The sequence below is a fragment of the Chryseobacterium piscicola genome, assembly GCF_900156685.1.
Classification (GTDB): domain Bacteria; phylum Bacteroidota; class Bacteroidia; order Flavobacteriales; family Weeksellaceae; genus Chryseobacterium; species Chryseobacterium piscicola.
Window position 1 is genome coordinate 1 of the sequence record NZ_FTOJ01000005.1, and the last position, 57,671, is coordinate 57,671.

At 34.4% G+C, this 57,671-nt stretch carries 46 protein-coding genes and 1 tRNA gene (1 of these 47 running past the window's edge); 23 read left to right on the plus strand and 24 right to left on the minus strand.

Annotated elements, in window-relative coordinates:
* Positions 1–94: 94 nt before the first annotated feature.
* Both BW939_RS08845 and BW939_RS08850 read left to right on the plus strand, forming a co-directional pair.
* Positions 95–1,414, plus strand: a complete 1,320-nt coding sequence (locus BW939_RS08845; protein WP_076451680.1) for a helix-turn-helix domain-containing protein — start codon at positions 95–97, stop codon at positions 1,412–1,414.
* A gap of 172 nt (positions 1,415–1,586) precedes the next feature.
* Complete coding sequence (locus tag BW939_RS08850) at positions 1,587–2,774, plus strand: PQQ-binding-like beta-propeller repeat protein (RefSeq protein WP_123891589.1); 1,188 nt, start codon at positions 1,587–1,589, stop codon at positions 2,772–2,774.
* 473 nt (positions 2,775–3,247) lie between these two features.
* On the opposite strand, the gene BW939_RS08855 is transcribed toward BW939_RS08850, so the two are convergent.
* Positions 3,248–5,368 carry a helix-turn-helix domain-containing protein gene (locus tag BW939_RS08855; protein WP_076451682.1) on the minus strand — a complete coding sequence of 707 codons (2,121 nt, stop codon included), beginning with the start codon at positions 5,366–5,368 and terminating at the stop codon, positions 3,248–3,250.
* A gap of 208 nt (positions 5,369–5,576) precedes the next feature.
* Here BW939_RS08855 and BW939_RS16230 point away from each other — a divergent pair, with 208 nt between their 5' ends.
* Complete coding sequence (locus BW939_RS16230) at positions 5,577–6,020, plus strand: hypothetical protein (RefSeq protein ID WP_084566632.1); 444 nt, start codon at positions 5,577–5,579, stop codon at positions 6,018–6,020.
* Between the two features lie 155 nt (positions 6,021–6,175).
* Here BW939_RS16230 and BW939_RS08865 read toward each other — a convergent pair whose 3' ends face one another.
* The gene (locus tag BW939_RS08865; protein ID WP_076451684.1) at positions 6,176–6,691 is read right to left on the minus strand and encodes a gamma carbonic anhydrase family protein; all 516 of its coding nucleotides are present in this window, start codon (positions 6,689–6,691) and stop codon (positions 6,176–6,178) included.
* Between the two features lie 151 nt (positions 6,692–6,842).
* On the opposite strand from BW939_RS08865, the gene BW939_RS08870 reads away from it, so the two are divergent.
* The 4 genes from BW939_RS08870 to BW939_RS08885 all read left to right on the plus strand — a co-directional run bounded on the left by BW939_RS08870 (position 6,843) and on the right by BW939_RS08885 (position 9,511).
* A complete protein-coding gene (locus tag BW939_RS08870) occupies positions 6,843–7,721 on the plus strand; it encodes a NifU family protein (protein WP_076451685.1) in 879 nt (292 codons plus the stop codon).
* A gap of 63 nt (positions 7,722–7,784) precedes the next feature.
* Positions 7,785–8,843, plus strand: a complete 1,059-nt coding sequence (hemH, locus tag BW939_RS08875) for a ferrochelatase (protein WP_076451686.1) — start codon at positions 7,785–7,787, stop codon at positions 8,841–8,843.
* Between the two features lie 175 nt (positions 8,844–9,018).
* Positions 9,019–9,246 carry a hypothetical protein gene (locus BW939_RS08880; RefSeq protein WP_076451687.1) on the plus strand — a complete coding sequence of 76 codons (228 nt, stop codon included), beginning with the start codon at positions 9,019–9,021 and terminating at the stop codon, positions 9,244–9,246.
* A 4-nt stretch (positions 9,247–9,250) separates the two neighbouring features.
* A complete protein-coding gene (locus BW939_RS08885) occupies positions 9,251–9,511 on the plus strand; it encodes a hypothetical protein (protein ID WP_076451688.1) in 261 nt (86 codons plus the stop codon).
* Positions 9,512–9,622: 111 nt separating this feature from the next.
* On the opposite strand, the gene BW939_RS08890 is transcribed toward BW939_RS08885, so the two are convergent.
* Positions 9,623–10,834, minus strand: a complete 1,212-nt coding sequence (locus BW939_RS08890) for a type IX secretion system plug protein (RefSeq protein WP_076451689.1) — start codon at positions 10,832–10,834, stop codon at positions 9,623–9,625.
* A gap of 62 nt (positions 10,835–10,896) precedes the next feature.
* Between BW939_RS08890 and BW939_RS08895 the strand changes: the two genes are divergently transcribed.
* Positions 10,897–11,535 (plus strand): MBL fold metallo-hydrolase, encoded by a 639-nt coding sequence (locus BW939_RS08895; RefSeq protein ID WP_076451690.1) that lies wholly within the window; start codon positions 10,897–10,899, stop codon positions 11,533–11,535.
* A 175-nt stretch (positions 11,536–11,710) separates the two neighbouring features.
* On the opposite strand, the gene BW939_RS08900 is transcribed toward BW939_RS08895, so the two are convergent.
* From BW939_RS08900 to BW939_RS08910, 3 genes are read right to left on the minus strand one after another with little or no spacing between them, the layout of a single operon-like run.
* Positions 11,711–14,143, minus strand: coding sequence for a TonB-dependent receptor (locus BW939_RS08900; RefSeq protein WP_076451691.1), 2,433 nt, complete (start codon positions 14,141–14,143; stop codon positions 11,711–11,713).
* Between the two features lie 24 nt (positions 14,144–14,167).
* Positions 14,168–15,649 carry a trehalase family glycosidase gene (locus BW939_RS08905; RefSeq protein ID WP_076451692.1) on the minus strand — a complete coding sequence of 494 codons (1,482 nt, stop codon included), beginning with the start codon at positions 15,647–15,649 and terminating at the stop codon, positions 14,168–14,170.
* Between the two features lie 2 nt (positions 15,650–15,651).
* Positions 15,652–16,881: an MFS transporter gene (locus BW939_RS08910; RefSeq protein WP_076451693.1), complete on the minus strand. Its 1,230-nt coding sequence runs from the start codon at positions 16,879–16,881 to the stop codon at positions 15,652–15,654.
* Between the two features lie 123 nt (positions 16,882–17,004).
* Here BW939_RS08910 and BW939_RS08915 point away from each other — a divergent pair, with 123 nt between their 5' ends.
* The gene (locus BW939_RS08915) at positions 17,005–17,910 is read left to right on the plus strand and encodes an AraC family transcriptional regulator (RefSeq protein ID WP_076451694.1); all 906 of its coding nucleotides are present in this window, start codon (positions 17,005–17,007) and stop codon (positions 17,908–17,910) included.
* 81 nt (positions 17,911–17,991) lie between these two features.
* On the opposite strand, the gene BW939_RS08920 is transcribed toward BW939_RS08915, so the two are convergent.
* The gene (locus BW939_RS08920) at positions 17,992–18,549 is read right to left on the minus strand and encodes a thioredoxin family protein (protein WP_076451695.1); all 558 of its coding nucleotides are present in this window, start codon (positions 18,547–18,549) and stop codon (positions 17,992–17,994) included.
* 50 nt (positions 18,550–18,599) lie between these two features.
* Positions 18,600–19,535 carry a tRNA (adenosine(37)-N6)-dimethylallyltransferase MiaA gene (miaA, locus tag BW939_RS08925; RefSeq protein ID WP_076451696.1) on the minus strand — a complete coding sequence of 312 codons (936 nt, stop codon included), beginning with the start codon at positions 19,533–19,535 and terminating at the stop codon, positions 18,600–18,602.
* 655 nt (positions 19,536–20,190) lie between these two features.
* Here miaA and BW939_RS08930 point away from each other — a divergent pair.
* The 9 genes from BW939_RS08930 to BW939_RS08970 all read left to right on the plus strand — a co-directional run bounded on the left by BW939_RS08930 (position 20,191) and on the right by BW939_RS08970 (position 27,216).
* The gene (locus BW939_RS08930; protein WP_076451697.1) at positions 20,191–21,048 is read left to right on the plus strand and encodes a YicC family protein; all 858 of its coding nucleotides are present in this window, start codon (positions 20,191–20,193) and stop codon (positions 21,046–21,048) included.
* A 100-nt stretch (positions 21,049–21,148) separates the two neighbouring features.
* Complete coding sequence (gmk, locus tag BW939_RS08935; protein WP_076451698.1) at positions 21,149–21,721, plus strand: guanylate kinase; 573 nt, start codon at positions 21,149–21,151, stop codon at positions 21,719–21,721.
* Between the two features lie 77 nt (positions 21,722–21,798).
* On the plus strand, positions 21,799–22,818 hold the full coding sequence (gene nadA / locus BW939_RS08940; RefSeq protein WP_076451699.1) for a quinolinate synthase NadA: 1,020 nt from the start codon (positions 21,799–21,801) through the stop codon (positions 22,816–22,818).
* A gap of 133 nt (positions 22,819–22,951) precedes the next feature.
* Positions 22,952–23,335 carry a dihydroneopterin aldolase gene (gene folB / locus BW939_RS08945; RefSeq protein ID WP_076451700.1) on the plus strand — a complete coding sequence of 128 codons (384 nt, stop codon included), beginning with the start codon at positions 22,952–22,954 and terminating at the stop codon, positions 23,333–23,335.
* Between the two features lie 15 nt (positions 23,336–23,350).
* A complete protein-coding gene (locus BW939_RS08950; RefSeq protein WP_076451701.1) occupies positions 23,351–24,706 on the plus strand; it encodes a DUF4403 family protein in 1,356 nt (451 codons plus the stop codon).
* A 116-nt stretch (positions 24,707–24,822) separates the two neighbouring features.
* Positions 24,823–24,893: transfer RNA gene (locus BW939_RS08955), tRNA-Cys, on the plus strand.
* A gap of 425 nt (positions 24,894–25,318) precedes the next feature.
* Complete coding sequence (locus tag BW939_RS08960) at positions 25,319–25,828, plus strand: CinA family protein (protein WP_076451702.1); 510 nt, start codon at positions 25,319–25,321, stop codon at positions 25,826–25,828.
* A gap of 64 nt (positions 25,829–25,892) precedes the next feature.
* Complete coding sequence (locus BW939_RS08965; protein WP_076451703.1) at positions 25,893–26,147, plus strand: SemiSWEET transporter; 255 nt, start codon at positions 25,893–25,895, stop codon at positions 26,145–26,147.
* 76 nt (positions 26,148–26,223) lie between these two features.
* The gene (locus BW939_RS08970) at positions 26,224–27,216 is read left to right on the plus strand and encodes an SDR family oxidoreductase (protein WP_076451704.1); all 993 of its coding nucleotides are present in this window, start codon (positions 26,224–26,226) and stop codon (positions 27,214–27,216) included.
* 140 nt (positions 27,217–27,356) lie between these two features.
* Here the strand turns inward: BW939_RS08970 and BW939_RS08975 are convergent, their stop codons facing one another.
* The gene (locus BW939_RS08975; protein WP_076451705.1) at positions 27,357–33,050 is read right to left on the minus strand and encodes a DUF3320 domain-containing protein; all 5,694 of its coding nucleotides are present in this window, start codon (positions 33,048–33,050) and stop codon (positions 27,357–27,359) included.
* Between the two features lie 220 nt (positions 33,051–33,270).
* Between BW939_RS08975 and BW939_RS16045 the strand changes: the two genes are divergently transcribed.
* Together BW939_RS16045 and BW939_RS16050 are read left to right on the plus strand one after the other, a co-directional pair.
* Positions 33,271–33,537: a hypothetical protein gene (locus BW939_RS16045; RefSeq protein ID WP_228417172.1), complete on the plus strand. Its 267-nt coding sequence runs from the start codon at positions 33,271–33,273 to the stop codon at positions 33,535–33,537.
* Positions 33,524–33,721, plus strand: a complete 198-nt coding sequence (locus BW939_RS16050) for a cupin domain-containing protein (RefSeq protein WP_228417174.1) — start codon at positions 33,524–33,526, stop codon at positions 33,719–33,721. The genes BW939_RS16045 and BW939_RS16050 overlap by 14 nt, the downstream gene beginning before the upstream one ends.
* A gap of 88 nt (positions 33,722–33,809) precedes the next feature.
* Here BW939_RS16050 and BW939_RS08985 read toward each other — a convergent pair whose 3' ends face one another.
* Complete coding sequence (locus BW939_RS08985) at positions 33,810–34,328, minus strand: hypothetical protein (protein ID WP_076451706.1); 519 nt, start codon at positions 34,326–34,328, stop codon at positions 33,810–33,812.
* A 252-nt stretch (positions 34,329–34,580) separates the two neighbouring features.
* Between BW939_RS08985 and BW939_RS08990 the strand changes: the two genes are divergently transcribed.
* Both BW939_RS08990 and pelA read left to right on the plus strand, forming a co-directional pair.
* Entirely contained in the window at positions 34,581–35,765 is a 1,185-nt protein-coding gene (locus tag BW939_RS08990) for a DUF4861 family protein (RefSeq protein WP_076451707.1), read from the plus strand.
* An 8-nt stretch (positions 35,766–35,773) separates the two neighbouring features.
* Positions 35,774–36,796: a pectate lyase gene (gene pelA, locus BW939_RS08995; protein ID WP_228417175.1), complete on the plus strand. Its 1,023-nt coding sequence runs from the start codon at positions 35,774–35,776 to the stop codon at positions 36,794–36,796.
* A 96-nt stretch (positions 36,797–36,892) separates the two neighbouring features.
* Here the strand turns inward: pelA and BW939_RS09000 are convergent, their stop codons facing one another.
* The 14 genes from BW939_RS09000 to BW939_RS09065 form a co-directional block, all read right to left on the minus strand.
* A complete protein-coding gene (locus tag BW939_RS09000) occupies positions 36,893–37,798 on the minus strand; it encodes an alpha/beta hydrolase (protein ID WP_076451708.1) in 906 nt (301 codons plus the stop codon).
* A gap of 341 nt (positions 37,799–38,139) precedes the next feature.
* A complete protein-coding gene (locus BW939_RS09005) occupies positions 38,140–39,039 on the minus strand; it encodes an alpha/beta hydrolase (RefSeq protein ID WP_076451709.1) in 900 nt (299 codons plus the stop codon).
* A 61-nt stretch (positions 39,040–39,100) separates the two neighbouring features.
* Complete coding sequence (locus BW939_RS09010) at positions 39,101–39,442, minus strand: cupin domain-containing protein (RefSeq protein WP_076451710.1); 342 nt, start codon at positions 39,440–39,442, stop codon at positions 39,101–39,103.
* 294 nt (positions 39,443–39,736) lie between these two features.
* A complete protein-coding gene (locus tag BW939_RS09015) occupies positions 39,737–40,474 on the minus strand; it encodes a rhamnogalacturonan acetylesterase (RefSeq protein ID WP_076451711.1) in 738 nt (245 codons plus the stop codon).
* Between the two features lie 101 nt (positions 40,475–40,575).
* On the minus strand, positions 40,576–41,556 hold the full coding sequence (locus tag BW939_RS09020) for a pectinesterase family protein (protein ID WP_076451712.1): 981 nt from the start codon (positions 41,554–41,556) through the stop codon (positions 40,576–40,578).
* Between the two features lie 209 nt (positions 41,557–41,765).
* Positions 41,766–42,668 (minus strand): alpha/beta hydrolase, encoded by a 903-nt coding sequence (locus tag BW939_RS09025; RefSeq protein WP_076451713.1) that lies wholly within the window; start codon positions 42,666–42,668, stop codon positions 41,766–41,768.
* Positions 42,669–42,827: 159 nt separating this feature from the next.
* Positions 42,828–44,489: a glycoside hydrolase family 28 protein gene (locus BW939_RS09030; protein ID WP_076451714.1), complete on the minus strand. Its 1,662-nt coding sequence runs from the start codon at positions 44,487–44,489 to the stop codon at positions 42,828–42,830.
* Between the two features lie 95 nt (positions 44,490–44,584).
* Positions 44,585–46,228, minus strand: coding sequence for a glycoside hydrolase family 43 protein (locus tag BW939_RS09035; protein ID WP_076451715.1), 1,644 nt, complete (start codon positions 46,226–46,228; stop codon positions 44,585–44,587).
* 288 nt (positions 46,229–46,516) lie between these two features.
* Positions 46,517–47,776, minus strand: a complete 1,260-nt coding sequence (locus BW939_RS09040) for a glycoside hydrolase family 88/105 protein (RefSeq protein ID WP_076451716.1) — start codon at positions 47,774–47,776, stop codon at positions 46,517–46,519.
* 6 nt (positions 47,777–47,782) lie between these two features.
* Complete coding sequence (locus BW939_RS09045) at positions 47,783–48,799, minus strand: DUF4861 family protein (RefSeq protein ID WP_228417177.1); 1,017 nt, start codon at positions 48,797–48,799, stop codon at positions 47,783–47,785.
* A gap of 43 nt (positions 48,800–48,842) precedes the next feature.
* Positions 48,843–50,264, minus strand: coding sequence for a pectate lyase family protein (locus tag BW939_RS09050; RefSeq protein ID WP_076451717.1), 1,422 nt, complete (start codon positions 50,262–50,264; stop codon positions 48,843–48,845).
* 28 nt (positions 50,265–50,292) lie between these two features.
* Positions 50,293–51,303: a pectinesterase family protein gene (locus BW939_RS09055; protein WP_076451718.1), complete on the minus strand. Its 1,011-nt coding sequence runs from the start codon at positions 51,301–51,303 to the stop codon at positions 50,293–50,295.
* An 87-nt stretch (positions 51,304–51,390) separates the two neighbouring features.
* Positions 51,391–53,214 carry a RagB/SusD family nutrient uptake outer membrane protein gene (locus BW939_RS09060; RefSeq protein WP_076451719.1) on the minus strand — a complete coding sequence of 608 codons (1,824 nt, stop codon included), beginning with the start codon at positions 53,212–53,214 and terminating at the stop codon, positions 51,391–51,393.
* Between the two features lie 11 nt (positions 53,215–53,225).
* Positions 53,226–56,228, minus strand: coding sequence for a SusC/RagA family TonB-linked outer membrane protein (locus BW939_RS09065; RefSeq protein WP_076451720.1), 3,003 nt, complete (start codon positions 56,226–56,228; stop codon positions 53,226–53,228).
* A gap of 1,060 nt (positions 56,229–57,288) precedes the next feature.
* Here BW939_RS09065 and kduI point away from each other — a divergent pair.
* Positions 57,289–57,671 carry the 5' end (the start) of a 5-dehydro-4-deoxy-D-glucuronate isomerase gene (gene kduI / locus BW939_RS09070; protein WP_076451721.1) on the plus strand. The gene runs 454 nt beyond the window's last position, so 383 of the gene's 837 nt are visible here — the first part of the coding sequence; its start codon is at positions 57,289–57,291; the stop codon falls past the right edge of the window.

A 57,671-nucleotide genomic window follows, 5' to 3' on the forward strand; every position in this document is an offset into this window, starting at 1 on the left:
CACTGAAATACAAAACTATTGAAGAGTTTAATAATCAAAACAAAATTTATCAAAATGTAGCTTAACTTATACTGGAATTTTTATTTGCATATCCATGAAATACCGTAGCCTCTACTATATAGGTGTAGTTAAGAGTTATTTAGGATACAATGAGGAAGCTGCGGATATTTTTAAAAAATGTATTTCCTATTTTAAAATCAATACAAAAGGTAATCTACATCAAAATGTGATTTTTAATAACCGCAAAGGATACTTTAATTCTTTGCATCAGCTTATTGTTTGTGAACAGGCGATGGGAAATTATAATCATGCAATTGCACTTACTACTGAAGGTTTTAAAGAAATTCCTAAAGGAAAAGATTTTGATCAAGAATTGAGCTACTTCTACAAAAACCAAGGGATTAATGCTTTTCATCATAAAAAATTCTCAGAAGCTATTCTTCATCTGGAGAAATCAATAGCTGGACTAAAAAAAGTGAAAGATTTTTCTTGGGTTTCTACCATTTACTACTATCTGGGACTTAGTTATAAAAACAAAGGGAATATTAATAAAGCTGTAGAACATTATAAAAAAGTAGACTCTATTTTTGTAAAGCATCATTTTATTTTTCCGCAGACAAGAAATAATTATGAAGAGCTAATTTCATATTACAGAAAGCAGGCAGATCCTCAACAAGAGCTTTATTATACCAAGCAATTGCTGAAGGTAGATAGTGTGATTTCTAATGATTTTAAGTATCTTACAACACGCATTCATAAAGAATTTGATACCAAAGCACTGTTGCAGACACAAGCAAATCTCGAAAATTCTAACAATAATAATAAAAAGCTTTTAATTTTACTTGCCGTTTCTATAGTATTACTTTTGGTTTTGCTTTTTTATTGGTTCCGAAGAAAAAATTATATCCAGAAAAAATATGATTTAATTTTAGAGGAGCTAAATCTCACTTCTGTAGAAGATATTTCTCTTCCCATAAAGATTTCTAACGATGAAAAAAATATCGAAAAAACCTCAAAATTAGATTCCTCCACCATCACCATTTTAAAACATAAGTTTAAGGAATTTGAAAAAAACAAAAGATTTCTTGAAAAAGGAATTACAGCCGGTCGTCTGGCTGCTGAATTTGAGACTAATGCTACCTATTTTTCACAGTTTGTAAGTGAATTCAAAGACAGTAATTTCAATACTTATATAAACAATTTACGGATTATCTATGCTGTGGATCAGATTTATAATCATAAAGAATGGCGCAAGTATTCAGTTGAAGATATTGCTTCAGCTTGCGGATTCAGCAGCAGACAGAGTTTTTCTAATGTCTTCTACGAACAGAAAGGAATAAGACCGGCCGAGTTTTTAAAGAAAAGAAATGAAGAATTAATGGCTGAAAGAAAACAAATTGAAAAACCAATCTAATTTCAATTCCTATCAACATTTTAAACATACATTGTGAAAAGTGTATTTTGAAAAATTAAATTTTCACGATTTAATATAACCATTTAAGGGGATTTTTTCTACATCTCAAAAAACGTATTTTTGTATAAAATAGAGATATTCTATAGCACTACAACAAGAATTTACAATGGTTTTGAAAAAAAAAATTGATCTCTGTATAAGTTTCCTGATTTGTTTTGGGCAAATGTTTTATGCACAAAATGTAATATACAAATCATCATTTCCTGTTGAAGTATCGGCAGAGTCTATTTTTAAAGGTTCTCTTTTGAATTGTGAAAACAAAATCATCTACAGTACAAACAATTTCTCAATGTACGCTGTTGATAAAGAAAATTTAACTGTTGCTTGGACAGGCGATATAAGTTGGCGATCAGATAATTCTCCTTCTCTATATAAAAATACTTTCTTGCAAAGCAGTTATGATGGCTATTTTACTCGGGTTTTGCAATATGATTTGGCTTCTGGTAACGTTTTAAAGACTTTAGATTTGCATACGCTGCATTCAATTCCTTATTTCATTGGTTCGATGATGTATGTAACAGCACTTGCAGATGGGGGTAAGCTTCTAGCCTATGATTTAGAGAAAAATAAAATCATTTGGTCAAAAAATATTGGCGATGGGGTAGATTTTCAACCCATTTATTTAAAAGACAAGATTATTGCAAAAACACATGATGATTACTGGATTGATGTGGATTACAATGGTAAATTTTTATCTCAAAAATCAAATGATTATACTTACATCGATGATGAAAAGGTTTCCGCAAGAAAAGGTGAATTCTTTACACACGACCAAAAAGAGGTGAGAAAAGAGTTTCTGAAAAAAAATAAACTCGCAAATAAAGATTTTAAAATAAAGCTTACAAACAACAATACTTTTCTTTTAAGCGAAAGGTTCCTCACTGTAATTGGAGGAAATCTGAAAATAAAACTACAGCTAGATTTAGAAACCATCGTTCCTGCTGAAGAATATGAAAATGATGCTCTCAGTACAATTCTGAGTATACAAGATGATAAAATTTGGTTTTTACATCAAAACCATCTGATTCATTACGATTTTAGAAAAGAAAGCTTGCTTAGAAATGTTTATTTAAATAATTGGCGACCTCATCATATTGTTTTAGATCAAAGAACGATTTGGCTTATTTCAAAAAATGACGGGCAATTGTATAAATTAGATTTTGAGCCGAATGAAAAGCTTGATAGAGAAATAAATAAACAGAAAGCAATACAAGAGAGATTGCGATGCGATCTACCCAATCCGGAAAAAGCAAAAGCGATGAAAGCGGCAGCCGAGAAATTCAGGCAAAACCAAAAGTAAATTTTTAATTACAAAAACCAGGAAATTTATTGGTACTGCCTTATCAACTGTGAGATCTGAAATAAATATTAATATTTTAAAAGCATTACCAGAAGTCTATTGATTCTGTTGGGATTATAGGTAATCTGTCATAATTTTTTTAAAAAAAAATTATCTTTTTTGCTAAGTTTACGCCATTGTGAGCGTTGAAAAAGTAGTAGTAAAAAATCTTAGTGAAATCTTTGTGTTAAAATTAGACATTATGGCTAATAACGTACAGTCAAAATTTTTTTTAATAATTGAGCAGCTACCAAAAGGCAACTGCTCGTTTTATTTGAAATATTGTGAGCGTAAAATTATCTTATCATAAGGAGAGCTATAGGAAAGCTTACAGTTTTTTTAGAACATAAAAGCTGATATTGTAAACCATTTCTTTTTTTGGTTGTACTTGTGCGAAACTCAGTAAATTCTCTTTTGTGTTATAAAAATAACTTCTAACCACCTTTTTTAAAGTTAAAATGATTAATTAAAATTCTTATTTCATTAAATTCAAAATCTGAAGGAAGAGCGCTTTTCCATTCTGAAAGCGTTTCGTGAGTGTTTTTATAAAATTCGTCTTCAAATATTTTTATTTTGTCTGAAGTAATCACTCTGGTGATATCTAGTAAACCTTGTTCTGCGTATTTTGCGAGATGCCCAATCACTGTTTCTTTCACCAAACCTCTTTCCATGGCAATTTGCGAGATGGTTTTACCTTGTTCAAATAATTGGAATGTCAAAACCTGAGAGGGTACTTTTGCAATCTGCATCGTTACTTCTTTATCATTTTTTTCATCTAAAAGTTTTGTATCCAATAGATGAATTTCCCGCAAACTGTTGAGGTATTCTTCAATATCTTCCAGCCAATTTCTGAGGTCGTCATTGTATTGCTTCAAGCCTTTTGCTCCTTTTATCTCAGAATAAAAATCCTTCATAGGATCAAAGATTTTATTCCTAGTTTCGGTAAAAAAGAAATTTACTGCACCTTTTGATTTGTTTTCAATTTCAGACCATTCCTCTTTTTTTTCAATAAAACCAGCGATTTTTTGGTTTAAAATGCGTTCCAGCTTATTAAATATTTTGATAAGATTTAGGGTTTCATGTTTCAGTTCTTGGTAGAGCTTTTTTGCCTTTAAATGGTCGATGGTTTTGGTAATAATAGATTTATTGTTCCAATCTTCAACTTCTTTCAAAAACCAATGGCAATCTAGCGTTCTCAATACTTTTTTAATGCTGTAATCGTATTTTTCTTGATGAATAATAGTCTCTACAAGAGAGTTGGCGTGTGTATCTCCCTGAAACTTGAGAATTCGGTTGTCTTTGAAGATAACTTCCGGTGTAATTTTAGATTTTAAAACTATTCCTTCTAGAGTTCTGCAACGCGAAAGAGCTACATACACTTGGCCTGCAGTAAAACTTTTTCCTGCATCAATAATAACTTTGTCAAACGTCAAACCTTGGCTTTTATGTATCGTAACTGCCCAAGCTAGCTTTATTGGAAATTGTTCAAAACTTCCCAGAACTTCTTCCTTGATATTTTTTTCGCTGTCAAGGAAATATTTTTTTTGTTCCCAGACTTCTCTTTTTACGGTAATTTCTTTTTCGGAACCTTCCAGAACGACTTTTATTTCTTTTTCGTCTAAAGATGAGATTTCACCTAATTTTCCGTTGTAATATTTTTTCTCTCCAGAAATATCATTACGGATAAACATTACCTGAGCTCCAATTTTCAAATCTAAAAATTGCTCATTAGGATATTGATTTTCTTTGAATTCGCCAAAAAGCTTAGCTTCATAGGTTGTCCCGTCGTACTTTAATTCTTGTAATTTCTGCTGGTTGATGTCGTCCGCCATTTTGTTGTGCGAACACAAGTAAACGTAAGGCTGTTCGCCAGAATCAAAAAGCGGATTAAACCTTTTATTTAATTCCTCAAAATTAATATTGGCAAGATCGCCGTCTCGGATTGCATTTAGAATTTCAAGAAAAGCTTCATCAGTTTGGCGGTAAACCTTTGTTAATTCAATCGTGAGCAAAGGAATTTGTTTGATGGCTAAACTATCAAAAAAGAAAGGAGAATTGTAAAACATTTTTAATACATATTCATCTCTCACAACTGGGGGAAGCTGATAAAGGTCTCCAATAAAAAGCATCTGCACACCACCGAAAGGTGAAGTGTTTCGCCTGATAAAACGCAATGAATGATCCATCATATCCAAAACATCGGCTCTCAGCATAGAAACTTCATCAATAATGATTACTTCTACTTCACGCAGAAGTTTTAGTTTGTCTTTGTGGTATTTGAAATGCTGTTGAAGATCAAAAATATTGTTGGCAAGATTGGTATCTATTCTATCCGTAGTGGGCAAAAAGGTTCTTAGCGGAAGTCCAAACATAGAATGTACAGTAACTCCGCCTGCGTTGATGGCGGCGATTCCCGTAGGAGCAACTACAATGTGTTTTTTTCGTGTACGCTTTACAAAATCGTTTAGGAAAGTGGTTTTTCCTGTTCCTGCTTTGCCAGTTAAAAATATACTTCGGTTTGTATGCTCAATTAATTCAAAAAAATGATCTTTCATCGTCGTCAAAATTACAAAAATGTTGTGAAGGCATACGCTTGGATTTCATTTAAAAATAATTTAAATAGATTTAAATTTAGTATTTACTGACAGAGAATTTTTACTTTTATGCCCGTAAACCACGCAGAAAAGAGACTTGTAAGTAAAATGTTGTTTATCTTGCAGTAAAATTAAATTTTAAAAAAAAATTCAAAAAAAATATTTAAATATGAAAACCAACGTGATTAAAATTTTTAGTTTGTGTACTATTGTAATGTTTACGTTCTCTTGCAAAACATCGGCAACCACGGATCCTTCAAATTTACCGAAAGATATTTCTGAAAGACCGGCAGATGAAGACAGCCAAAAATATGATCAGGCACAACTAGACCAATTGAAATCATCTATTGATGCAGAAATTGCTAAAGAGAAATGCAACAACGCTACAGAGTGGGCATTTTCTCCAATCGGAGCTAAAGCTTGTGGTGGACCAATAGGTTACATAGCTTATCCGAAAAAAATTGAAGAATCTATATTGGTGAAAATAGAAGATTTTAAAACCAAAATGACTGATTATAATAAGAAGTACAATATTACTTCAGATTGTATGATGGCGGCTGAACCTACTTCTGTAAAATGTCAGAATGGAAAAGCGGTTCTTGTTTATCAATAGTTTAAAGCGTTATTTGAATTGGTGGGGAAAGAGTAAGAAAACTTTAATAATGATATAAAAAAGCGACTTTGAAACATTTTCAAAGTCGCTTTTTGTGCTTAAATGAGCTTAGAAACGTAATGAATTACTTATTAAGTTATTCAAAAATGCAATTATTATTTCTTATACCAAGAAGAATATTTTACGTAATTATCAGCAATTCTATTGACCTCGCCTTCTAAAAGTTGAGAATTAATATCTTTCAGTTTTCTTGCAGGCACACCACCCCAAACCTCTCCGGATTTGATGTGAGTACCTTGTGTGACCACAGATCCTGCACCAACTATAGAATTTTCTTCCACAACGCAGTCATCCATCACAATAGAGCCCATGCCTATAAGGACGTTGTCTTTAATTGTGCATCCGTGAACAATGGCGTTGTGACCTATGGAAACGTTATTTCCAATGTTTAAAGGGTGTTTTTCATACGTACAATGCAACATTACATTATCTTGAATGTTAACTTTGTTGCCCATTTTTATATAATGTACATCCCCACGAATCACGGCGTTGTACCAAACGCTACAATCTCTTCCCATTGTAACATCACCAATAATTGTTGCTGTTTCTGCTAAAAAAGTATTTTCCCCGATTTGAGGCGTTTTTCCTAAAAGTTCTTTTATAAGTGCCATATTTAAATTTAAAAATGTGATAATGAGCTAATTTGAAAATTAGATTTCAAACCAGTGATGGTAAATTACAGTGATAGCAAAAATCTAACTTCCAACTACCAGCTTCTAACTTCTAAATCCTTATTTTTGTACAGTCAAATTTAATTAAAAAATGCATACCATACTTATAGAACCAACCGAAAACCCGAAAGTGATGAAATTTGTAGCAGACTACAACTTGATTCCGGGGTCTTTGGAGTTGGATAGAGATTCAAATATTTCAGAAATTCCTTTGGCTCAGGAGCTTTTCAACTATCCTTTTGTAGAAAGAGTTTTCATTACTGCTAATTTCGTAGCGGTTGCAAAACAAGATACTGTAGAGTGGGAGCACGTAGTAGAAAGTCTGAAAAACGTAATTGAAGACGAGCTTTTGGCAAACCCGAGAATTTATCTTCAAAAGAAAAAGGAAATGTACCAGATTTACGCTGAGATGACGCCAAATCCCAATGTGATGAAATTTGTCTCTAACCAAATTTTGATGGAGGGTTTTGTAGAAGTGAAATCAAGAGATAAAGCTGATGGAATTCCTTTGGCTGAGGCTATTTTCAAAGATTTTGATTTTGCTAAGGAAGTTTTTATTTCAGAGAATTTTGTTGCTGTTACTAGAGATCATTCTGTGGAATGGCATCAGGTGATGATGGCTGTTCGTGGAATGATTGCTGAATATCTTCAAAGTGGAGGAGTGATTTCTTCTATTGAACCTCAAAAGCATGAAAATCCTGTTGAAAAAATCATCAACAGAGATTATACTGAAGACGAACAGAAGATTTCTGATATTTTAAATGAATACGTTGCTCCTGCTGTTGAAAATGACGGAGGGAAAATTTCTTTAATGGAATACGACGGCTCTACAAAAACGGCTAAAATGTTACTACAGGGTGCTTGCTCAGGGTGCCCGAGTTCTACAGCTACATTAAAAGGCGGAATTGAAAATATTCTGAAACAATTTGTACCAGATTTAGTAGAGCACGTAGAAGCTGTAAACGGATAGTTTAGTTCATAGTTTTCAGTTGATGGTATTTCACAACTGACAAGAATAAAAAAAAATGAAAATTTGAAAACCAATAATCAACAACCAACAACCAACAACCAAAAGGGAATATTATTAGTAAACCTCGGTTCGCCAAGGTCAACATCTGTTCCGGATGTAAAAGAATATCTAGATGAATTTTTGATGGATGAGCGCGTGATAGACTATCGTTGGTTTTTTCGTGCACTTCTAGTAAAAGGCATCATCCTTAATACAAGGCCTGCAAAATCTGCAGAAGCTTATAAAACTGTATGGACAGACGAAGGTTCTCCTTTAATCGTCATTACCCAAAAACTTCAGAAAAAACTTCAGAAATTAGTAGATGTTCCTGTTGAAATAGGAATGAGGTATGCTCAGCCAAGCATTGAAGCTGGAATTCAGAAGCTGGTAAATCAGGGGGTTACGGAGATTGTGCTTTTTCCATTGTATCCGCAATATGCAATGAGTACAACCGAAACGGTAATTGAAAAAGCCGAGGAGGTAAGAAAAAAATCTTTTCCGCAGGTGAGAATAAATTACATTCAGCCGTTTTACAACAGAGATATTTATATAGACTGCCTGGCGGAAAGTATTAAGGAAAAACTTCCAGAAAATTTTGATGCACTGCAATTTTCATATCACGGTGTTCCGGAAAGGCATATTTATAAGACAGATCCCACGAATACATGTAATTTAAACGATTGCTGTTCTCGCGAAAGTAATCCTAGTCATCAGTTTTGCTACCGCCATCAGTGTTTTGATGTGACCAATTCAGTTATAAAGAAATTAGGTTTACCTAAAGAAAAAGTGATGGTAACGTTCCAGTCCCGTTTAGGGAAAGACAAATGGATGGAACCTTATACCGATGAAACATTGGAAACTGTCGGTAAAATAGGGGTGAAAAATCTTGCAATCGTTTGTCCTGCCTTTGTTGCAGATTGTCTTGAGACTTTGGAAGAAATTTCTGTAGAAGGGAAACATCAGTTTGAGCATGGAGGTGGTGAAAATTTCCATTACATTCCATGTCTTAATGACGAAGATAGGTGGGTAGATGTTGTGAAAAAACTATGTGAAGAAAAATTAAATGATTTTTACAGAGTCTAATTTTTATTTTTTTTCATTAAATAAAATTCAACATCTATTTTTTATAATAAACATTGATTAAATTACAAAAAAAACAAACAACACCCCTTTTAATTTAGGGGTGTTGTTTGTTTTATGATATTTTTAATTATCTTTACTTTGTTATAGACAAATTGAAATCTAAAAATTTTAAACGATGGAGGCGACTATTGAAATTTTAAAAAAGAAAATAGAGATTTTGAGTCCGGATCTTCTGGAAATTCTTGCAAAAATTCTAGATAAGATAGAGAAACAGATGTTGGTAGATATTCCGCAATTTCAAATAGATGAGGTGATCTACAGAATTCAGTTTCATGCAGAGAATCCTGCTACAAAATTAGATTTCTTTGATAATTTAGCTGAGCTTGAGCGAATTTGTGCTTAGTACAATGGAGGTGCTGTTATCATCTATTGCAAAAAATGACATACGATTACTGATGCGTGTGTTCAAAGCTGAAAAAGAGCGTAAAGACAAATATTTTCTGGATAAGCTGAAAGATACTGTGCAACAGATTGTAAAGGATTCTATGCAAATTGGAATCAAAAATAAAGAAATGCAGGTTATTAAAATAGAAAATCTGCCAGTCACTATTCATTATATATTTGAAGATAATAATCATTTATTAATCACTGCGGTCTTCAAAGAATGAAAGGATGTTAAAAAAAAATAGGTTTTATATATTCTTTTTTCCGTGAGTCTTCTAAAATAGTTGATTATTAAAAACGCGTATAGTTTATTTATAGGATTTTGGGTTTTTAGTCTATTTCACAGGTGTTCTGAATTCTCCATAGCCTATTAGTCCATCGTAATTTCTGCCAAATGGTTTGTAATATAAGTAGGCTTGATATAGATTTTCTGTCTGCCAAAAATTCCCGTTGATTTCACCAAAGTTTATCATTCCATTGGCTTCTTTTGTAGCAAGAATATAGTTGTAGAATCCTTGTTTGATGAATATTTTGGCGATGTATTTTTTTTGCTCCGTATCGTAAGTCATCATATATTCTTTTGATGGTTTAAAATCATTAAAACCTCCCAAAATATATAATTCTTTATCCATCGGTTCAGAATCTAGGGAAAAATGCACAACGGCATAGTCTGCTTCACGATCTGCATTTCTTTCTAATCCGATATCGTTTCTTCTGAAATACCATGCACCATTCACATCTGGCTGGTATTGGTAATCTAGAGGGTAGGCCCAAACAGGATGAAGATAAGTTTGATTAACGCCGTCAATAATTTCTGTTGCACGCACTTGGTCTGCAGGGATTTTGATGTTTTTATTGTCGAAATAATAAAACTCATTATTCCCCGGGAAGCTAAGATTCATTTGCTGGAAAAGAAGTTGGTTCCCCATCGTAGAACTGGGTTTTAGATTATAAATAACCATGTGCGGATTATTGTTTTGAACAACATTCAGCGACATAGAATTCACGTTCGACGAAAGGTCTCCACCTTTAGAAACTGCTTGTACTTCAACTCTTTGGTTGATGTTTGGTTTTCTTGCATCAGAAACTCTGGTGATGTTTAAAGCTAAATTTACAGCACCTTCAGAAATGCTGAATCTTCTTTTAAATAAAGGTTTGTCTGCTGAATCTTTGTAAACGATAATTTCAAAATTTCCGGAAATTTTTGGTTTTATTTTATCATTAGGAAAAAGAAGTTTGTAATGTGTATAAGGCTGAAGTGTATTGAAAGAATACTCAAACTGATCTATCAACGCATTCATCGTTCCTGTAGCTATTTCAGTGAAAAATAAATTGTCATCTTGCCAGTTTCGGTCGTAATGTTTCAGAGTATAACGGTAGATTGTGCTTCCATTGGTTAAATCATCAAAACTTAAAACCAATTGTTCGCCCATACTGATGACGGGTGTTTCGTCATTTGTTTGCGGATTAAAAAGCTGTATGCTCTGTATGTTTTGTCCGAAAGCCAGAGTACTGAGGCTTAATAAAAAAATCTTCAACGTTTTCATTATGACGAAGATAACGATTCTATAAAGAAAATCGTATTTTTGAGGGGTAAAAAATTTTAAATATGCTTCAAATTCAAGGCTTCGTATGCAATTTTGCGAGTGAAAATACTTATATAGTTTATAATGAAAACAAAAACGCATGGCTTATAGATCCAGGTAATATGAATGAGCAAGAGACCGCGGCGATAGAAAGTTTCATCAATGAAAAAGACCTAGCAATTCAAAAGATTCTTTTAACTCATGCTCATATCGATCATGTTTTGGGTTTGCAGTGGGCTTTTGATACTTATAAAGTTCAGGTTACTATGCATGAAGACGATAAAGAGGTTTTGGATATGTTTCAAATCAGCGGGATGAGGTTCGGATTTGAATTGGAACATATTAAGGTAAATTTGGAATATATAAATGAAGGAGATGAACTTGATTTTGACGGTGAAAAATTTAAAATCTATCACGTTCCAGGACATTCACCAGGAAGTGTGGTTTACCATAATGAAGCCCAGAAATTTATGATTTCAGGAGATGTTTTGTTTGAGGGCAGCATTGGAAGAACAGATTTGTATAAAGGAAATTACGAGCAGTTAATTGAAGGAATTAAAACAAAACTTTTAGTTTTAGATGAAGAAACGCAGGTTTTCTCTGGGCACGGAAATCCCACAAAAATTGGTTTTGAGAAAAAGTATAATCCGTTTTTAAAATAAAAAGACTTGAGTTGTAATTTTTTTACAATTTATATAACATTACCAAGTTTTGGCCTAGGCCAATTGAATCATTGGGTTTTCCTTAAAACGGGCTAAAGTCCTTTTCTGTTGATAACAAACAAAAACCGTCAGAAAATTCTGACGGTTTTATCAATTTATTAAAAATACTAATCCTCTAGAAGTCTAAAGTAATAGAAGCTCTTACCGCAGCACCCATAATTGGTCTTGCCATAATTGTACCGTCTCCTGATGGAGATCCTGCTCTTGGATCGCCTTCTGTAATCCCGATTGTATTGAAAATATTGGTTCCGTCAACCGCAAATCTTAATTTTCCTAATTGATAAGAAGTTCCGGCTCCCAACTCGCCAAATGCTGGTAAAGTTTGAGTATTTAACTGATCTTGAAAACGTTTTCCGTAGTAATTGTAGCTCACATAGGTTCTCCATTCTTTAGTAATATTTACTGCAGGAGAAATAGTAAAGTATAATTTCGGCATTCTTCTTACGGTATTTCCTTCCAAAAGACTGCTTCCGCTAAGTCCTGTGTATTTAGGATTCTGAATAGTTCCGTTGAAGCTAACTTCAACAAGGTTATTAAAGAAACGTGCAAATCCTTCAACCTCAACACCATAGTTTTCGGTGTCAGCGAATGTGTTTTCAGAAGATCCGTTAGAAAATACATCTGTAAAAGAAAGGTTTTTGAGTGTAGAGTAGAAAGGGATCACACCAATATCAAAATTACGGGTGTAATATTTATATCCAACTTCAATCTGGTTTGTAGTTACAGGTTTTAAAGGCTGATCAGGATTCGCTGTTGTGAAGTAATTATAGTAAGCTTCTTCATTTGGAGATCTGAATCCGTGTGAGAAACGTCCATAAACTGCATTGTTTTTGTTGATTTTGTAGTTTGCAGCTAAAGTGTAAGAAACTTTATCAATATCATACTTCCAGTAAGAATATTTATTTCCTAAAACGCTCATATTATCATCCGCAGTTGTAGTAGCAAAACTGTGAGTTCCGTCTGTAGTCAATCCAGAATTGTTAAGATTTCCTTTAGTTGTATTTACAGAATATCCTTTATAAAAATCTCTACTGTAACGAATTCCAGCATTTAAGCTTAGATTATCTGTAATATTATAATCTAAATTTGTATAAACATCATTCAAACTTCCCTGAACCTGAGATTCTCTCAGCAAGAATGACATAGCAGTAACGCCATTGTAAGTTTTAGAATAACCAATAGAATTAGGAGTTAAGGAGGTATCAACCAAATTTAGCAATTCTGGTTTGTCTGTAGCTGTCGCAAGAACGTTGCTCCAATTCCAGTATTGGTTTGATTTCCAGTTTGATTTATAGAAACCTGCTGTAATATTTCCTTTGTTGAATTTGTAATTAAACTGTAGGTCATTCACAAAATTGTTCATCTTTTTATCAATCGCCCAGAATCCTAATTCTTGTACGTATGCAGGATTTACGACTTGTCCGCTGCTCACTAAAGAATATTGGAAATTATTTCCGGTAATGCCACCATTTGTATTTGCAAAATTCTTAGCCGTTTTTGGCCCTCCTGCAGGAAAAATACCAGTGTAATTAAGATTGATGTTGGTGTATCTTGTTTTATTGGTAACACTAAGATTGTCTCCCAAATCATATTTAAATTCTGCACCTAAAACATCAACTTTCGGATGAATTCCATCTTCTAAATTTCTTTTGAAGAAGCCACCACCTGCTTGTGGGATGTTGAGCTGGCTGATTGATCTGTAGCTATAGGTTCCGTAATTTGCATTAAAGCCATTGAATTCTTTTAAATCATTTCCGTTTTGCGTTAAAGGAATTGGCAAGAAGAATGTGTTTCTGTCATCCAATTTTTTATAATAAACTTTAGCATAACCTTTATCGAAAACATATTTCAGGTTCATTCTGATTTGTCCACCTTGATTAGCTTTGAAATCTGTTTTTCTGATACCGTCATCTGTTCTGTAGAAACCGCCTACATTGAAGAATAATTTATCCTGAATTAATGCTCCTCCAAGATTCACATCAGTACGCATCAATCCGTACGTGCTTGTTTCTAATTTTGCAGTTCCTTTGAAGTCGTTTCCTCCTTCTTTGGTGATAAAGTTAATCAAACCTCCGGGCGAATTGGTTGCAAAAATAGAACCCGAACCACCTCTTAAAGCTTCTAATCTGCTTACCGAATTATCTACACGGAAAAAATTGTCTGCATTGGCAAACTGTAAAGCTCCATCCTCAAAAACAGGCAAACCATCTTCCTGTACCTGCGTAAATTCATAAGCTCCTGCAGAAGGAATACCTCTTGCGAAAAGATTGTTCCCAACTTCACCTCCAGAAGTTTCAACTGCAAAACCAGGAACTTTTTGCAATAATGCAGCAGCACTGATTGGATTTTGTTTTTGAATTTCTTTCGCAGTAAAAGTAGAAATTGCGGTACTAGATTCAATTTTAGGTTTTGGTCTGGAGTTACCAGTAATTACCACTTGGTCAATAGATCTTGTTTTAGTAGAATCCTGAACAGTTTCCTGAGCATAGGTGTTGTTAAAATAAAACGTCGCTATACCTGTAAGCAACAGAATTGATGTTTTTTTCATAGCCTCTTAATTTTTTATTATATGTTAGTTTTGTTTTAATTTTAAATACACTCCATTCGTCCAGCCAAATCCATCCTGATTAGGATATTCTCCTCCTCCTGCAATGGTTTCTGTATCTAAGGCATTGTATTTCTCCATTAGTTTTCCGGTATTATTGTAGACCCGTTCTACATTTAAGCACCAATTGGTTTTAATTTTTTCGGCTAAATCATCAAATCCATAATTTTTCATTGATAAAAAGCCTAGCCATTGGTAAGGAGCCCATGCATTTGGGAAATCCCACTGTTGCCCAGAATTTTTGGTAGTGGTAACAATTCCTCCCTGATACAAAAATTTCTCTGCAATCGTTTCGGAAACAGCTTTCGCCTGACCTAGATTTGCTAACTTCAAGAATAAGGGATAAAGTGTTGCGATGCTTTCAGAAGCAGTATGCTGATGTTTTTTTATATGATAATCTCTGTAGATTTTCCCTTCTGGATCCCAGAAATACTGGTCGATTGCTTTTTTTCTGTTTTCAGCTCTCAAACGGTAATATTCTTGTTTTTCTGAAAGATTTTGAAGCTCAGAAGTTTCGGCTAAAGTTTTTTCTAAATGCCATAAAAGACAATTAAGATCAACCTGAGCGAGATTTAAAGTTTCGATGGTCTGAATTTTATCTCCGTCCGCAAACCATCTGCTGGAGAAATCCCATCCAGATTCACAAGCTGCTCTTATGTTTCTGTAAAAATCTTCATTTGCAGGCTTTTTATAGTCTTCAATATCAATTAAATAACTTTCAGGACGGGGTTCGTTTTCAGCATCGTAATACCGGTTTAAAGTTGCTCCTTCTTTTGTTTTGATAACTCTTTTGCTTGCACAATTGCTTTCCAGTTCTTTTTCTCCATCCATCCAGAAAAGATATTCTTTTTCTAAAGTGCTATAATATTTACTATAGATTTCTCCATTATTTGTGCTTTCAGCAAGTAAATCAAGCATTAATGAGAAGTAGGGAGGTTGTGAGCGACTCAGAAAATGAGTTCTGCTTGCATTAGGAACAAATCCGAATGTATGAATAAGGTAGGAGCAGTTCTCAACGATGTTTTCCATCATTTCAATTCTTCCGGAAGCCTGTAATCCCAGCATCACATAATAACTGTCCCAATAGAAAAACTCATTAAAGCGTCCTCCAGGAACAATGTATGGTTTTGGCAGTTTAAGAAGTGTTCCTTTTTCTACAGGAGCGTTTCTGCTTAGCTCATCCCAAAGTTGATTAATATGCAGATTAATTGGTAGTTTATTTTCTCTTTCAAGGTTAATTTTAGTTCCTAAAAAATCGAAATTTGATAAAACGAAAGATTTTAAATCAAAACCTTCAGTATTTTTTTCTTTCTCATATTTTTTATTGATTTCCGAAATGGGAAATAAGGGAACAGCATCTGTCATGGTTTTCTGATCGTCAAAAATTTTAGATCTTTGAACATCTTCAAACAAAGACTGGATATCTTTTATGTAAAGTTGAGTACTCATTTTTATTTTTTAGGATTTATTTTTAATTTACTCATAATAATTGCCGAAATAAGCAATAACGAAAGCGGTATTAATGAAAGGTAAAATGCTTCTTGCCCGCTAAACTCTTGAAAAACAAAACCAGTGATAATAGACCCAATTGTTCCGCCGATTGCAGAAAAAACTACGATTAATCCAGACATTGCACTGTGCAGATATTTCGGAATTGAAGCCAGAATCACTGAATTGATACTAGGGTAAATGGGAGCCAATAAACCTCCCATTAAAGGGAAAAGATAAACAACAAGCGGTGCATTCAGCCAATTGGTGTTGGTGCTGATGACAATATTGTGCGTTAAAGGTAGAACCAATAAAATACTGATTGCAAAACCAACTACACAGAAAGAAACAACATATATCCAACTGAATTTCTTCGAGAAAAAACCAGATAAAAATCTTCCTAGAGCGAATGCTCCCGCCAATACGGCACCCGCCTGAATACTCATTGAAGTAGGAACTTTTAGAATTTCTTTATAAAAAGTAGGCGTCCAGGTCTGGAAACTCTGCTCTACCAGAACGAAAAGGAAAGCACATAGTAAAAAGAATAAAACTTTTTTATAACTGAACAAACTGATGCTGTTTTTAATGTCTCCCAACAAACTTGTTTGTTCACTTTTTGCTTCATTTTCGTTTAACGAAGAAAATAAGAGAAACAAGAAAGATAAAACCGAAAGACCTCCCAAAACCCAATAAGCATTCAGCCAATAGGTGGATTTAGGATTGTTGTCATCCATAAAAAGACTGAATAGCAAATTCCCCATCAATACCCCAACCATGAAAAATCCTTCCAAGAATCCCATAAAACTAGAGTGCTCCTTATCTGTTTCTGTAACTAAGCCTATTGAAGTAAAAACTGAAATTTTAATTAAAGCAAAAGAAATTCCTACAATCGCAAATAGCAATTTAAAAAACCAAAACTCATGAGCAAATGGCATTACAAAACACATACAGCTTACCATAAAAAGTGCAATGAGCATTGAGTTTTTTATTCCTATCCTAGGTAAAAATGATGCTAAAATAAAAGAACATATTGCAATTGGAAGATCTTTGAAGCCTTCCAAGACGCTCGCCTGAGATTTTGAAATCCCGAAGTTTTGCTGCATCTGCAAAATCACTGTCCCAACAGAATTCAGAAGAATTGCAAAGACGAAATAATTTAAAAACAAAACTGCCTTTATATTGAAATTTTTCATAGAGTTAATTTCTTTGTGGCTAAGATAAAGGCATTTGTATTAACGTTAATTTAACATAGTAAATCAGTATTTGAACTATATTAATATAAATACTATTTTTGTATAACAAATATCGTTAATTAAATGAAAGTTACTTTTGAAAGAGTGATTCCTGATGAAAAGAGTTCTTTTCGTACAATTCACAATAACGCCCCAATTTCAGAATTCAAGTGGGAGTATCATTATCATCCAGAAATAGAGCTTGTATGTGTTGTTTCTGGGAGCGGAACTCGCCATGTAGGTTATCACAAAAATAATTATACGAATGGAGATTTGGTGTTAATTGGCTCTAATATTCCACATTCCGGATTTGGTCTGAACTCTATTGATCCACATGAGGAAATCGTTTTGCAGTTCAAAGAAGATATTTTGCAGTTTCCTGAGCAAGAATATGAAGCCAGATCTATTAAAAGTCTATTAGAGCTTTCCAAATTCGGCATTCTTTATAGTACTGATACTAAAATGATGCTACTCCCTAAATTGAGAAAAATGCTAGAATATGAGGGATATAAAAGATATTTGCTGCTTTTGGAAATCCTTTTTGAACTCTCAAAATGTGAAGAATATGAGCTGTTGAATCAGGAAATTATGCCCTACACCATTATTTCAAAAAACAAAACTAGGCTACAGAATATTTTCACCTACGTTGAGCATAATTACGACAAAGATATTAATATTGAAGATGTTGCAAAGTTGGCAAATCTTACTTTGCCAGCATTCTGCAATTTTTTTAAAAAAGCCACCCAGATTACCTTTACAGAATTTGTGAATCGTTTTAGAATCAATAAAGCTTGTCTCTTAATGACTCAGGATAAAACGATTTCTGAGTGCAGCTACAGTTGTGGTTTTAATAACGTGACGTATTTCAACAGAATGTTTAAAAAATATACAGAAAAAACACCTTCAGAGTTTATTAAAAATTATTCACATAATAAACTGAATGTAGAATTGAAGGTGGAGACCAAAGCTAAAGCTGTATTTCTGGAATGAAAAAAGCCGTTCAAAAGAACAGCTTTCTCTATTATGATATTGCAAGCCATTAAAATACAACCTGCAGCCAGCTACTTACAACTATTTCCATTTAATATTGCAGCCCATGCTTGGTCTCTGGATTTCTTCCTGAGGCGCACCAATTAGTAAGTTTTCAAAAGCAATAATCAAATCTTCACCAGTCACTTCTTTATGATTTCCCGGTCTTGAATCGTCCATCTGACCTCTGTAAATAAGATCTAGTTTGTCATCAAAGAAAAAGAAATCCGGAGTACATGCTGCATCATAAGCTTTAGCAATTGCTTGGCTTTCGTCATATAAATAAGGAAAATCAAACTTTTTCTCGATTTGGAATTCGATCATTTTTTCAGGAGAATCTGCAGGGTATTTCTCCGTATTATTTGAATTAATTGCGATAAATTCAATTCCTGCTTCATTATAATCTTCGTATAATTCTGTTAGCTTATCAATAACATGAAGCACAAACGGGCAATGATTGCACATAAAGATAACCAATGTACCTTTTTCGCCTTTCAAATCATCTAAAGATTGAATTTCGTTACCCGTAGAAGGGTTTGGAAGCTCAAAAAACGGCGCTTTTGTACCAAGTGCCAACATATTTGAGGGAGTATTTGACATAATTTTTATTTTTTAAATGTAAACATCAACAACCAAAAAGTCGCTTGAATTTATTTTTTGTTATTAAAGTATTGAGAAAGCAAAGATAAGGATTCCTCTAATGGATTTTCGAAATTTACCCAATGAATATTTTCTTCTTTTCTGTACCAGGTCAATTGTCGTTTCGCAAATCTTCTTGAGTTTTTTTTGATTTCAGAAATTGCAAAATCCAAATCCCATTCTCCGTCAAAATATTTAAAGAGCTCCGAATAACCAACCGTATTCAATGAAGCTAAATTTCTTCCTTCCTGAGATTTTCTTAAATCATCAAGATCTTTAGCCTCATCCAGCAAGCCGTTTTCTATCATTTTATCAACACGCAGATTGATTCTTTCGTAAATTGTTTCCCGAGGAGCTTCAATGCCAATTCTTATCGTTTTGAAATTTCTTGGATTTTTTGGATCTGCGATATTTTCAGAATATTTTTTTCCGGTTTGCCAAATCACATCAATGGCTCGCAACAACCTTCTCTGATTGTGAATATCTACATTTTCATAATATTCAGGGTCTACATCTTTCAGCATTTCCTGAAGTTTTTCTATTCCTTCAGTTTTCCAGATGGTTTCCAGTTTTTCCTGATTTTCTTCGTTGGCTTCAGGTAAATCATGTAAGCCTTCAATCACTGCTTTTTCATACATCATGCTTCCGCCAACCATAATGATAATGTCGAATTTTTCGAAAAGTTGGCCCAATAATTCTAAAGAATCATGCTCAAACTGACCGATAGAATAATAATCTTTCACAGAAAGCTGACCGATAAAATGATGCTTTGCCTGCGAAAGCTCATCTTCCGAAGGTGCGGCAGTTCCAATTTTCATTTCGCTGAAAAACTGTCGGGAATCACAGGAAATAATTTCTGTATTAAATTGGCGCGCTAAATCAATGGCGAGTTTTGTTTTTCCAATACCGGTAGTTCCCACTACAGAAATCAATGTTTTATTTTTCACTTGGCTAATTTACGAAATTGCACCTATTTGTACTTTATTTTAAATAGAATCACAGAGATTCAAAATACTTGAAAATATGTAAATATCTAAAAATTCATTTTTAATTTTTGTATTTCTAAAATAAGTGAAACGGCATTGTTTAAATTATTTCCGCTTCTTTAGAATAATTCTTTGTCTATCTATGAGTTTTTTTTATCGCAAAAAAACAAAGGTGTTCTAATGAAAATGCTTTTATGAAAATATGCTAAGGCGTTTCATTTAACAAAGAAATACAATTATTCTGATCATCAAATACTTGTAGTAAGCGGTAAAATATTTAATTGATTTATTGACTTATCCCTATTGAAAATAAATATTTCTATTTGATATTCAGTGAATTATCTATTTGAATTGCTCTTTGAAATTGATTTCGCCATTGCAGGGCTTTCATTCTGCATCGAAACTTATTCATTGGGCTTCACCCAATGCTATTGATATAGTGGCTTCACCGCTTTTCCACTATAAATGTTTCATTATTTGCAATATTGTTTAAGGGGATAAATCAACTGATTTAATATAAAGTTTTTGAATTTCATGCTACATAATTATAGCAAAAAGTTAATTGCTAACAGCTACTTACACTTAAATGTTTATCTTTGTAAAACAATAAAAAACTATGATTTTATCAATGACCGGCTTCGGTAGAGCCGAAGGTGTTTTTGAAGGAAAAAAAATTTCAATAGATATTAAATCACTGAACAGTAAGAGCTTTGATTTGAATATTAAAATTCCTTTGCGTTACAAAGAAAAAGAATTTGAAGTAAGAAAAATTCTTAACGATAGAATCATCCGTGGAAAGGTAGATTGCTACATTAATATTGAGAATCTTGAAGAAACGAATGATGTAAAAATCAACAGAAGTTTAATTGATTCTTACATGAATGAACTTAAAAATATCGCTTCAGATGGGCCCGATTTTGAATACCTTAAAATGGCGGTAAGACTTCCGGATGCCATCACTTCTAGACCAGACGAATTGGGTGAAGGAGAGTGGGAAGCTTTAGCTAAAATAGTTAATACTGCAGTTGACAAATTCCAAGAGTTCAGAAAAACTGAAGGAAAAATCCTTCACGAAGAACTAGAGAAAAACATCAAGAATATCGATAAATCTTTAGCAGAAGTTGTTCCTTACGAGCAAGTGAGAATTGATACTGTGAAAGAACGTTATCTAAAAACTTTAAAGGAATTTGAAAACGTTGACGAAACAAGATTCTACCAAGAAATGGCTTATTATACTGAAAAATTAGACATTCAGGAAGAAAAAGTAAGGCTTTCTCAGCATTTGAAATACTATTCTGAAGTGATGGAAAACGAAGATTTTAATGGTAAAAAACTTGGTTTTATTTCACAGGAAATAGGTAGAGAAATTAATACTCTAGGATCAAAAGCCAATCATGCAGAAATTCAAAAATTAGTCGTGATGATGAAAGATGATTTAGAAAAAATTAAAGAGCAAACGTTAAACGTATTATAATCTAGTTGATGGTTTTTGGTTTTTAGTTTTTGGATGAAAAATATTATTTTATAGAGTTTCTTCAAAAGCTAAATACTAAAAACTAAACACCAACAACCAAATGAAAAAAGTTATCATATTTTCGGCACCGTCGGGAAGCGGGAAGACAACATTGGTAAAACATTCTCTGGAAGTCATTCCGGAGTTAGAATTTTCAATTTCATGCACCACAAGACAGCCGAGAGGAAATGAAAGTCATGCAATTGATTATCACTTTATTTCGCCCGACGAATTCAGACAGAAAATTTCTGAAGATGCTTTTGTGGAATTTGAAGAAGTGTATACCGATAAATATTACGGAACTTTAAAATCTGAAGTAGAAAAGATCTGGAATAAAGGAAAAGTTGTTATTTTTGATGTAGACGTAAAAGGCGGAATTTCATTAAAAAAATATTTTGGAGAAAAAGCATTATCCATCTTTATAGAACCACCTTCTATTGCCGAATTGGAACGAAGATTGATTTCCAGAAACACCGATGATGCCGAAACCATCAAAACCCGCGTAGAAAAAGCCGAAGAAGAGCTTACCTACGCCATAGAATTTGACGAAATCGTTGTTAACGACGATTTGAGTGAAGCAAAAATAAAAATAGAAAGTTTAATAAAAAGTTTTATAGGAGAAGCTAGAGTTTAGAAGCTAGTAAAAAACAACTGTCACTTGGTATTACTTGCTAACATCTAACATCTATAAAAATAAAAACACAGCTCAACATGAGTACCGAAACATTAGAAAAAGCTAAATCTGCCATTCCTGTAAGAGGATTTTTAGATATTAAAGACCTCATTATTCCTGAAGGGGAAGAGCTAGTAAAGGCAATTTTAAAATTAAAAGAAGAAAAAAATGCAGTTATCTTGGCCCACTATTATCAACCGGGCGAAATTCAGGATATTGCTGATTTTCTGGGAGATTCTCTTCAACTGGCAAGACAGGCAAAAGATACTGATGCCGATATGATTGTGTTCTGCGGAGTGCATTTCATGGCTGAAGCTGCAAAAATTCTAAACCCAACCAAAAAAGTTGTCCTACCTGATACAATGGCAGGATGTTCTTTGGCAGATGGTTGTTCTGGTGAAGGTTTGAGAAAAATGCGTGAGCAACATCCCAATGCTTTGGTTGCAACATACATCAACTGTAACGCTGAAACAAAAGCAGAAAGCGACATCATCGTAACCAGTTCAAATGCTGAAACTGTGATTGAAGCTTTACCCACTGACCGACCGATTATTTTTGCTCCGGATAAAAATTTAGGAAGATATTTATCTAAAAAAACCGGACGTGATATGATTCTTTGGGATGGAAGTTGTATCGTTCATGAAGCTTTCTCAATGGAAAGAATTGCACAACAATTAGCCGAAAATCCTGATGCTAAATTGATTGCACACCCGGAAAGTGAAGAATCAGTTTTGAAATTAGCTCATTTTATAGGTTCCACTTCTGCTTTGTTGAATTTTGTAGAAAAAGACGACTGTCAGAAATTTATCATCGCAACTGAAGAAGGAATTCTTCACGAAATGAGAAAACGTGCACCTCACAAGGAACTGATTCCTGCTTTGGTTTTTGACGAAAGCTGTAACTGTTCAGAATGTTTTTACATGAAGAGAAACACAATGGAAAAACTGTATTTGTGCATGAAATATGAACTTCCAGAAATTATAATTGAAGAGGAGCTTAGACTGAGAGCATTGAAGCCCATTGAGGCAATGCTTGATCTTTCGAAAAGCATCAAATAAATTTAAAAGCGGGTTTTTTACTCGCTTTTTTAAATATTTATTGCCAAGAGCAGGAATTTTGCTCAAAAGAAAAAACATTTTCGTATTCATGTCAGATGAAATTTATAGCTATCCTCATTTTAAATAAAAAACTATGAGCAAAATATTTTTAGAAGACGTCAAAATCTACGCTTACCACGGCGTTCTTCCAGAAGAAAACATCATCGGAACGTATTATATTTTAAACGCAGAAATTCATACAGATCTTTGGGATGCTGCAGCTTCTGATGATTTGAATGATACCATCAGCTACGCAGATATCAATGAAATCATTCATGACGAGATGAAGATCAAATCTCAATTGCTTGAGCATGTTGCTGGAAGAATTATTACTAAAATTAATGAGAAATTCAATCAGATTTCTTATATTAAATTAAGAATTACCAAAACAAGTCCGCCAATGAAAGGGGAAATGAAAGGCGCAAGCATTGAGCTTGAAAAAAGTTTTTTGTTGGGGAATTCTGATGAGAAATTTTAATTTAGAACTAAAAAATTGAAACACCTATTTTCTATAGTTTTTGCGTTGATTTTCGGCTTTGCATTCAGTCAAACGCCGCAAATGTATAATTTTCCTAAAGTAAAATCTAGCATTACAATGCCGGTAAGAATTCCGCTGGCTGAGGTCAGTAAGATGATTAATTCTTCGGTGAAAGATTTAATTTTTGAAGATAATTCAAATTCAGACAACAATAATGACCAGTTTCAAGTTAAAGTTTGGAAAACAAAACCAATTCGTTTGGTAGGAGACGCCAAAAAAAATATTTTTATTGAGGTTCCGCTTAAAATTTGGGCTAAGAAAGGAATTGGAACACTTGGTGTTTATACATATCAAGAAACTACATTTGAAACGGTAATGTATTTCGTGACCTCAATAGACTTTAAAAATAATTGGACAGTAGCTACCAAAACCAATTCTAATGGATTCAAATGGGTAGTAAAGCCTGTATTGGATTTTGGCAGAATTAAAATTCCTATTACCGGTCTTGTGGAAAAAAGCTTGAAAGAACAGCAAGCGGAATTCTGCAAAACCATCGACGTGCAAATGGTGGCGCAGCTCAATTTTCAGCAATACGCAATTTTGGCGTGGAATTCTTTTTCGCAACCCTTTAAAATTTCGGATGAGTATAGCACTTGGTTGAAAGTGACTCCAACCAATGTAAATATAGCTCCTTTACGGTTTTATGGCGACGCTATTGATACCACAATAGGAATTGATATTTTCTCGGAAACTTTCACAGGGGTAAAACCTGAGGCTTCACAACCTATAAAAACGGCGATGAATTTTAGCTATGTACCTTTGCTTAATGAAGGTTTTCTTCTTCAGACTACGGCTAATATCCCTTTTTCTGAAGCTACAGAAATTGCACGAAAAACGTTTCTGAATAAAGAATTTGATGTGAGAGATTCTAAAGTAAAAATTACGGATGTAAAAGTTTATAAAGACGGAGGAAATGTAATAATAGAAACAGAAACCGACGGTTATGTGAAAGGAAAGTCTTTGATCTCTGGGATTCCGGTTTATGACAAAACAAAGAATAAAATAGTGCTTTCCCAGACGAAATTTAAATTGAAAACAGCCAATATTATTCAAAAAACAGCTTCGCTCATGTTTCAAGGAAAAATTGTAAAAATGATTGAGGAAGAATATGGAATTCCAACTCAAGATTTGGAAGTTTCTTCGCAAAAAAGTATTGAAGAAGCTTTTAATAAAGAATATTATAAAGGTTTGAAAATGCAGGGGAGGGTTTTTCATCTTGCACCATCTCAAATTATAGTCAATGATTATGGTATTACAGCTGTAATTGATATTCAAGCTGGTTTACGATTAATGCTCAATAGTTTTCTTTAAAAATTTATTTCGTAAATCTCTGTAAATCTTCATTCTTAGAATTTTTTGTGCAAATATTCGCTAAGAAATTTGTTTTTAGAGTAAAAAAAATGATATATTTGCACACCTTAAAAAACGGTGCTTTGGCCGAGCGGTTAGGCAGTGGTCTGCAACACCATCTACAGCGGTTCGAATCCGCTAGGCACCTCAATTTTAACCCCTAATTCATTTCGTGTTTTAGGGTTTTTTTTTGTCCTTAATATAATTTTTTTTTCACATTTTTATTTTATAAATTTTGATTCATCTTAATTTAAATTCTAAATGTTTGATAAAGAAGAGATAGTCTCGTTGACAATTTTGGTTGAACTTGAAGAAGCTTTAAATAAATATAATGGAGACCAAGAATATTTTATAGGATTAAGTAAATCAGCCTTCAAAATAATGTTATAAGAGCATCTTTTTTAAGCCTCCTGAAACCAAAAATATTAGAATAAGAGATTGCTTTACATAAATCCAAATTAAATTCTTGAATATAAGCTAATATATAAGTTTAAGTACCACATTGTGGGAAAATTGAAGTTTTGGGCATTCTTTTTGATTTTCTGTTTTTACCAAATCACAAAATAATATAATATGGAACTTCAAAAAAGCCTTCTACAAAATATAGGGCAATATCTTTCGGATGCCAACGAAACTGTTTCTGTAGCAGAAAGTGTAACTGCAGGTTTTTTGCAATTTTCATTTTCTCAAATTTACGATGCTCCCAAAGTTTTTAGGGGAGGACTTACTGTCTACGAAAAGAACCAAAAAAAACAACTACTAAAGGTAGATTCGAATAGATTTTCGGATGAAGATTTGGTTTCTAAAGAAGTAGCTCAGGAAATGGCTCTCAAAATTTCTGAGATTTTCGATACAGACTGGGGGATAGGTATTACAGGCTATTCTGAGCCAACGGAAATGTCTGATTTTAAAACTTTCGCTTATTTCAGTTTTGCATATAAGGGTGAAATAATCTTGACGAAGATTCTCGAGCTTCATCCCAGAACAGAGCCTGTAAAAGCGCAATTGTACTACACAGAGTTTCTTTTGGGTTGTCTTAAATGTGAGCTGAATCAAATCTTAATGCAAACTCAAGTTAGTTAAAGTTAGCCCATAGCTTAATGTTTAATTTTTATTACCTTTTTCTAAATAGCATTAATAAAAAATAATGGATGATAATCTGCTCGGTCTTATCGCCGGAGGTCTTACTAGTGTGGCATCAATACCGCAGTTGGTAAAGGTTTTTAAAGAAAAAAACACCAATGATCTTTCTGCGCTAATGCTTATTATTTTAATTTCAGGACTGTCTCTTTGGGTTTGGTATGGCTTCTTAAAAGATGAGCTTCCTATTATACTCTCAAACTCATTTGCAGCTCTTCTTAATTCGGTTTTACTTTTTTGTAAGTTAACATTTAAAAAATAAATTTAGATTTTTATTAAAATCATTTCTTTTCATCCTATTTTCTTTAGCCAAAGCACAACATCACAATTATGTAATTATGGATAATCTACTTCTCAACAATATAAGTTTACAAGGTAAAACAGTAGTCATCACAGGAGGTTCTAGTGGTGTAGGTAGGGCTGCAGCAGAAGCTTTTGCTCTCGAGGGTTGCAATGTTGTGATTGCCGCAAGAGGTGAACAAGCTCTAGACAATACGGTGAAATTACTACACAACTTAGGAGCCGTTGCTTTAGCGGTAAAAACCGATGTTTCTAATGCGGATGAGGTTGAAAATCTTGCCGAACAAGCACTCCAGTTTAATGGTAGAATTGATATCTGGATAAATAACGCCGGTGTTATGGCGACCGGAAAATTTGAAGACATGTCTGCTGATGCAATAGATCAGGTAATAAAAACTAATTTGCTAGGTTATATTCATGGTGCTCATACGGTCTTGCCTATATTTAAAAAACAAAGTGACGGAATTTTAATTAATAATATTTCCATCGGTGGTTGGGTTCCTACACCTTTTGGAACTGCCTATTCTGCTTCCAAATACGGAATTCGTGGTATGGTAGAAGCTTTGCAGGGAGAGATTACAGATTTTCCGAATATTCATGTTTGTGCTTTGTATCCAGGGATGCAAAAATCCACAGGAAACTCTCATTCTGCAAAATATTCAGGATTAGATTTTAAAGTTCCACCTGGTGCTTCAGATCCAAGAAATTTGGCTCAAATGATGGTAAAAAGGGCTAAAAATCCTAAAGTTCACACGCTTCCGGACTTTTCAGCTTTTATGATGAAAAATTTTTATAAAGTTTTTCCTAAATTATTTACAAGTTTAAGTTTTGGCGCTGTAAAAATGATGATGAAACCAGAAAAAAATAAAGATACCAACGGAAATATATTTGTACCTTCTTCGGGAGAAGCAAAAATTTATGGACCAACAGTGTTGCCAAAGATTACCAAACAAACGAAAATAATTACTGCAGGAGCTTTGGTAGTTGGGGCGGCTATTATTTTATTAAATAGTAAGAACAAAAAATCTTGATTTACACAATTTTTAAAATGCAAAGATTAGCATAAATTAGTATGCTTTTTTTTACGGAAATGTTTTGAGAATAAAGTATAAGATAATTGAAGATTATTTTTTATCTATTTAATTTTAAACAGTTAATAAATTTTCTGAAACTATTTTAATGTGATTCTATTTTCAGATTTTTGCAACAATCCTTTTCCGATTAAGTCCTCTATACAAAAATTCACTACCATGTCGATTTGAGAACCTATTTTCGCAAAACCGAAAGTCTTGCAAACCGCGCGCATCAATTGGTCTTTATTCAAACTCAAACTCGAATGCATCAATTCCATCATTACCACTGAAATTTCTTCAGGTGCAATCTCGTCTATTATCCTTTTTTCTATAGAATTATCTCTGTAAAAATCGAGATGTTGAGGTTGTAAATTTTCGCTCCAATAAAATTTCTGATAATTTTCTGTCGTTTCAATATTTGGAATAGAATTTAAGGTTTCCAAAAGATAGGTATTTAGTTTTTCACCGGCTCTCGAGATGTTCCATAGCTTGAGAATCTTTCTGAACAAACCATTCTCACTGATCGGCGATTCCGTATCGATGATGGTTTTTAACTGTCTTAAAAGAACCTGTCTGTTTTCAAAATGATAAATAGATTCCGAGTTGGCATTGATTTCAGAATTGATTTCAGCTGCGATATAAGGGATTATTTTCGTAGGTTTTTTAGTCTCAGATACTTCGCTTAAAAAAGACTCTTCTTCCATGTGTATTTCCTCACTTTCTTCAGCTTTTTCTTTTATTTGAGTTTTGATTTTTTCAATTTCTGAATGAATTTCAGTGACAATTTTTTCTTTATTTTTAACCCAGTCCAAAGTCCAGATTCTGAAAACATTCCAACCTAAACCTTTCAAAACATTCGGAACAAGCAATTCTCTATCATTGGTCGTATTAATATTGAAATAATTTTCACTGTCTACTAAGATTGCCATCAAATATTCGTGTTCATTTTTAGGATTAATTACTCCGATGTCGATTTTATATTCTGAAGTTCCGATGTTGGTTTTAATTTTCAAACCATTTTCCTCAAGCGTTTTCGCCATAGAATTCACCATTTGTTTCTGCTGAGTGATTGCTTGATTTGAGTTTTGATACAGCAAACCTTTTTCAGAAAAATTCAAAAAGTTTTTCAATCCCAAAACGCCTTCAGAGCTAGTTCTGTTCATGTCAATCTGATCGCCTTTTAACGAAGAAAAAACTTTCATTTCGTAGCGCGCTCTCGTCACGGCAACATTCAGTCGTCTCCAGCCACCATTGCGGTTGAGTGGGCCAAAATTCATCGAAACTTTCCCGTCCTCATCAAGTCCGTAGCCAATAGAGAACAAAATAATATCTCTTTCGTCACCCTGTACATTTTCAAGATTTTTAATGAAAATTGGTTCTTCAGAATTAATTGTAAATTCTTCCAGATGTGGATTTTTTTGAAATAATTTTTGCAGCAAATCTTCAATTAAACTTTGCTGGGTTTGGCTGAAAGTTACCACACCCATCGATTTTTTATTCTGATTTTCGAGATGAATTCTGATGTATTCAATAATCGCTTCTGCCTCATTTTTGTTGGTTCTCGTTTTTCCTTTGTCATAAAATCCGTCCACAAATTCAAACGTTACTTTTCTGTTCAAATCATCCGGAGAAGGAAAGGTGAGGAGCTTATTATCGTAAAAATGAGCATTGGAAAAAGAGATCAGACTTTCATGCTTGCTTCGGTAGTGTCTCAGCAAATAATTCGACGGAATTGAAAGTGCCAAACAGTCATCCAGAATACTTTCTAAATCTTCTAATTCAAAATTTTCTTCATCTACTTTTTGGGAAGCAAAGAAACTCGTAGGTGGCATCTGTTTCGGGTCGCCCACGATAATTGCCTGTTTTGCCCTTGCCAAAGCACTTACCGCCTCAGAAGTCGGCAACTGTGAAGCTTCATCAAAAATCACCAAATCAAAATGCTCTTCATTCACATCAAAATATTGCGCCACAGAAATCGGACTCATCAGCATACAAGGTTTCAGTCTAGGAATCAATGTAGGAATTTGGTCAAACAGCTTTCTGATAGACAAACCTCTCCCTTTGTTTCGAATCGCTTTCTGCAAAATCCCGATCTCTGAGCTATGAACCGCTTCCTGAGAAAAATTCGGAATACGATCGCTCAGCTTCATAGTCAGCTGGTTTTTCGTAAGTTTGGTAAATTCTTTGTGTAGATTTTTATACTGTTGAATCTGAGATTCGTATATGTTGGTATCAAAACCGTTCAAAGTTCCCGAACTATAGATGGTTTTAATGAATAAATTGAGATGAATTATTTTTTCAAATTCTAGCTCCAAAGATTCAGTATCGAGCCAGCCTTTTTCAAGGAAATTGATGAACCAGTTGAGGTTTAGATCCTGCGCTTTTTCTTTTAAAGCATTAAAATTAATCCAGTCTTCCAGCTGATGGATATTCTGTATAACCAGCTGTAAATCTGATTGGTTGGGGATTTCTTCTACATATTCCAATAGATTATTTTCGGCAGTGTGAAGTTCTTTCAGTTTTTCTACATTGTCTGAAATGTTTTTACCGTTGCTTTGTTGTAATGAAAAATATTTCAGCCACTCCGGAAAATTTCTAATGGAAATTTTTTGGGCTAAATCTTTCGCATTATCAATGGTTTTTAAATCTTTCTCAATCGCCAAAATATCAAAAGAATTTCCGTTAAAATAAAGATTTGTCACCGATGAAACTGCGTTGTAATGAAGGTTTGAGAGTTGGTTTTTTAGCTGCTGATAATTTTCCAGCTTCTCAAAAAGTCCGTCAATCTGCATATTAGGTTCTATTCCTGATTTCGCATAACCGTTTAGTTGCTGTTTTACTTTTCTCTGTTTAAACCATTTCGGAATAAACCAAGTATGTTTTGCCTGATTCCAAACGAGTTTTAATGAAGAAAAATCGATATTTAAAATGGAAGAATTAAAATTTGAAATAATCTGATTTTCAATTTGTTGATATTGTGCCTGCTGAGTCATCCAGTTTTTAAATAAATTCAGTTGACCTTCATTGAAAACCAAGTCAACCAAACCAGATTTTACAGAATTATCTTTTAAAAACTCAAGAATTTCGACACTGTCAGCGTTGGAGATTTCCTCGAGCTGAAACTGTTTTTTGATCTCTTCTGCTGCATTTTTCTTTTCATTAAACTGAGAAATTGCCGAGAGAATCAGATTTTTATTTTCAAACTGATGGCTCGCTGTCTTGATTGGTTGTAAGGCATGAAGCGAAGGTTGCCCAACCTTTTGTACAATCGAGGCAAACGGAATCAGCCAGTCTTTCCACTGATTCCAATTAAACACATCGGCGCTTTCCAAAGGAAAATTAATGTAAAAACGTTCGTCAGCTTTTACGTTATTGGTTTCCAGAAAAGCAATCGTATCAAATAAACTCCAGCCAATCGGGAATTTTTGATGCAGTTCATTTACATATTTTCCGAGTTCTTTTTTGCGCTCATCAAGACGTTTTGCTTCTACATGATAATCTGCATTAATTTTATATTTCGGAACTTCCAGCGTTCTTTCAAACTGTTTCAGAACATCCGATTTTTTAGATTTGTTGGAATGTAATTCTAGACAAAATGCACCCAAACCAATATTCTCCAAACGGTGATGAACTACATCTAAAGCAGCTTTTTTTGCAGCCACGAAAAGTACTTTTTTATCATTCCACAAAGCGTCGGCGATGATATTGGTAATCGTCTGCGATTTTCCGGTTCCGGGAGGCCCATGAAGAATGAAACTTTTGTTTAGGTTGGCATTTTTCACTGCATTCAACTGAGAATTGTCTGTTGAAATTGGCAAAACCAATTCAGATGCTGAAATATTTTCCAAACTTTCCACATCATTATCCACGCTTTCCAAAGTTCCTGTCAGTCGTCCGTCAATAAGACTTTTTACAATTGAACTTTTTTGTATTTCTTCGGAATATTTTGAAATATCCTGCCAAAGAATCAATTTATTGAAAGAAAAAATCCCCAAAACCAACTGTTCCAAAACATCCCAACCTTCAAGATTGAGAACAGCATTTCTGATGATCGCCAAAACTTTCGGAACATCAACTCCCGATTCGTCCATTGGCAGATTCTCTAAGCTGCTGATGTTGAGTTTGTATTCCTGTTTTAAATATTCCAGCAACGTAATGTTGATCATGGTTTCCTCTTCACGGCTTCGAAGCGTAAATTTAGAATTGACAGATTTTCTTGAAAGTTCTACGGGAATGAGTAAAATGGGAGCCAGTCTTGGTAGGTCTTTATTTTTTGGTTCAAACCATTTCAGCAAACCAATTCCCAAGTACAATGTGCTTTTTCCGTTCTCTTCTTCGGCGAGTTTTGCACTTCGGTAAAGGTTCGTGAGAATATTATCAAGATCATCCTGATGATAATAGGTGAGGAGTCGGTTGTATTTAAACTCATCTTCAGCCATTTTAAAGAGTGGCTGTGATTGATGTAATGGTTCGCCGTACAAACTGTATTTTTTGAGAACCGCCTGATTGTTGTCGGGATGAATCGTGAACGATTTTCCGTCGGCAAGGCTGTCTTCTAGCACATTTATTTTCGTGTCGATTAACTGAAGCATACTTTTGGTAAAGCGCAGATTTAGAAGATTGTTTCTGAGGGATAGATCGAGCAGTTTTCTTTCCCAGACTTTTTGTTTGGTTAAATTTGAAAAATCCGTCAGTTCGAGATCATCGTATTGCGTTCCCAGATCAAAATCCTGATCGAGTTTCGATGAATGTTGAATGGAACTGAAGTTTTGATTCTGAACCGTTTCGTTTTTAAGAAGTGGGAGAGGGGAAATTCCTGCTGATCTTGCATTTTTTATGTCTATTGACAACAGAAATTTTGAAGAATCCAATAACTGGGTTTCCGCAGAATTCATGGCATTTTTAAATGAAATTTGGGTTCCTCTGCACAGACTGGTTGATTCAATCAAGGCAATTTCCTTAATTCCCGATGCAATTCTTTTGGAGATCGCCGCCTGATCAAAATTAATCATTCCGTCAAATCGCTGATCATCAAGCCAGACTCCGACAAAGGCGTGACCTTCCGTTACCACGATGATCGGATTGAGATCAATCGCTTCAAGACACGCTGCGAAAAGCAGAGAAATATCGATACAGTTTCCGAATTTTGCTTCTAAAATGGTATACACCAACCTGATTCTTTGTCCGCTCTTTTCAAAACTTGGTGGCATTGAACTGTAAATTAAATCCAGATTTTGAATGGCTTTATAAATCGCCGAAACCATCTGCAAAACCCTTTCCTTGCTTTTCTGCTGATAGCCTTCAAACGACGGTGTGAGTTTATTTTTCGCCAAAATATCGATGGCATCGGCTTTCAATTTATACAACGAAGTGTTATTGGAAAGAACATACGAAGCCAAAAGTTGTGGGTAAGACTGCAATCCACCGAAATAATCTAGCGGCAGCACTTCGATGCTGAAAGTTTTCTTATAAATAGATTCATCGTTCTTAAAAACCTGAATTTTAATCTGATCCAGATCTTTTTCCGTCAGTCTTTTCAGCAAATCGTTATTAAAAACAAAGTTGAAAAGCGAGATTTTGTACAGCGCGTTTGCCTTAATTTCATCAATGTAGACATCATATTTTTCAAACAAACCCAATGAAGAACTGATTTGAAGATTGAGGTTTTCAAAATCTTTAGTCACTTCTCTGAAAGCAATGCTCTGCAGAAAAGGATATTGGTTTAAACAAAAAGTATAGTTGAAATAAGGGCTGTGCTGTATCTGTAAGTCAAACGGAATAATCTGATTCATAAATGTATTTTGTGACCACTCTCTTTTTTGGGAGATAATGCAATTTATAAAATAAAACAGATATTGACAAAATGGTTTACTGGAATTGGGATTTACATTTGAAATATTAGATTTAAACGCGAAGTGCGCAAAGATCTTTTTAATACTAACTGTTTTTAAGCTCGCAAAGGCGTAAACTCAGCGAAGAAACACAAAGATTTGATTTGTGCTTCTCTTTTTTATGGATTGTAAATCGATTTTTTTTCATATTATTAAAAATGAAAAAGTTATTCAAATTATACTGGCCATCATCATCAGTTTTCTGTTTCAACAGAATTTAAATGCTCAGAAAGTCGAAACAACGAAAGAGTCAGTCAATTACACGATAGAAAACTGCGTGAACGAGTTTGATCTGTCGAAAGCGAAAAAAACAAATTCAGGCTATCAATATTGGTTTGCTGACAAAAAATTCACGGAGGATAAACAAGCTGAAGATGAGCATCGTTGAGCCTGGAAAATCTACCCATGCGCCACATCGTCATCCTGAGGAGGAATTTTTTTATATTTTTGAAGGAAAGGCAGCGTTTTATCTCAATGGGAAAACCGTGGAAGTAGGGCCGAATTCCAGTTTGTATTGTCCGCCAAATTCAGAACATGGAATTAGCAATGCGGGGGATAAAGATTTGAAATAGCAGGTGATTAAAAAGGATTTGAAGTAAGATATAGATTAGATTTTTAGAGTTTGATTTAAGTAACATTCCAAATCAACAATAGTGGAATTTATTTATGAGTAATATTTGCATTTGAAAGGGCGTTTTCAACTTTATTCATATTTTCTAAAATCTTTTTTATCTCCACCGCTTTCTCCGTCCCAATCAACAGTTTCTTCCCATCCTTAAAAACCAGTTGCAAACCCATATTTCCTGAAATATTATAAGCTTTTCCTCTTCCGAAAGATACAATGCGTAATCCCCATCCACCATACTCTACCAGCGGGGAATATTCTCTGATGTATGCTTTGTCAATGTTCTTCCAAGGGAGATATTTAAACTTCAAATGAAAGGGAAAGAGGCGGACTCTGATTCCTAACGCATCTATTTTAGTTTCTAATTTAATAATGAAAAACAAAAGCAAAATTAAAATGGGAATGGCTAAAGAAATAATTAACTCTGTTGTAGAGAAAAATTCTGCATTTCCAATTGAATTGTATGCAGAAAATCCGAGCACAAAAAGAATGATCAGCCAGAGCCACCATTGTCTGAAGCGCTGTATTTCGTAAAATTCGGGATTCTCTTTCATTGGCTTTAATTGATGCTTAAAAATAAGAAAATTTTAATTTGTGTCGTGTTTTAAGGTCATGCAGATTTTGCAAATGATGATACTTTTACAGAATTTCAGTTTCAATATTTAAAATTCTTTATTAGTCGGATGAAATATAAATTTATCAATTAAATAACATCATGAGAAATATGAAATGACTTTTAAGAAATATTTAAGGTTTATAATCATAAAAATACTCAGAATATTTCTATTTTTGAGAAAACAACATTTATGTTCGGACAAAAAACAGGATATCTGAATTTTAGTTGTGCAATCGTTTGCATAGCCGCGAATTTTATGAATGCGCAGACTTCAATTCAGGTTAAAAATACTCAGGATTTTGCCAGAAATGAAATCGTTTCTATTTCAGTAACACAGTTGAAAGGCTTTTTGGGAAAAAATATAGCGAAAGATTTAAGAATAAAAGATGCTCAAAACCAATATCTTCCCATTCAGTGGATTGATAATGACGGCGACGGTAAAAATGACGAACTTCTTTTTCAGGCGAAATTGGATGCGAAGAAAATAAATTCGTACACAATCATTGCGGATGCCAATACTCCGGTTCCTGAGAGTCTGGTAACGACTTATTCTAGGCTGGTTCCGGAAAGGGTGGATGATTATACGTGGGAAAATGATAAGGTTGCGTTCAGAATGTATGGTCCGAAAGGCCAGGCAGAAGCTTTGGCAAAAGTGAAAGGCAGTACGCTTTCTAGTGGTGTAGATATCTGGTTGAAAAGAACAGAAAAATCTGTGATTAACGAATGGTACAAAGGTTATCTTACGGATCCGATGTATTACCACAAAGACACGAGAGGTGAGGGTTACGATCCGTATCACGTAGGAGACAGCCGCGGAACGGGAGGAATCGGAATATGGAAGGATGAAAAATTGCAGGTTTCCCAAAACTTCGTTTCTGCAAAAACAATTGCTGAAGGCCCGTTGAGAACTGTTTTTGAACTGACTTATGCGCCTTGGAGTGAATTTGGGGTAAAAGAAACCAAAAGGATTTCTCTTGATTTGGGATCGAATTTTTCTAAGTTTGAATCAACTTTTGAAACAGAAAAACCTGTTCCTAATTACACTGTAGGGATTTCTTTGCATAAAAACAAGGGCGAATCTAAACTGAATGATAAAGCCGGATATTATCTGCACTGGGAAAAAATAGATGATGCTTTTGTGGGCGAAGGAATTGTGGTAGATCCTACAGTTGTTCAAAAATCTATAGCTTTCAAATCTGAAACTCCGGATCAGAGTAATCTTTTGGTTGTAATAAACCCTCAGAAAAAACTGACGTATTACGCAGGATTTGCATGGCAGAAAAGCAGGCAGATTCAAACTCAAAAAGATTGGGAATACATTTTGCAAAAACAAGAAAAAATAGTTGCTAATCCTTTAGTAATTACTATTAAATAAATATAAAAATGATGAATTTAAAATTGACTGTAGCTTCATTTTGCCTGATAACATCGGTATTTTCTGCGCAGGTAAAAGATACTTTAGCCGAAAAAATGATGGTTTATCAGCTTCCGAATGGCGGCTGGGGAAAACATAACAGCGACAAAAAAAATGTAGATTATGCATTAAAAATAGATTCAAAACTTTTAAAAATAATCAAGGCTAATGACAATAATCTTGCTACCATCGATAATAATGCTACTTCAAAAGAAATCAACGCTTTAATTAAAGCATACAGTGCTACAAAAAATCCGGCTTACCTAAAATCAGCAGAAAAGGGAATTCAATATCTGCTCTCAATGCAATATGAAAATGGCGGATTTCCACAATATTTCCCAAACAAGTCTATTTACAGAAAACAGGTGACGTACAACGACAATGCAATGATTAATGTACTGACTATTTTGCACCATATTTCGGAAGGAAAAGAAGGTTTTGATGCGGTAAATGATCAGTTAAAAGAAAAGTCTAAGTTGGCTTTGCAAAAAGGAATTGCGTGCGTTTTGAAAACTCAGGTTGTGCAAAAAGGAAAATTATCCATCTGGGCAGATCAATACAATGAAGTGACTCTTGTTCCTGAAAAAGCCAGGGCTTTCGAACCGATGTCACTAGCCACCGGAGAATCAGTCAATATTGTGAAATTTCTCATGATGCAGACTGTAACTCCTGAGATTGAAAAGTCGATTAAATCGGCTATTCAATGGTTTAAAGAAAGTAAAATTGAAGGCTATACGTACAATATTTCTAGGGAAAGTGAAAAAGCAATCCGAATTTTAAGTAAAAAAGAAGGTTCAGCAGTTTGGGCTAGGTTTTATGATATTCCTACCAATAAACCGGTTTTTGGGGATCGCGACGGAAGTGTGAAATTTAATTACGAAGATGTTTCCGAAGAACGAAGAATGGGCTACAGCTGGTACAATGAAGCGGGAACAAAACTGATTGAAAGTGATTTTCCGAAATGGCTAAAGAAGAATAAAATTTCTCAATAAAATTAATCCTGATGCAGAAAGTATCAGGTTTTTTTATGTAGATTATTTCAGACTGCACATTTTTTTTAGAAATGATACTGTTATTAAAACAGAAGATTATTTAGCAATCATATCCCCAAGCCAATCTTCACCTATTTTTTTCCAGTTATCTGTGAGTTCTGTTTTATTGGAGATTCCGATATTGTGTTCGCCTTCCGGGAAAATAAACATGGCGCCTTTTACTTTATTTTTAATCATCGCTTCATAATACAAAATGCTGTTGATAACAGGAACTGCAGGATCATTTTGTGCATGAAATAGAATCGTATTGGGCGTTTTTTCAGTTACCCGATGTTGCATTGAATATTCTTTTATTTTTTCTAGGGAAGCGTTCTCTCCTAAAAGATTATTTCGACTTCCTTTATGTGCAAATTCTCCTAAATCTATTACAGGGGAAACCAGAATCGCAAAATTGGGAATCTGTGAAACACCAGTCCAATCGCCTTTCAATTCAGTATAATCAATCTGAATATTACTTACCATTGCTGCCAAATGTCCACCTGCAGAGGTGCCTAAAACTCCAATCTGATCAGCTGAAATACCATATTGTTCCGCATTTTTTCTGATCAACTTTATGGCAGCCTGAATATCTTGTAACGGCCCGATTTCTCTTTGTTTTAAATCTGGGGAAGTTGGAAGTCTATAATTTAATACAAAAGCTGAAATTCCCAATGTATTAAGCCATTTTGCATAAGAATATCCGCCCAGATCATAAGTCAGATGTTTATAACCACCGCCAGGAATAATGATGATAGCCATTTTTTTTCTTTCTTCTTTTGCTGGTAAAAAAGCGAAGAGTTCGGCCTCCTGAATTTGCGTTATTCGGCCTTCTTTTTCTTCAACAATACCTAATTTTATACCTTTGGAATTGGGCATTGTTCCTTTTTCCCAAACCGCTATTTTCTGTTGTGATGAAATTTGAATTGCAATAAATATGCTGAATATAAGGGTGATGTTTTTCATAGCTATTTTTTTTATAACATACGCAATTGATTATAATCTTTAATTTAACGCAAAGCCAAACAAAGAATTTGAAATTATGAGCGTTTCTTAGGTGAGACAAAGGCGTAAACTGAACAAAGAAATGCAATTATTCTTAATGATGACAAATTCTGGACAGTCCTTTTTTTAATCTGAATTATTAACATCTCTGTGAGTTAATGATATGTTTTGTTTTGAAGACAAATCCGCAGCCCGACTTGAACGAAGCTCTTTTTGCGAGGAGGGACGACGAACAAAAAAGCGGGAGTGGAAGGCGGAATAGCTGCCCAAATGAATTCCTCACAAATTGTTTGTAAAACTCATTACTTATTACCAATAGAGGAAAGCCAATCTGCACATAGTTTTTTCCAGTTTTGGTTCAGGGGATCTTTGTCGGTAACAAAAAAACGATGGCCGCCTTTAGGAAAAATGAATAAAGCCCCTTTCACTTTATTTTTCGTCATAGCCTTGAAATACAAAATACTGTTCATCGGTGGAACTGCAGTATCATCCTGATTGTGAAACAAAATCGTAGGTGGAGTTTTGTCGGTTACCAAATTTTGCGTAGAAAACTCCGAAATTTTTTCTGTTGAAACGTTTTCCCCCAGCAAACTGTCTCGGCTTCCTTTGTGAGCATATTCGCCAAGATCTATGACTGGGCAGAAGAGAATCGCAAAATTCGGAATAGAGGAAATGGTTTCCCAATCCCCTTTTAATTCGGTAAAATCTTTAGAAATGTTGCTTACCAATGTTGCTAAATGTCCACCTGCGGAAGTCCCAACAACGCCTAGCTGCTCTGGAGAAATTCCCCATTGTGAAGCATTTTTTCTAATGTATTTTATGGAAGCCTGAATATCCTGCAAAGGCGCAATTTCTTTTTGTACTAAATCAGACGAAGTTGGCAATCTATAATTTAAAAAAAAAGCCGAGATTCCCAAAGTGTTCATCCATTTTGCGATCTGAAATGCACCTTCATTGTAGGTTAGTTTTGAATATCCACCACCGGGAATGATGATGACAGATTTTTGATTTCTCTCTTTCACAGGAGGCAAAAAAGCGAAAAGTTCAACTTCTTTTAATTCTGCAAGTTCTTTTTTCTTCTTTATTTTAGAAGCCAAAATTTTTGAGTTGGGCATTTCGCCTTTTGGCCAAAGAATAATTTTCTCCTGTGCGGAAAACTCACTGAAAAGAAAGATGATTATTAAAAAAAATATTTTTTTCATTGATGGCAAAATTATAAACCTCAAAGGTTAACAAAACCTATGAGGTCTGATTTCGTAAAATTTAATCTTTCAAAAAATCTTCTCTATACGGAGTAAATGCATCAATCAGTTGTCCTGCTTCGAGACATTTTACACCATGGAAAACATTGGGCTGGGCAAAAAATCCGTCACCTTTTTGGAGGGTTTTGGTTTCGCCATCAACGGTAACTTCAAATTTTCCTTCTGCAACATACGTGATTTGCGAATGAAAATGCTGGTGTAGTGCTCCAACCGCATTTTTTTCAAATTTAACGATGACCATCATGACCTGAGAGTTGTATCCCACAAATTGTCTGGAAACACCGCTTCCTAAATCTTCCCATTCGGAATTGCCATCGAAAAAAGGTTCTTTTTTGAAATTCATCTTATTGTTTTTTTATTTTAATCTGTGCTATCAGTAGGAAAACATTATTTAATACTAATTGTGTATTTTGAAGACTTCTTTACATTTTTGATATTTAAACAATTGAGGTTTTTTTTTCGCTAAATGAAAAGCCATCGTTTGTCTTAAAAAAAAGAAATCAATTTTTAAAACTTTTTTTTCTTAGCGATTAAAAAACACAAGAAGCAAGGTTTTTTTTAAAAAAAATATTGAAATAAAGTAATACAAAACCGTTTCACTTATTTTAGAAATATAAAATTTTAAAAGCACAACGGGCTATTTAATATATTTTTCCAAACCTGTTTTTAAATTCGTCAAAGATTTTACCGCAAGTTTAGCCACGGTTTCTGCGCCGAGTTTTGATAAATGCGTGTCATCTGCTTTATCTTTATCATAATATACATTTTCACCAGCCTTGAAATACAAGTGCAGTAATTTAGATTTTTCCGGCCCTGCAGCAATTTCCATTTGTTCGGTCAGTAACTGCAAATCAACAAAAGCAACTTTCATATCATTGGCGACCATTCTTACCACCAAAGGATAATCTGTATGAGTGTCTATTAAGACGCCGTTTTCATTAAAATTTCTTCTTGTAATGGAAGTCATCAAAATCGGAATTGCGCCTTTCGCTCTGGTTTCGCTCACATATCTTTCCAAATTGGCTCTGTACTGTGTATGAGGATTGGTAAATTTGGTAGAATCTTTTAGTTTTTGATCATTATGCCCGAACTGAATCACTACAAAATCCCCTTTCTTGAGTTGTTTCTCCACTTTATCCCATCTTCCTTCCGTTCTGAAGCTTTTTGAACTTCTACCGTTCATCGCATGATTCTGGAGTTCAATATTTGGGGTCATAAATTGTCCTAAAACCTGTCCCCATCCGTGTTCAGGATTTCTTTCGGGATTGTCTTTATTAGACATTGTAGAATCACCAATTAAAAATAGAGTTGGTTTCTTTTGAGCCAATGTAAATGCTGAAATTACAATGCATAGAATAAAAAGTATTTTTTTCATTTTTAAAATTGATTTGTTTGGATATAGTTCGACAAGCTCAGCATGATATTTCTAATATTAACTGATTTTTTTTTAAAAAAAATTATTAAAAGGATTATCAATCATTCTCTATTATTCATTTCAGGTTTCCAGTCGCCTAAAATATTTTTGATGGTGTATTTTTTTGCTTGTTTCTTAGTAAGTTGATGAGACCAAGAAACTCTGTTCTCTGTTTTTCCTCCTTCTCCTTTGCTTGCAAATTCTGCGTAATAAGCGGTTTTGTCTTTATCTGGAAACATTTTATCGCCTTTCCAGGGGTTCCAACCTTCTGGTAGAATATGATTTCCCATTTCTGTGTTGATGAAAACGGTTTTTGCATACGGTCTCCACGGTCTTCCAAGGAAAACTTTTTTGATGTTTTCTTTCGCAATTAATCTACAATCGAAAAATACATATCCAAATTCTTTAGTTTGGTCTGTTGATGCTGCAGTAATATATGAATTGGCTAAACTTTTTATCGTACAGTTTTTGAAAACCACGGTTGCCGAACCGAAAATAAAGTCTGTTGTTCCCTCAATAAAGCAGTTCTGGTAATATTGCCTGCTGTGATTTCCACCGGTGTAAACGGTATCCTGACAGCCTAAAATCTTAGAATCTTTAATACTGAAACGGTCACCTTCCACATAAAGCGCAACAGCTTGTCCGTTATTACACCAAGAGTTTTGAATGGTTATATCTGAAATTTTAACATCATCTGACATCACCAAAACAGTGTATGAATTGAAAGTCGTCATTTTCTCATTCAAAGCATCCAGTTTTCCTGAATAATCATCGTTTGAGATGATTGTATTTTCTTTGCTATCGCCCTGTAAAGTGATTTTATGTTTAGAGGAAGGAATGACGATCTTCTCATTATACGTTCCAGCTTTTATTTTGACCAAAGCTTCACCCGGACCTAGATCTCTGATGGATGTGATTGCTTTTTGAATAGAATTGAATTGTCCGCTGCCGTCTTTTGCAACAGTCACTGTGATGTAGGGATCAGTTCCGGCCAATAAAAAATTGGTGATGGAAATGAAGAGAATTAAAAATATTTTTTTCATTGAAAAATTATTTTAAATGTATGTTTTTTAACGCAAAGTTTTAATTTATTATCTGTAATTTTTAAGGAGCAAAGGGTGCGAACGAGTCGCTTAAGCTTGAAAATAGACCTGAGCTTAAAATCAATTTATTGATTATTCTTTGCTCCTTAAATATTTTCATTCAAAATAAATCTTTGCGTTTTAATTTTGCTTAAACCTAAACTTAAACCTTACTTCAACGTTTTGTCTAAAAACTCCAGCGTCAGATTTAATGTTTCTGTGAACCACGGTTCTGCAGACCAAAAGGAATGTGGAGTATCTTTTATCTCATGATATTCAGTAAAGATATTGTGATTCTTTAAAATCTTCATCATATCGTCTCTTCCCGCATGGAAACGAGGCTGCGAAGAGTTGATGAAAAGTGTAGGAGGGGTGTCTTTACCTACAAATTCCAAAGGTGAAGCTTCTGTCCAGTTTTTAAGGTTAACATTTCTATCGCCATCTAGCCAATAGGCGGCATACGTGCTTTCTTCCGCTTCGGGGTGAATAAATGATACAATTCCGTCTATATTGACGATGGCTTTAATTTTGGTTTTAGATTGTACACCCACCAAAGTAGCGATTTGCGCTCCTGCTGATTCGCCTAAAATTCCTATTTTTTTGGTATTTAAAGCATATTTTTTTTTGTTTTTCTTTAAATATTCAATCGCATTATTCACATCATTAATAGCTGCAGGGTATTTTGCAACTTCACTCAAACGGTAACCTACCGCAATGGCAACATATCCTTTAGCGGCCAATTCCTGAGCCATATATTTTTCGTTCTCTTTACTTCCAGAAATCCAGCCGCCGCCGTGTACCAATGCTATTCCTGGGTGGTTTTTGGATTTGCCGAGAGGATAATAGATGTCTGCTTTCAAAGATAATCCGTTGATGTTGGCATATTCTACATCTTTATCAATCCCGATGTTGGGCGGAACAGGTCTGTTCAAAGGAGTAATAAACGGATGTTTCTTTTTTAGTTTTTCGTATGTTGCTTCATTGGTGTAAGGAGTAGCATTCGGCTTTGTCTGACCGAATGCTTTTGCTCCTACAAAAAAAACAAAAAGAAAATATAGTTTGTGAAAACTCATTTTTTAAAATAATATTTGGTGTTGTTTAACCAAAACTTTTAACCACAAAAGGCATAAATCTGGATACATAAGTAACCTTTGAGTCTACATTTTTGAGAATATTTAAGAACACATGGGTTGTATAATCAAATATTTTTCTATTTGTATTTAATCTCAAAATTATTTCACTGCTTTTTTCGCCGTCTCTTTTGAGATGCTCAATTGCTCACCTTTAACGTCTTTTGGGAGTTTTACTGCTGAGGTTTTTGCTCCTACAATTTTGATGGTTGGTTTGTGAGTAGATTCAAGTTGTAAACCTTGTAGATCAATGTTTTTACTGTTGTAAATCGTTGCTCCGGTACCCTCAGAGTATTTCAGTTTTACATTTTTAAGCTGAATTCCGTCTGCGTCTACTATGCTTAAGCCTTTTTTTGTTTCAAACTGAGAATCTTCAATCACGATATTTTTAAGATTCATTTCTGCCAAACCAAATAATGTGATAGCTTCGTCGGAATTGGTTGCCGTGATATTTTTAAAGTAAATATTTCTGAAAACCGGAGTTTCTTCAGTTACAGCAAAAGTTTTTTCCGGAGCTTTGTTACCTTCCTCTTTTTGGCCGTCTTCCAAAACAGGAGAAGCGCCTTCGTAAAACATATTAAAGCCAATTGTCTGCGTTGGGATGTTGATCATATCGATGTTTTTGATATAGATATTTTCAACAACACCACCTCTTCCACGAGTTGTTTTGAAACGAAGACCAATATCTGTTCCAATGAAAGTACAGTCTGAGATGTGCATATTTCTTGCTCCGCCAGACATTTCACTTCCAATCACAAAACCTCCGTGACCGTGATACACCATGTTGTTTTTGATGATGACGTTTTCAGTTGGCATTCCTCTTTTTCTTCCATCTTCATTTTTTCCTGATTTGATGCAAATGGCATCATCACCCACGTCAAAAGTATTGTCGTAAATCAAAACATTTTTACAAGATTCCAAGTCTACACCGTCACCGTTTTGTGAATACCACGGGTTTCTAACGGTAAGATTTCTTAAAATTAAATTGGAAGTCATTAATGGATGAAGGTTCCAAGCCGGAGAATTCTGGAAAGTAGGGCCATCCAGAAGAACCTGATCGCAACCTACGATGCTCACCATTACCGGACGAAGGAAATCTTTTACAGATTCCAATTCAGATTTGTTGATCTTATCGGGAACGTTAAAACTTGAGCTGCCTTCAAATCCTTTTTTATAGCTTTCTGAAGGATACCAGGTTTTTCCGTCTTTAGAAACAATTCCGCCTGATGCCACGAATTTTTTCCATTCAGTTTCAGATAATTTTCCTTTTTTCACGGCTCTCCAAGCATCACCGCTTCCATCGATTACTCCTTTTCCTGTGATGGCAATGTTTTTTGCATTTTTTGCAGATATTGGTGACTGGCAGCGGATGGTATTTAAACCTTCGAAACTAACGTCTACCAAAGGATAGTCGCTTTTATCTGTACTGAAAATAATCATGGCGCCGTCTTCCACATGAAGATTGATGTTGCTTTGCAAAACGATAGGTCCGGTTAACCAAAGGCCTCTTGGAACAACCAGTTTACCACCCCCTTTTTTCACCAAAACATCGATTGCTTTTTTGAAAGCTTCTGTGTTTTTCACACTTCCGCCTGCAACACCGCCGAAATCTTTAATGGAAACTGTATTGGCTGCGAAAGAAGTTTCGATTACTTTCGGCATTTTAAACTCAATACCTTTGTAAATATCTGTATTTTGAGCGTACAATTTTCCCGAAAGCATGATTGTCGCCACAAGACCTATTATTTTGAATGACTTCTTCATTTTATATATTCTTATTATTTTCCTGTTAATGATTTATTCAAACCAAACTGGTTGTCAAAACACGCTTGGTTTTGTGTTTTAATCTGAGAGATAAATTAATCTTTTGTTATTCTAAAATATTCAAAATCTGCATATCCACCACGGTTTGCTTTCTGCGTGCTTACAGAATATAAACCTACTTTAGCTCCGATCCATTTTCCGGGTTTTGCCTGAAACGGTTCGCCCGCTTTGATGAAATTTTTACCGTTTTCGCTATAGCTGAATGTGCAGATTCCGTTAGGTTCGCTGACATTAACTTTAAAGTAGGCTTCGTTTCCTTTTAATTTGGTTTCAAATAGATTTTTTTCTTCACCACCTTTTTCAGCCTTTTCAGCTTTTCTTAATTGTACGTAATATCCGTCAGTTTTATTGGTAATGACCATCGATGCGTGATCCATTCCCATCACCAAAAGTCCGGCAGTTTTTCCTTCTTTGGCATCTTCGGGAGTCAGCTTAACTTTTGTGGAAGCCACAAAATTCGGAGCCGGGAATTTTTGAGTCAGTAAATTCGGAACATTCCAAAGGTTTAATTCTCCATCAGGAATTTTCATTGAAAACAATCTCAGAAATTTCTGTCCGGGAAGTTTGGATGACCAAACGATATTTTCGTTGGCGCTCCATTGCCACTGAATACCTAATTTTTCACCATCAAACTCATCAGTTTCTTGTGGAGTTACGATAGGATAGGTTTTCCCAACGTTTGGTTTTTTATAAATTAAAACGGGTTCACCGATTCCGTTTTTATCGTTATCGATTCCTATTGCAGGCCAGTCTTTTTCCCAGTTCATGGGTTGAAGATGCACTATTCTTCCGCCGGCATCCACATCCTGAAAATGATAGAACCAGTCTTCCCCTTTAGGCGTATCTACCCAAGCTCCTTGGTGAGGACCGTTGATTTTTGTCTTTCCTTGTTCCAAAACTATTTTTTCTTCATAAGGACCGTAAATGTTTTTTGATCTTAAAACCAATTGCCAACCTGTAGCAACACCTCCCGCCGGAGCGAAAATGTAGTAATAGCCATTTCTTTTGTACATTTTTGGACCCTCCACCGTTGGATGGGTATCGTGACCATCAAAAATATGAACGCCTTTATCCAAAACTTTCGTTCCTTCAGGATTCATTTTATTTATAGATAACAAACTTTTCACTCCGGCACGGCTTCCCGCCCATCCATGAACTAGATAAGCCTGTCCGTTTTCGTCCCAAAAAGGGCAAGAATCAATTAAGCCTTTTCCTTCCATTACCAAAATAGGTTCATCCCATTTTCCAAGTGGATCTTTGGTTTTTACCATGTAAATTCCGAAATCTGGGTCGCCCCAATAAATGTAAAATTCACCTTTATGAAAACGGATTGACGGAGCCCAAACGGCATCACCTCTTCTTGGAACAGAAAAATGATCCTTTGGCAAGACATCCTGAATTGCATAATTCACCAAGTTCCAATTGACCATATCTTTTGAATGAAGAATTGGCAGTCCGGGAGCTTCATTGAAACTTGAAGCCGTCATATAATAATCATCACCAACTCTGGTAACATCTGGATCTGAGTAATCTGCATATAAAATTGGGTTTTTGTAGTTTTTACCCAAATCGGCCGCCCAGACTTCTGAAACGTATGGTTTTTCTTGTGCGTTCAAATACGTTGATGCAATTGAAAATGCAGTAATTGAAAGTATATTTAAAATTTTGTTTGTTGTCATAAAATGAGATTTTTTTGACCTGTTCTAAATTTTAACGCAATGGACGCTAAGTTTTTGTTGTATTTCGACTTAATATTTTTGCGTTCGCAAAGATGTTTTGCTCAGCAAAGGTTTTATGTTTCAAATGTTAAAGTTTTGTTCAAAAAATTTGAAACTTTTTGTCGTTGAATTGCCTGCAGCCCGACTTGAACGGAGCTCTTTTTCTGAAAAAAGGTGTGGGAAAAGCCCGGGAGATTTTTCAGAAAAAAGCGGGAGTGGAAGGCGGATTAAGCTGCCCAAATATTTATTCTACTTTTCAAATTCTAAACTTGCCAAAATGAAAGGTCCGGTTCCTTTTCCATCATTTGAACGAATTTCTTCATTCACATAATATTCGTACGAACCGTCTCTGTAAGGTTTTCCGCCAAGACCTGCAACGGCGCAACATTTATTTAAATTTACCACTCCGTTTTCGTCAACAGTAATCAGGTTTTTGATGATTCCGTCGTAGCCTTTTTTAGCCGCTGCTTTGTAGGATTTTGGAAGATATCCTTTATTTACAGATTTAATCATTGTGTAAACAAACATGGCAGAAGCCGTTGCTTCTTCGTAATTTCCGTTGGCCAAGGGCTTATCTAAAACCTGATACCAGAGGCCAGATTTTTTATCTTGATATTTAATAATAGCGTCCGAATAGGATTTGATGTAAGAAATAATTCGAGCTCTACCTGGATGGTTTTGAGGTAAATAATCTAAAACGTCTACCATCGCCATTCCGTACCAGCCCATAGCTCTTCCCCAGAAATTGGGTGAAAGTCCGGTTTCTTTGTTTGCCCAAGCCTGTTCTTTGCTTTCATCCCGAGCATGATACAATAATCCTGTTGTTTTGTCTAAAAGATTTTTCTGAACCGAATCAAATTGCATAACAATATCATCGTAAGCTTTGGTAGCATCTTCACCTTTGGTAAAATCTTTTGTATAATGTGTGTAGAAAGGCATTCCCATGTATAATCCGTCTAGCCAAACTTGGTAAGGGTATATTTTTTTATGCCAGAAAGAGCCTCCTTTGGTTCTTGGCTGTCCGTCGATTTGTAGGCGTAGTTTCTGAAGTGCTTTCAGGTATTTATCTTTTTTTTCTTTTTCGTAAAGATAAAGCAATACGTTTCCACTGTTCAACATATCGATGTTGTACTTTTCAATTTCGTAGGTAAGAATTGTGCCGTCTTCTTGGATTAGTTTTTCTCCGAAATCATGGATGTAATTGTAGTATTCTTTTTTACCAGTTTTAATGTAAAGTTGTTCTGCGCCGTCTAAAATAATTGCAGTAGGATAGGTCCATTTCGGACTTTCGCTGAAATCAAGCATCCACGCTTCTGGAAATCTCTGCATTTCTGAAAGCATCATTCTTTCCGACCATTTGAGGTTGGAAGGAACTACTTTTTCTAATTTTGAAGTTGATATTGAAGTTTTAGCTGCGGTTGCTGTTTTAGTCTGCGCACAAGACAAGAATATTCCTGAGCCTAAAACGGCAACAGCGCATATTTTTAATTTCTGATTAATAAAACTCATTGTGATTTAATTTTGAAGTTGATTGTTATTATCTAAAATTTCTAATTTTTTATCTAAATCTTTGTAAAATTCTGCTTCGGTTTTAATTCCGTTGGGTTCCTGTGACCAAGCTCCCATGAAGTAATACGAAACATTTTTGGTCTTCTTGAAAACTATGGTATGGGTAGATTTGGTCTGTACATATTTATCAAAACTTTCGATAGGGTAGAATACTACCATTCCTAAGTTATCTTCTTTTTTGGCTAAAGTCTGCATTCCATAAGTGGCGATGTAGCCCCATTTTTTATTTTTGCTGGTTGCCTGTTTCATCGGGATATCTTTGTGTGCAACAATACCGGTGCATAAACCCGAAAGTGTTTCATTTAAATTTAAATCAACCTTTACAAAACGATCTTTGTTGAAAATTGTTAGCTTAGATTGTAATTCAACTGCTTTTCCCCATGTTTTCCAACCATTGTAATTTATTATTGCAAAAGATTTATCACTTTCATTCACTATTTTAGCGGTCGTTTTTTTTACTGTTTTAAAAGTTTCCACAAAATCATTTTGCTCATCGTATCTTCCGTAAGAGCCGATTCCAATGGTACGGCCAGATTTTAAAATATCTTGTCCCCAAGGTGCATCGTGATGGTAAGATTCAAAACCGTCTTGTCCTACTTCTGGTAAAACCAAAGTATTCACTTTTTTACCGAAAATATCTGTGGCATTTCTCCAATCTAAATATAATCTGTAAGCAATTTGATTGTTTTCCAAACCTATTCCTTCGTATCTGATGTAGTAAGAATGGTCTTTATGCTCTGTTGGAAGTTGTAAATCATTGATGTTTTTGAAAGTTCCGCCGATGTATTCATCTTCCTGCCATTTTCCGCCGTCTTTTATAGATAATTCAGCATAAGAAAAAGCTGATTTGGGATTTTTACGAATTTTCTCTATCACATTTTGCTGTGCCCAAGCCATTCCGCTAGAGAAAACTGTTCCCGCCAGAACTATTTTGAATAGGTTTGATTTTATATATACTGACATTATTTTTTTATTTATATAATAGATTGGTATGAAAGTTCAATATTTATCGTTGATTTTCGGTTATATTTTTAACGAGGTTATTGATGTAAACCTCAATATTGTCATAGTTTTTATCTAGATTTTTTCCGTTGGCATTTGCTTTTTTCGGATCAAGATTATTTTTGATTTCCCATTCATCAGGCATTCCATCATTGTCTGAATCTAGTAAAGCTTTACCAGGTTTTAGATCAGGAAATCCACCTACATCTTCTTGAGAATCGATGATTCCATTGTCGCTACCTTTCGAACCTTTATGAGAAAATGTTCCGTTTTGTACATTTTTCAAAACACGTAAATCTACAGCATCTCTCACTAAACTGGCACCTCCGATTTTTAATATTTTTTCGTATTCATTTTTTGCAGAATGTGTTGTTACATTATTCTGAATGTCGTGAGGCTGATTTATTTTTATTGAATTTTTATCAGCATCTGTTAAATAGTAAGCAGATTTCATTTGGTTAAAAACGCCCAAATTCCAATTGTCTGCGGTTGTTTCCGGACTTCCTTCCACTACATTTCCGTGGATGTAATATTTCCCCCAGATATTGTAAATTTCGGTTTCCGGTTTTTCATTTTTGTCGATGGCTACAATTCTTTTCTTATTCATCGATGCGGGGCCGGGTTTGTAGTAGGAGTTCACTATGTTTACATTCATTCCTTCACCACCGTACACATTATTGTGTCCCCAATTGTAAATTACATTGTTTCTGAAATCAGTTAAATCTGTCAAAGCAAATTTACTTCCTGCAAACTCACCCAATCTGGGATTTCTGCTGTCATGATTTGCATATATATTATGATGGAAAGAAGCGAATTTTCCTCCTGCAATACCTCCGTATCCGTGGGTACCTTTTTGGTGTGCAGAATTTTTCAGACTTTCTGCGATCACGCACCATTGAAGCGTTGTGTTTTCATTGGCATAAATAGAAACCGTCTCGTCTGTTGACCAGCTCATAGAGCAATGATCTACCATTAAATTTTTTATAAATCTGGCTCCTAAAGCATCACCTTCGTGTTTTTTTTGGTCACCCATTCTAAATCTTATGTAGCGGATGATGACATTGTCTGCTGCTACAAAAGTCTCGTAGTTGGCAATAGTAATTCCGTCTCCAGGAGCAGTTTGCCCGGCAATAGTAACTTCGCCATTTTTTATTTTTAAAGGAGATTGAAGAAAGATGGTTCCGCCAATTTTGAAAACGATGTATCTTTTCCCTTTTTGTTCTAACGCATGTCTTAAAGTTCCTTTTGATCCATCGTCTGAAATTTTGGTAACAAATAAAACTTTCCCGCCTCTTCCTCCTGTTGTGTATCTTCCGAAACCTTCAGCACCAGGGAAACTCAGCTTTTTTTCTTGACCCGAAACCCAGAAAACAAGCATTGTAAAAATACCTGTAGTAAAGATTTTATGTTTTAGACTGAATTTCATTTAAACTATTTAAAACTTTAGATCTTATTTAAAACTTTTTATAGTTCCAATTATCTTTTCCGGAAAGAATATTTTTTGCGGTATATTTTTTACTTTGTTGTTTCGTTAATTGATGCGACCAAGAAACCCTTTTTGAAATATTTCCACCCAATCCTTTAGAATTGTACTCTGCATAGAAAGTTGTTTTTTCGGCCTCAGATTTAGACCAATTGTGCCAACCTTCCGGGATGATTATGGAATCGATTGCACAATTGATATAAACTGTTTTTGCAAAAGGCCTCCATGGACGACCCAAATATACCGAATTTTGATTGGCATCGCCTGTTAAATTACAGTTAATAAATACATAACCAAACTCTTTTCCTTCAATAGTAGAAGCAGCGGTAATATAAGAAGCATTTTTTTTAGAGTAAATTGTGCAGTTTTCGAAAACTGCTGTTCCTGCACCAAAAATATAATCTGTGGTTCCTTCAATGTAGCAGTTTTTGAAATAGTTTCTTGAAACTTTAGATTTATCGGGATTATCTTGTGCTCCTTTGGTATATAAAGTATCTTGAAATCCTAAGAATCTGCAGTTTTCAAAAGCAATTCTGTCACCTGTTGTTAAAACAGCAACAGCTTGTCCTACAGGGCCAGCGTCGTTTTGAAACGTAATATTTTTAGCTGAAAAGTCATCAGAAAAAATAAAAATTGTGGAAGAACCAGTGGTACCCATGTTTTTTCCTTCTGCGGTTTGTTTTGAAGCGTGGTCGCCGTAAACGAGAATTGTGTTTTCAGGATTTTCTCCGATTAAAATGATTGCACTTTTTATGTTTGAAATAATTATTTTCTCTCTATAAATTCCGGGTTTGATGATGATTTTTGTCTGCTTCTGAGTGTTGTTTTTAACAGAGTTTATAGCTTCCTGAATGGTTGTGAAATCTCCTTTTCTGTCTTTCGAAACCACGATTGTTTCGTCGGTAGTTTTGAAAGAGAAAATACTTAGAAGAATAACAAATACAGAAAATACTGTAAAAAAAGATTTGAAAATTGCTGACATAAATTTTTCTTTAGGACAATACAGACTTGCTCCGAAAAAGGAGAAAGTCTGTATTACAATCCCATTTAATATGAATGTGAATTTTTACTAATAACCATAATCTTGAGTAAGATTATAATTTGAATTGATAACATCTAGAGCGATTGGTAACAATTCTTTTTTATTAGGCTGGAAGTAATGAGCATAGCTTTTTACAGGATCACCACTAATGTATGGCTGAGTCATTGCGAGCCTCCAATTTACTTTTGTATAACCAGTAGGTGTAGCCACAGACTGATTAGGGCTGTAGAAAACATCAGCTTTTGCTACTCCTGTTGTTGTAAAGAAATCTATATCTAATACATTTTGCTGAGCCGTTTTTGTTGGAACATAGGTTGGTTTTTTGTAGAAAATATATTCAGGAACATTGGCGTAAGCTCCGGTACCATTCATAAATTGAGTAAGTTTAGCTTTTGTTTCATTAATTTTTGTTTCCAATAAATTCCAACGGATAAGATCGTATTTTCTTAATCCTTCACCACCAAATTCTAGCTGTCTTTCTTTCACAATATAATCAAAGAAAGCTGCTTTACCAGTTGGGATGGTCCCTACTTGTCCCAAATTCCCAGCATACGCTCTTTGTCTTACTGCCATAACTGCATTGATAGCATCTTGAGACGGGCCTCCGTGCAATTCGTTATCAGCTTCTGCAAACATTAATAAAACATCTGAATATCTTAGCATAGGCCAATCGATTCCTAAGTTTTGAGAAGTACCTGTAATGGAAGTCCAAGATTTTCTAAATTTACCGTCATTCCAGTTGATGGATGTCTGAAGCTCTTCTTGTTTTGTAGTATTTACTCTGAAGATGGCGATATTAACGTCTCTTCTTACATCATATTTTGTAAATTCATAAAAATAAACAGGAATTGCATTAATTCCACCTGAAGATTTCCAGTCTGTATCATCATGTCTCAAACCGTTGTAATATCCAATTTTACTATCTGTTCTTGAATTACCTCCGAAAGCTCCGATTGCATAGATTACTTCATTGGTTGCGTCCTGAGAATTGGTATGTAAAGATCTGAATAAGCCTTCATAATTTGGGTTAAGCTGATGTTGAGCAGAATTGATAATATCTTTACATTCGTCATAAGCAATCTGATAATATTTCTGAGGATTAGAACCCTGCATCATCTGCTGAGGATTTCTTCTTAATGAATATCCTGCTCTTGCTAAAGCAATTCTGGCTCTCAAACCTTTAACGGCTCCTTTAGAAATTCTTTGTGCTGTGGTACCTCCTTCAGATCTCCAAGGAACAAGATTTTCTGCTTTAAGCAAATCTTCAAGAATTTTATCATAAATAACATCTCTATCTGTTTTCTGAAGATATACAGAAGGTAAATCAGCCGATGGTACATCTTGAAAAGGAACATCACCCCAGTTTTTAATAAGATCGTAATAAAATTGCGCACGTAGTGTTAAAGCTTCTCCTAAATATCTATTCATTAATACTTTATCACCTGCTGAACCTGAAGCCATTACAGGCGAGAGTGGAATGTTTTTAATAACAAGATTTGCTCTTTCAATTCCTGCATAAGTATCTAAGAAAGGTCTTAAAAGTTCGGTATTCGTAGGAATTGCACCAAAACAGCTGATTCCTCTTCTGTCATTGGCATTATAATCACCCGAAGTCCTTAAATCGTCTCCTGATTGGGTAAGAATTAAGTTCATTCTTTGACCATAGGTGTTATCACCCATTGTACTGTTATACACTCCAACTAATGCAGAAAATGTATCTGCGGCAGAATCAAACTGTTGTTTTTCGGCTGTATTAGATAAGCTTTCTACTTCCAGATAATCATCACAAGAGTTTAAAAGTAAAACCCCAGTTAAAGAAAATAAGAGCTTTAGAAATTTATATTTTTTCATAATATTAGGTTTTAAAAAGTGATATCAACTCCGGATAATATAAATCTGCTTCTTGGGTAAGCGGCATAATCTACACCAGGTGTTAAAGGATTTCTTCGGGTATTAGCTTCGGGATCATATCCAGAATATCCGGTTACTGTAAACACGTTATTCATGGTAAAATACAGTCTGAAGTTTGAAAGGCCTATTTGTTTTACGAAATCTTTTCCGAGAGAATAACCTACTGTTACGTTGTTTAATCTCAGGAAAGAACCGTCTTCAATACCGTATGAATGTAAGAAATATGCTCCAGCTGGAGGAGTCCATCCTGTAGTATTGGCATTTAACGCAGCTAATTCTGTAGGATCATTTACTTTTTGGCCGGCATCGTTAAACCATCTCCATCTGTCGGCCACTTCTGCAAGCATATTGTTGTCTCTGTACAAATATTGTGTAGAGTATTCAAGTTTATTAGCATTATACACCTTATTGCCCACAGAGAAGTTGAATAGTAAGCTCATATCCCAGTTTTTGTAACGGAATGTCTGGCTGAAACCTCCATAGAATTTAGGTTGAGCATTACCTAAGTCCGTCATGTCTTTATTGTCGATAACTCCGTCTTCATTCAAATCCTGAAGTTTAAGATCTCCTGGCTGAACAGGTTTTGCTCCATTGGCTGCAGATGCAGAACTCGCAATACCTGATTTTAACGTATATACTTGTGTTGTTGCATTATAATCGAACTCACTTATTTCATATCTTCCTGCGGTAACATAGCCCCAATAAGTACCTACTGGTTTGCCAACTTGTACCAAGAAATCATTCAAGTTATTCTGCCAACCTGAAGGAAATAAGTAAAAATTTGCACTTGCAGATGCACTGTTTCCTAAACTTTTTATTGTATTTCTGTTTGAAGAGATATTGGCATCTATTTTCCAAGTAAAATTTTCTTTGTTTACTATTGTGCTTCCTAAAGTTAATTCAACTCCTTTGTTTTCTGTGCTTCCAGAGTTTTGGTATTGAAATTCATATCCTGTGGTTTGAGGAATTTTAGCTAGAAGTAATAAATCTTTAGTATCTGTTTTATAAAGATCAAATGTACCGTATACTTTTCCTTTAAACAATCCGAAATCTAAACCAAGATTCGTAGAAGCAGCAGATTCCCATTTTACATTTTTGTTGGCTAAGATATTGCCGGTAGTTGCCCCAGGAGTTACGTTAGTTCCAAATGCATAACCATAATCAGATGACGTAGTGAAAAATGTATCATATAAAAACGCACCGATTCTATTGTTACCGGATAAACCGTATCCTGCACGAAGTTTTAATTCACTTACAACTTTACTGTCTTTCAGAAAATTTTCTTCGTTAATCTTCCAAGCAACTGATGCTGCGGGGAAATAACCCCATTGATTTCCTTTTCCAAATACACTAGATCCATCAGCTCTCATAGAAGCAGTAAGGATGTATTTATTCTTGAAAATATAATTCGCTCTACCAAAAAACGAAGCCAATCGATCCGGTGCCCTTCCTGCTTTTGGAGCATCCTGCACCAATCCTGAAGGTGGCGAAGCAGATTGAATATTGGCAAAGGCTTCTTGTGCGCTTATAGATTTTGGAAACCATTTAATATTCATTGTAAGTGACTCACCATCTGTCTTAACGATTTCTTGGCCTGCCAATAAATCTAATTTATGATTTCCTAGCGTTTTTCTGAAGTTTAAAGTATTGGTATTGGTAATTCTTCTTGTTTGAGCTTTACTTAAAAATACAACGGGTTGATCATTGTTTTGTCTAGCAAGTGAAGTTACAGTACCAGAAAATTGATTAACTATTTCATCTCTCTGTACATACCCAATTACACTACGGAAAGTTAAGTTTTTAGTTATTTTGTAGTCTAAGCTTCCATTCAACATCAAATCATTTCTGCCATTTTCTTTAATTTCGTTATTGGCTAGTATAACAGGATTCACAAGGTTGGTTTGATCGGCAAATAAAGGGTCAAATTCATCCACATTTACTGTAGAACCTCCTTCAAATGGTTGATATCTTACCGCATTTCTTAGTCGGTTGGTACTTTGCGATCCTGTAGAAGATGTTCCTGCTCCAAATATGGTTTGTCTGCTGTATCTGGTATTAAAACTTAAACTTAATTTCTTTGAAATATCATAATCATATTTAAAATTAGCCATATTTCTCTTGAAACCAGACCCGATCATAATACCGTCTTCTTCTACATTATTTAAAGTTAACGAGAATGCAGAGTTTTCGGAACCGCCAGTTACAGAGATATTGTGAGTGGCATTAAAAGCCTCACGACCAAAAACTTCGTCTTGCCAGTCTTTTTTCTTTACATCTTTATATTTGCTTAGCTGATCATAGGTTCCATATCTGTTTTTAAAGATTTCTGCGTCAGTAGCAATACCCGCTTTATTGTACAATTCGTACTGATAAAGAACGTATTGATAAGGATCTAATACATCAATCGTATTTTGAATTTTTCTTACTCCCAAAAACCCATTATAATTGATTGTTGTTTTTGCTTTTTTACGACCTCCTTTTGTTGTAATCAAAACTACACCATTTGCACCTCTAGCACCATAAATATTGGTAGATGATGCATCTTTTAGTACTTCGATAGATTCAATTTCTTTTGGGGATAAAATTGTAAGTGCATTATCCATCTGTACACCATCTACAATGTAAAGTGGGGCATTACTTCCTGTAATAGAATTCCCTCCTCGTATTACGATGTCTACCTCAGCTCCAGGAGAGCCCTCACTTAGTGCAACCTTTACACCTGCCATTCTTCCCTGGATTGCTTCAGCAGCATTGGTTGATGGCATGTCTTTTATTGCTTCAGCTTTTACGGAAGATACAGAGTTAGTAACATCTTTTTTAGAAACTTTAGTATATCCTACCAAGACAACCTCATCGATATTTCTTTCTTTGTCTTTTTCTTGTGCCATAGCAAGTACCGGCAAAAGAAAAGCGGAAATATATAACCACTTAATCTGTTGAACTTTTTTATTCATTATATATCCTTAATTTAATTACTGTTTTCTTTCCTTATCGTGTTTATTTTTAGAAAAAAGGCAAGTATTTATATCGTTCAGTGGTAAGCATTTCAAAAAAAAAATTCACTAAATCCAGTGTGCAATCGATTGCGTAAATTTACATAAGATGAAATTACTGGCTCCTAAACTAATATTATTTTCTAATACGCAAAAGAAAAATTATTATTTTTTCATTAAATTAAATATTTACTTATATTAATTTCAAAAAATAGTATTGTGTTGATTCTTATAAATTGTTGAAAATTAAATTTTTATCTTTTTATTTATATGATTTTTAAAATAGTAGATTTATCGACATAATTTTAGTGTTTAACTATTGTTTTGAACATTTTTTTATTAATTTAACTATGTAGGACACTCTTGAAAATTCCCAAAATGTGCCCCTAAGATTAATTTTTTCCAATTTTAATGATTTTTGTCACGTTTTTGTCTTGTCTGAGGCTTGATAATAGTTTATCAGATTGTCCGCAATCTGTCATCATTCAAAATCCTTTGAATTCTTTGCTAAGTTTATGCATTAATCAATAATTTTAAAAATTTTAATAGAATCGGTGAATTCTCATTTGAGAGCCTTATAAACGGGTAATAATTAAATAAAACGTTGTGAACTTTGTGCTAAAAAATGGCATTATGATTAAAAACAGACAATCAAAATAGTTTATAATTACAAACAAGCCTTTGTATTAAAATTATCAGTAAAAACTAAGCATTTTCATCACACAGTTTTACACTTTTTTTGGGAATGATTGTAGTTCAAATGGATCTTTCTAATACTTTTTAGGGAATAATATATTATTTTCTTCCTTTTAATTTACACATTTAATACCTTTTTTTTCAATTATTGATTTGATTAATAGGTTGTTATAAGTTTATATTAATTTTTTGTTACACAATTAAAATTTAATTTTATATTTAGCAACAAGTATTTATATCTTCTAAAAGTAGTGTAATTTTATGCAATCGATTACACATGAATATCAAAGGTTCAAAAAAACCATAAAAAATTAAAATCTAGAGTATGACAAAATCAGAATTTCGATACGCCCATCATCCCGAAGATGTAAAAAAATATACAACTGAAGACTTGAGAAGGGAGTTTTTGATCAATGATTTATTTAATGAAGATCAAATCAATGTGGTGTATTCTATGTATGACAGAATGATCGTAGGAGGTGTAATGCCTGTAAAAAGTGCTTTGAAACTAAAACCTACTGATGATTTGAAAGCAGAAAACTTCTTAGACAGAAGAGAATTGGGAATCATCAACGTTGGTGCTGCCGGAAAGGTAACCGTTGACGGAGAAGTTTTCGAACTTGGAAATAAGGAAGCTTTGTACATAGGAAAAGGAGCAAAAGATGTTGTTTTTGAAAACGGAAATGAAGGTCAAACTTTATTTTATTT

What these genes read in the sequence shown, in the direction of transcription:
- BW939_RS08905 (WP_076451692.1), bottom strand. Translation starts at nt 15,649, where the DNA reads ATGAGTACTCAACTTTACATAAAAGATATCCAGTCTTTGTTTGAAGAT.
- BW939_RS08885 (WP_076451688.1), top strand. Translation starts at nt 9,251, where the DNA reads ATGGAGGTGCTGTTATCATCTATTGCAAAAAATGACATACGATTACTG.
- BW939_RS08930 (WP_076451697.1), top strand. Translation starts at nt 20,191, where the DNA reads ATGATTTTATCAATGACCGGCTTCGGTAGAGCCGAAGGTGTTTTTGAA.
- BW939_RS08985 (WP_076451706.1), bottom strand. Translation starts at nt 34,328, where the DNA reads ATGAAAGAGAATCCCGAATTTTACGAAATACAGCGCTTCAGACAATGG.
- BW939_RS09015 (WP_076451711.1), bottom strand. Translation starts at nt 40,474, where the DNA reads ATGAAAAAAATACTTTTTATTCTATGCATTGTAATTTCAGCATTTACA.
- pelA (WP_228417175.1), top strand. Translation starts at nt 35,774, where the DNA reads ATGATGAATTTAAAATTGACTGTAGCTTCATTTTGCCTGATAACATCG.
- BW939_RS16230 (WP_084566632.1), top strand. Translation starts at nt 5,577, where the DNA reads ATGAAAACCAACGTGATTAAAATTTTTAGTTTGTGTACTATTGTAATG.
- BW939_RS08895 (WP_076451690.1), top strand. Translation starts at nt 10,897, where the DNA reads ATGCTTCAAATTCAAGGCTTCGTATGCAATTTTGCGAGTGAAAATACT.
- BW939_RS09025 (WP_076451713.1), bottom strand. Translation starts at nt 42,668, where the DNA reads ATGAGTTTTCACAAACTATATTTTCTTTTTGTTTTTTTTGTAGGAGCA.
- BW939_RS09040 (WP_076451716.1), bottom strand. Translation starts at nt 47,776, where the DNA reads ATGAGTTTTATTAATCAGAAATTAAAAATATGCGCTGTTGCCGTTTTA.
- BW939_RS09050 (WP_076451717.1), bottom strand. Translation starts at nt 50,264, where the DNA reads ATGAAATTCAGTCTAAAACATAAAATCTTTACTACAGGTATTTTTACA.
- BW939_RS09060 (WP_076451719.1), bottom strand. Translation starts at nt 53,214, where the DNA reads ATGAAAAAATATAAATTTCTAAAGCTCTTATTTTCTTTAACTGGGGTT.
- nadA (WP_076451699.1), top strand. Translation starts at nt 21,799, where the DNA reads ATGAGTACCGAAACATTAGAAAAAGCTAAATCTGCCATTCCTGTAAGA.
- BW939_RS09065 (WP_076451720.1), bottom strand. Translation starts at nt 56,228, where the DNA reads ATGAATAAAAAAGTTCAACAGATTAAGTGGTTATATATTTCCGCTTTT.
- BW939_RS08880 (WP_076451687.1), top strand. Translation starts at nt 9,019, where the DNA reads ATGGAGGCGACTATTGAAATTTTAAAAAAGAAAATAGAGATTTTGAGT.
- BW939_RS09010 (WP_076451710.1), bottom strand. Translation starts at nt 39,442, where the DNA reads ATGAATTTCAAAAAAGAACCTTTTTTCGATGGCAATTCCGAATGGGAA.
- BW939_RS09055 (WP_076451718.1), bottom strand. Translation starts at nt 51,303, where the DNA reads ATGTCAGCAATTTTCAAATCTTTTTTTACAGTATTTTCTGTATTTGTT.
- BW939_RS08855 (WP_076451682.1), bottom strand. Translation starts at nt 5,368, where the DNA reads ATGAAAGATCATTTTTTTGAATTAATTGAGCATACAAACCGAAGTATA.
- BW939_RS08920 (WP_076451695.1), bottom strand. Translation starts at nt 18,549, where the DNA reads ATGTCAAATACTCCCTCAAATATGTTGGCACTTGGTACAAAAGCGCCG.
- BW939_RS09035 (WP_076451715.1), bottom strand. Translation starts at nt 46,228, where the DNA reads ATGACAACAAACAAAATTTTAAATATACTTTCAATTACTGCATTTTCA.
- BW939_RS16045 (WP_228417172.1), top strand. Translation starts at nt 33,271, where the DNA reads ATGGATTGTAAATCGATTTTTTTTCATATTATTAAAAATGAAAAAGTT.
- BW939_RS08900 (WP_076451691.1), bottom strand. Translation starts at nt 14,143, where the DNA reads ATGAAAAAAACATCAATTCTGTTGCTTACAGGTATAGCGACGTTTTAT.
- gmk (WP_076451698.1), top strand. Translation starts at nt 21,149, where the DNA reads ATGAAAAAAGTTATCATATTTTCGGCACCGTCGGGAAGCGGGAAGACA.
- BW939_RS08910 (WP_076451693.1), bottom strand. Translation starts at nt 16,881, where the DNA reads ATGAAAAATTTCAATATAAAGGCAGTTTTGTTTTTAAATTATTTCGTC.
- BW939_RS08970 (WP_076451704.1), top strand. Translation starts at nt 26,224, where the DNA reads ATGGATAATCTACTTCTCAACAATATAAGTTTACAAGGTAAAACAGTA.
- folB (WP_076451700.1), top strand. Translation starts at nt 22,952, where the DNA reads ATGAGCAAAATATTTTTAGAAGACGTCAAAATCTACGCTTACCACGGC.
- BW939_RS16050 (WP_228417174.1), top strand. Translation starts at nt 33,524, where the DNA reads ATGAGCATCGTTGAGCCTGGAAAATCTACCCATGCGCCACATCGTCAT.
- BW939_RS08990 (WP_076451707.1), top strand. Translation starts at nt 34,581, where the DNA reads ATGTTCGGACAAAAAACAGGATATCTGAATTTTAGTTGTGCAATCGTT.
- BW939_RS08865 (WP_076451684.1), bottom strand. Translation starts at nt 6,691, where the DNA reads ATGGCACTTATAAAAGAACTTTTAGGAAAAACGCCTCAAATCGGGGAA.
- BW939_RS08915 (WP_076451694.1), top strand. Translation starts at nt 17,005, where the DNA reads ATGAAAGTTACTTTTGAAAGAGTGATTCCTGATGAAAAGAGTTCTTTT.
- BW939_RS09005 (WP_076451709.1), bottom strand. Translation starts at nt 39,039, where the DNA reads ATGAAAAAAATATTTTTTTTAATAATCATCTTTCTTTTCAGTGAGTTT.
- BW939_RS08975 (WP_076451705.1), bottom strand. Translation starts at nt 33,050, where the DNA reads ATGAATCAGATTATTCCGTTTGACTTACAGATACAGCACAGCCCTTAT.
- BW939_RS09000 (WP_076451708.1), bottom strand. Translation starts at nt 37,798, where the DNA reads ATGAAAAACATCACCCTTATATTCAGCATATTTATTGCAATTCAAATT.
- BW939_RS08870 (WP_076451685.1), top strand. Translation starts at nt 6,843, where the DNA reads ATGCATACCATACTTATAGAACCAACCGAAAACCCGAAAGTGATGAAA.
- BW939_RS08965 (WP_076451703.1), top strand. Translation starts at nt 25,893, where the DNA reads ATGGATGATAATCTGCTCGGTCTTATCGCCGGAGGTCTTACTAGTGTG.
- BW939_RS09020 (WP_076451712.1), bottom strand. Translation starts at nt 41,556, where the DNA reads ATGAAAAAAATATTTTTAATTCTCTTCATTTCCATCACCAATTTTTTA.
- BW939_RS08890 (WP_076451689.1), bottom strand. Translation starts at nt 10,834, where the DNA reads ATGAAAACGTTGAAGATTTTTTTATTAAGCCTCAGTACTCTGGCTTTC.
- BW939_RS09045 (WP_228417177.1), bottom strand. Translation starts at nt 48,799, where the DNA reads ATGTCAGTATATATAAAATCAAACCTATTCAAAATAGTTCTGGCGGGA.
- BW939_RS08845 (WP_076451680.1), top strand. Translation starts at nt 95, where the DNA reads ATGAAATACCGTAGCCTCTACTATATAGGTGTAGTTAAGAGTTATTTA.
- BW939_RS08960 (WP_076451702.1), top strand. Translation starts at nt 25,319, where the DNA reads ATGGAACTTCAAAAAAGCCTTCTACAAAATATAGGGCAATATCTTTCG.
- BW939_RS09030 (WP_076451714.1), bottom strand. Translation starts at nt 44,489, where the DNA reads ATGAAGAAGTCATTCAAAATAATAGGTCTTGTGGCGACAATCATGCTT.